Genomic DNA, 57395 nt, shown 5'->3' on the forward strand with positions numbered 1-57395 from the left:
TCCCACGCGCGGAAGTGCAGCATCAGCAGGTCCCACTTCTCGACGTCGGCGGGAATGAACAGGTTCAGCGAGGTCGCCTGATCGATATAGGGCGTCCGGTCCGCCGCCAGCTCGAGCAGCCAGCGCTGATCGATCTCGAAGCTGGTCTTGAACGTGTCCTTTTCCTCCTGATTGAGGAAATCGAGATGCTGGACCGAGCCGCCCTGCTCGAGGATCGAATTCCACACCGCGTCCGAATCCTTGGACTTGGCCTGCAGCAGCTTCTGCAGATGGACGTTCTTGATCGAGAAGCTGCCCGACAGCGTCTTATGCGTATAGATGTTCGCGGGGATCGGCTCGATGCAGGCGGAGGTGCCGCCGCAGATGATGCTGATCGACGCGGTCGGCGCGATCGCCATCTTGCAGGAGAAACGCTCCATCACGCCGCGATCCTCGGCATCCGGGCAGGCGCCGCGTTCGGAAGCGAGCAGCATCGACGCTTCCTGCGCCTTGGCGGCGATATGCTTGAACATGCGCAGGTTCCAGCTCTTGGCCATCGCCCCTTCGAAGGGTAGGCCGCGCGCCTGGAGGAAGCTGTGGAAACCCATCACGCCTAGGCCCACGGAACGTTCGCGCATCGCCGAATATTTGGCGCGCGCCATCTCCGGGGGGGCGCGATCGATATAGTCGGTCAGCACATTGTCGAGGAAGCGCATCACGTCCTCGATGAACTGCTTGTCGCCGTTCCACTCGTCCCACGTCTCGAGGTTGAGCGAGGACAGGCAGCAGACGGCGGTGCGATCGTTGCCGAGATGGTCGCGGCCGGTGGGCAGGGTGATTTCGGAGCAGAGGTTGGAGGTCGAAACCTTCAGGCCCAGTTCGCGATGATGCTTCGGCATCGCCCGGTTCACCGTATCGGCGAAGACGATATAGGGCTCGCCCGTCGCCAGCCGGGTTTCGACCAGCTTCTGGAAGAGGGAACGCGCATCGACCTTGCCGCGGACGCTGCCGTCCTTGGGGCTGGTCAGTTCCCATTCGCGGCCGTCGCGCACCGCTTCCATGAAGGCGTCGGTCAGAAGCACGCCGTGGTGGAGGTTCAGGGCCTTGCGGTTGAAATCCCCGCTGGGCTTGCGGATTTCGAGGAACTCCTCGATCTCCGGGTGCGAGATATCGAGATAGCAGGCGGCTGAGCCGCGACGCAGCGAGCCCTGCGAGATCGCCAGCGTCAGGCTGTCCATCACCCGGACGAAGGGGATGATGCCGCTGGTCTTGCCGTTCAAGCCGACCGGTTCGCCGATGCCGCGGACATTGCCCCAATAGGTGCCGATGCCGCCGCCGCGCGAGGCGAGCCAGACATTCTCGTTCCAGATCTCGGTGATCGCCTGAAGGCTGTCATCCACCGAGTTCAGATAGCAGGAGATGGGCAGCCCCCGCCCGGTGCCGCCGTTGGAGAGCACCGGCGTGGCCGGCATGAACCACAGCTTCGAGATATAGTCGTAGAGGCGCTGGGCGTGCGCGGCATCGTCGGCATAGGCCGAGGCCACGCGGACGAACAGGTCCTGATAGCTTTCGCCCGGCAGCAGGTAACGGTCCTTCAGCGTCTCCTTGCCGAAATCCGTGAGGAGCGCGTCACGCCCGTGATCGACCTCGACCGGATAGGGCCGCTTGAGCACGCCGTGCGGGCTGTCCGTCCCGGCTTCGGCCCTGGTCGCTTCGAGGGTGGTGGCCACGTCGCTCGCGCCCGCTTCGTTGTTGCTGCCTGAAAGGTCCATCGTCGCGTCGCCCTTGCCCGGTTATCCGTCGTAAAAATCATGGCCATCCGGGGTGCCGGACGGGCCTTTGCGGCCCGATCGTTCCCAGAATGTTCGGCCGGGAAGCCACGCTCCCTAAGCCTAGCATGCCGGGGAGCGGAAGGGGACCGGCTTTCCGCCGCGATCCCACGTCAAAGAGACGCAAACAGCCGTTCCGCAAATATAGGGTACGGCACGGGTTTAACAATCTCTTGGGGCCAGCCCCCTGGCACGACCACTATCCATAGTGCCCGATCCCCGTCCGGACGCAAGATGTAAATTCGCTTGGCGCCTCCACGGCTCATCGCCGCTCCGATTCGGTTCGTCGCACCCGCCGGCGGAAAAATGGCCTGCGACGCGCGGATTTTCCTGCACTCCGCGCCGCCGCAAGAGAATGAAAGAGGAACAAAAAAATATTCCCGAAAGGGCCGGTGCGGCCGCAATCGGCGGGCGCCCGGCCTCGGGCAATTTCGGCTTCCCGCGTGGCGCCGGCAGGCGTAGGATCGGGATCGACCTCCGGCCTGCCTCGGGTCGCCGGCCGCCGGTCCGTTTGCTGATCCAATTGCCGCTCGAGGGAAGGGCGCAGCCCGTCCCGCCATCAGGAGGGCCGCCATGGTCGCGATCACACCCGTTTCCGAAGAGACGAGAATCCCCGACGTCCGCAGGATCGGCATGGCCGATCTGCGCTGGGCGCTCGCCGAGGGCTGGCACGATTTCCGGGAGAAGCGGGGCGATATCCTGCTGGTCGGCTTCATCTATCCGCTGGTGGGGTTCGTCGCGGCCTGGTTCGCGCTGAACGGGGAGCTTATCCCCCTGCTCTTCCCGCTGGTCGCCGGCCTGTCGCTGCTGGGGCCGACGGTCGCCTCGGGCTTCTACGAGCTTGCCCGCCGGCGCGAGCAGGGGCTGGAATCAGGCTGGACCCATTTCTTCGATCCGTGGAGCGGCCCGCGCGGGCGCGAGCTGCTGCTCGCCACCCTCACGCTGGCGCTGCTGTTCGTCGCCTGGGTCGGCACCGCCTGGCGGCTCTACCAGGGCGCCTTCGGCCTCAGCCAGGGCCTCACCATATCGGCTTTCCTCGAACAGCTTTTCACCACCAACGAAGGCTGGCGGCTCATCATCTTCGGCAACCTCGTCGGCCTCGGTTTCGCGGTGATCGCACTGGCCAGCAGCGTCGTCACCTTCCCGATGCTGGTGGACCGGCCCGTCCATGTCGGCACCGCCATCGCCACCTCCTTCAAGGCCGCCACCCTGAATCCGGTCGCGATCGGCACATGGGGCCTGATCGTCGCGGCGCTGCTGGTGATCGGCTGCATCCCCCTGTTCGTGGGTCTGGCGGTGGTGCTGCCGGTGCTCGGCTATGCCACCTGGCACCTCTACACCCGGCTGGTGGAACGATAGGGCATGCCCGGAACGGGTCGGGGCGGCGGAGGAAAGATGCCGATCCGGCCCCTACCCCTTATGGGCCGCGCATTGACAGCATGACGCCATCGGGACCACGCTTCGCCCGATAACAGGGGCTCGAACGCCTTTCGGATCGCTCAACGATGCCCCGCCGGCACGCCCCGGCGGCGGCTATGGAGGAGGGGTTCGAAATGAGCAGCTTTCCCAAGCGGATATTCCTGTCCGGCGTGGCTGTCCTGACGCTCGGCATGAGCGCGGCCGGCGCCAGGGCGGAGATCATCGGCGGAGTCGAATTCCCGCAGGGCGCCCTTTCCTTCGCCGATGCCGTGGTCTCCTACCAGCCCGGCCTGGAGGGCAATGCGCCGACAGCGCCGCACCAGGGCGCCGCCAACGCGCTCGGCGTGCCCGATTATAACGGGGTGAATTCCTGCGCGTCGCAGGATGCCTGCTCCTTCGTCTCGCTGGGCGTGGGCGGGCGGATCGTGCTCCGCTTCGTCGATAATCTGCTGACCGGCAGCGATTCCGATGCGGACGATCTGTGGATCTTCGAGGTCGGCCCCGATGTCGAAGGCACGATCGTCGATATCAGCGTCAACGGCATCGACTGGCTCTCGGTCGGCGCCATCGGCGGATCGACGCGGGGCATCGATATCGATGCGTTCGGCTACGGCTCCTCCTCCGCCTTCGCCTATATCCGCCTGACGGACGCGGCCAATAATGGCGGCACGACAGGCGCCACCGTCGGCGCCGACATCGACGCGGTCGGCGCGATCTCCACCCGCGCCGCCGCTGGTGCCGGAACCGGCGACATGGGCGATGATGATCGCCGGATTCGGCCTCATCGGCGGGGCGCTCCGGCACGGCAAGCCGCTGCCCGCATAGCGGGTCGGCCCACATAGCGGGCCATCAACCGGGGACCGCCGGTTGGAATGGGTGCGCGAAACGCGTAAGGCCACCCCCGAACGACGCGATTCCCGCGTGGGATCGCGCCCGATGTTTCGCGCCACGTCCCACCCGTAGAGGGAGCCCATGACCGTCATCATCAAGGAAGCCGACCTGATCGAGAGCGTCGCCGACGCGCTCCAATATATCAGCTACTACCACCCGATGGATTATATCCGCGCGCTGGGGGATGCCTATGAGGCCGAGCAGGGGCCGGCCGCGAAGGACGCCATCGCCCAGATCCTGACCAACAGCCGCATGTGCGCGGAGGGCCACCGCCCGATCTGCCAGGATACCGGCATCGTCACCGTCTTCGTCAAATGGGGCCAGCAATGCATGCTGGACAGCGACAAGTCGCTCCAGGAGGTCGTCGATGAAGGCGTGCGCCGCGCCTATCTGAACCCGGAGAACCGGCTGCGCGCCTCGATCCTGAAGGACCCCGCCTTCGGCCGCGTCAACACCAAGGACAACACGCCCTGCGTGATGAACGTGGAGATGGTGCCGGGCGCCAAGGTGCATATCGACGTCGCGGCCAAGGGCGGCGGCAGCGAGAACAAGTCCAAGTTCAAGATGCTGAACCCCAGCGATTCCATCGTCGACTGGGTGCTGGAGATGGTGCCGCAGATGGGCGCCGGCTGGTGCCCGCCGGGCATGCTGGGCATCGGCATCGGCGGCACGGCCGAAAAGGCGATGAGCCTGGCCAAGGAATCGCTGATGGGCCACATCGACATGGCCCAGCTCAAGCAGCGCGGCCCCCAGAACGATATCGAGCGACTGCGCATCGAGATCTTCGACAAGGTGAACGCGCTCGGCATCGGCGCGCAGGGGCTGGGCGGGCTCGCCACCATCCTCGACGTGAAGATCATGGATTATCCGACCCACGCGGCTTCCAAGCCGGTGGCGATGATCCCCAACTGCGCGGCCACCCGCCACGCCCACTTCACCCTCGACGGTTCCGGCCCCGTCTATCTCGATCCGCCGAGCCTGGACGAATGGCCCAAGGTGGAATGGACGCCGAGCAAGGAGGCGATCAAGGTCGACCTCGATACGCTGACGCCGGAAATCGTGGCGAGCTGGAAGCCGGGCGACCGCCTGCTCCTGAACGGCAAGATGCTCACCGGCCGCGACGCCGCCCACAAGCGCATCCAGGACATGCTGGCCAAGGGCGAGGAGCTGCCCGTCAGCTTCAAGGGCCGGGTGATCTATTATGTCGGCCCGGTCGATCCGGTGCGCGACGAGGTGGTCGGCCCCGCCGGCCCCACCACCGCCACCCGCATGGACAAGTTCACCGACATGATGCTGGAGCAGACCGGGCTGATCGCCATGGTCGGCAAGGCGGAGCGCGGCCCCGCGGCCGTGGAATCGATCAGGAAGCACAAGGCCGCCTATCTGATGGCGGTGGGCGGCGCCGCCTATCTGGTCGCCCGCGCGATCAAGGGCGCCCGCGTGGTCGGTTTCGAGGACCTCGGCATGGAGGCGATCTACGAGTTCGACGTTCAGGACATGCCGGTGACGGTGGCGGTAGATTCCACCGGCCAGAACGTGCACCATATGGCTCCGCTCGTCTGGCGGGAGAAGATCGCCAGGGAAAGGCTGCTCGAAACCGCATGACGATCACCCTCCTCCCCGCACTGCTGCTGGCTGCCGCCCCCGGCGCGGCCGGTGCCCCGGATTTCAATCCATCGGCGGTGCGGGTGGAGGATGTCGTCGCCTGCAGGCTCGATGCCCGCCAGTTCAACGGCTTTGTCGCCTGGGCGACGGGGCCGGACAATGGCGGCGCATCGCGCGGCTGGGCGCGGGTGGACGGCGGCGAGCCCACCATCGTCGAATTCCGCCTGCCCGCCCCCATCGCCGCCTTCGGCCGCACCACCGACCGGATCGGCTTTGCCGGCACCGCCGTGCTGGCGATGCTGCCGGAAGTCGCCCCCGCCACGATCGCCGGCGAGGTCGGCATCGCCAACACGATCCCGGACGACACGCGCTTCTTCGGGGAGAAGCTCGTCGATCGCCGGGTGGAGCATGATGCCGATCTCGGCATGTCCTATACCTATAAACGGGTGATGATCGTCACCGCCTTCCCGTCCCATCCCGGCGCCACCTTCGCGGGATGCAGCTATCGCGCGGAGGAAGGCGACAGGTGAACCGCCCCGCATGATCCCGGAACTCACCGGCCGCGATGCGCGCTATCGCGTGCCGCTTTCGCCGGAAGAATGCGTGGACCGGCTGGCGCCGCTGCTCGTGGCCGGCGGCGACGTGGCCTTCACCGATGGCGGGCCGGACATGGTCTTCGCCGGCAGCGTCGGCCGCGATGTGCTCCATATCGCCTGCCGCCACCGCAACCGGCGCGCCGACAGCGAGTTCGCGCTCCACGCCCGCCTCTATCGCGACGGCGCCAACACCCAGATACGCGGCCGCTTCCGCGTGCCGACCGACACCAGCCGCTACATGATCGGCTGGTTCGCCTCGATGGTTCTGTTCTCCATCTATATCGGCTGGACGAGCATGGTGACGCCGCTGGTGCGGGCGCTGCTGATGGCCGCGCCGCTCGGCATGATGGCGATCGTGATCGGCCTGTCGCTGCTGCATCGCGGCCGGCTGAAACGCGACGAGGCGGCGATCACCGCCCTGCTCGCCGAAACGCTGGGCGCGCGCCGCTATCGGCTCAAGCCCGCCGGGCGGCGCGCGGGGAAGCGTTGACCGCTTGTTAGGCATCTCCCGCATATTCTCCGTATATTGAACGGGGATAGCCGGATGCAGATTGCACAGACGGTCGTGAAGGCGGCGAAGCTGTCGGGCGACCTTGGGATAAGGACGCTCGATCTCCAGGCGGATATCGCGGCGCTTGCCGAACGGGTTACGGAACAGGCCAATACGGTGGAACGGATCGGCGCGGATGCCGATCGGCTGGAGCGCGATCGCTCGGCCGTGTCGCTCACGGCGCGCGACGCCAAGGAAAAGGCCTCGGCCGCCCGCGACGTGATCGCCGATTCCAGCGCGCGGCTGGATGCCGCCACCGACAATGTCGTCGACCTGATCGAGCAGGTCAGCCAGATCCATGCGGGGCTGGGCAGCTTCAACGCGGCGCTGGCGACCGTCGCCAGCGTGACGGAGGCGATCAGCGAGATTGCCGGCCAGACCAACCTCCTGGCGCTCAACGCCACGATCGAGGCGGCGCGCGCCGGCGATGCCGGGCGCGGTTTCGCCGTGGTGGCGAGCGAGGTGAAGAAGCTCGCCCAGGAAACCGCCGCCGCCACCGCCAAGATCAACGAATCGATCGGCGCGCTCACCGCCGAGGCGCAGGCCATGCTGGCGCGGATCGGCACGGGCGTGGACAAGGCCCGCTCCGCGCACGAAGGCACGCGCGAGATCGAGACGCTGGTCAGCAGCCTCGCCACGCTGATGCGCGGCCTTTCCGACAATAGCGACGCGGTGGCCGGCAGCCTCGAATCGATCGTCGGTTCGGTATCCGGCATCCGCACCGGCCTCGATGCGCTCACCAGCACCTCCAGCGCCAATGCCGCCGATCTCGTGCGGCTCAGCGATCGCCTCAGCCATGTCAGCGACGATACCAACGTGCTGCTGCAGCACATGGCCGAAACCGGGGTCGAGATACCGGACAGCCCCTATGTCCGCTTCGCGCTGGATGCGGCCGGCACCATCGTCGCGGCGCTCGAAGCCGATATCCGCAACGGGCGCATCTCGGCCGAAGCGTTCTTCTCCGATCATTATGAGCCGATCCCCGGCACCGACCCGAAGCAATATCAGCATCCCGCGACCGACCTGATCGTCGCGGCCGCCCGCCCGCATCAGGAAAAGGCGCGCGCGCTTCCGGGCTTCTTCGGCATGTCGCTCACCGATCGCAACACCTTCGGCGCGGTCCAGATGCCCGAACGCTCGCTGCCCCGCCGCGACGACCCCATCTGGAACGCGGAGCACAGCCGCCATCAGGTGTTCTTCGATTATGAGGACCAGCGCATCCAGTGCCGGCTCACCGAGCCCTTCTGGCTCAAGGCCTATCGCCGGCCGGTGGCCGGCGGCGGCGTGATGCTGCTGAAGCAGGTGATCGCATCGATCCATGTCGCCGGCCGCCACTGGGGCATCCTGCAGCTCGCCTATGAGGATCAGGGCTGAGGGCAGGTGAGTTCCCGGCGGGGGCGACCGCTGGGCCTCGAAGTGCCCCACCCCGCCTAAGACTGGAAGGCCGGGGAAGCAGATATTTCGCCGCCCTTCCCCACCCGTCATTCCCGCGCAGGCGGGAATCCATGGATGCGGTTGGCTCGATAGAGTCGATGGCGCCCGACACAATGGATTCCCGCCTGCGCGGGAATGACGGTTTTTGGCGGTATGTCCGGGCGGCCGCCATCCGATGAAGATCGCGGGTAGCGGCCATCGATTTGTCCACACGCAGCCCGGACCAACCAGCCCGGATACGAAAAAGGGGAGGGGCACGCCGGGTGCCCCCCCCTTTTCCTTACCGTCCGAAGATCGCTTAGCGGTAGGTGACCTTCTTGACCGCCGCCACGACATCGTCGGCCTTGATCAGCGCGGCCTTTTCGAGGTTCGCCGCATAAGGCAGCGGCACGTCCTCGTTGGTCACGCGCAGCACCGGCGCGTCGAGATCGTCGAAGCCGTCCTCCATCGCGATCGCCGCGATTTCCGACGCGATCGAGCAGACCGGCCAGCCTTCCTCGACCACCACCATCCGGTTGGTCTTGGCGAGCGACTTCAGCACCGTCGCCTTGTCGAGCGGGCGCAGCGTGCGCAGGTCGATCACTTCGGCGTCGATGCCCTCGGCCGCCAGCTTCTCCGCCGCGTCGAGCGCGACGCCCACGCCGATCGAATAGCTGACGATCGTCACGTCCCGGCCCTCGCGCACGATGCGCGCCTTGCCGATCGGCAGCACATAATCGTCGAGCTTCGGCACCTCGAAGCTGTGGCCGTAGAGCAGCTCGTTCTCGAGGAACACCACCGGATCGGGGCAGCGGATCGCCGCCTTGAGCAGGCCCTTGGCATCGGCCGCGTCATAGGGCGCGATCACGATCAGGCCCGGCACGCTGGCATACCAGGGGCCGTAATTCTGGCTGTGCTGCGCGGCGACGCGGCTGGCGGCGCCGTTGGGGCCGCGGAACACCACCGGGCAGCGCATCTGGCCGCCGGACATATAGTTGGTCTTGGCGGCCGAGTTGATGATGTGGTCGATCGCCTGCATGGCGAAGTTGAACGTCATGAACTCGACGATCGGCTTCAGCCCGCCCATCGCCGCACCGGTGCCGACACCGGCAAAGCCATATTCGGTGATCGGCGTGTCGATGACGCGCCTGTCGCCGAACTCGTCGAGCAGGCCCTGCGTCACCTTGTAGGCGCCCTGATACTGCGCCACTTCCTCGCCCATCACGAAGACGCGATCGTCGGCGCGCATCTCCTCCGCCATGGCGTCGCGCAGCGCCTCGCGCACCGTGGTCTTCACCATCTCGGTGCCCGCGGGGATATCGGGATCGGAAACCGTGGCCGTCTTTTCGGAGGCGAGCTGCCTGGTGCCGGTATCCGCCTTGCGCGGCCCGCCATCCTCGCCGGCGGCGGGCGCCGCCTCGGCCTTGGGCGCTTCCACCTCGGGCTCGGGCGCCTTGGCCGGCGCGGCCTCGACGGCGGAGGCATCCTCGCCCTCGCCGGCGATCAGCGCGATCACCTCGCCCACCTTCACGCCATCGGTGCCCTCGGGGATGACGATCTTCGCGATCGTGCCCTCGTCGACCGCCTCGAACTCCATCGTCGCCTTGTCGGTCTCGATCTCGGCCAGGATGTCGCCGGACTTGACGACATCGCCTTCCTTGACGAGCCACTTGGCAAGCGTCCCTTCCTCCATGGTGGGGGAAAGCGCCGGCATCTTCAGTTCAATCGCCATCAATACTGTCCCACCAGCACGTCGGTATAAAGTTCGGAAAGCTCGGGCTCGGGCGCCTGCTCGGCGAAGTCGGCAGCATCCTGCACGGTCTTGCGGATGTCCTTCTCAAGCTGCTTCAGCTCGTCCTCGGAAACGCCGGCCGCTTCCAGCTCGCGCTTCAGATGCTCGATCGGGTCGGATTTGTCGCGCACCGCCTGCACTTCCTCGCGCGAGCGATATTTGGCCGGGTCCGACATGGAATGGCCGCGATAGCGATAGGTCTTGAGCTCGAGCAGGATCGGCCCCTTGCCGCCGCGCACCCATTCCAACGCTTCCTCGGCCGCGCCGCGCACCGCGAGCACGTCCATGCCGTCCACCTGGATGCCGGGGATGCGGAAGCTCTCGCCCCGGCGGTAGAGCTGGTCCTCCGCCGAAGCGCGGTTCACGCTGGTGCCCATGGCATATTGGTTGTTCTCGATCACGAAGATGATCGGCAGCTTCCACAGCTCCGCCATGTTGAAGCTCTCATAGACCTGGCCCTGGTTGGCCGCGCCGTCGCCGAAATAGGCCAGGCACACGCCGCCGTCGCCGGCATATTTGTGCTTGAAGGCGAGGCCGGTGCCCAGCGACACCTGCGCGCCGACGATGCCGTGGCCGCCGTAGAAGCCATGCTCCACCGAGAACATGTGCATCGAGCCGCCCTTGCCGCGCGAGATGCCGGCTTCGCGGCCGGTCAGCTCCGCCATGATCACCTTGGGATCGATGCCATAGGCCAGCATGTGGCCATGATCGCGATAGCCGGTGATGACGCTGTCCTTGCCCACCGTCAACGCCGATTGCAGGCCCACGGCCACCGCTTCCTGGCCGATATAGAGGTGGCAGAAGCCGCCTATCAGCCCCAGGCCGTAAAGCTGGCCGGCCCTTTCCTCGAACCGGCGGATCAGCAGCATCTGCCGGTAGAAATCCAGCATCTCCTGCTTGGAGGCCTTGTAGCGCACGGGTTCGGCCGGGCGCTCGCGGTTGGATGCGGGGGCGGCGGATGCCGCCGGCTTCCGCGCGGCGGCGGGCGCCTTGCGGGTTCGCGGCTGTGCTGCTTTGGCCAAGCTGGAACGCTCCTGTGGAGAGATACGGATGTCGGGCCGTCTATAGGCCGCGAACACCCGATTCCGCAACGGCACTCGGGGGTTTCGAACGCCATGACAGCGTTGGGAAAGATTCCGTCACGACGACCGGGAAAGGCGTAACGATCTAACGAAAACGAGTCCGAAACGGGCGCGGAGAAGGCGCCCGCCGCCAGCGGAGCATCACTTCGTCACGATGACATATTCGTCCTGGCCGACCATGTCGGTCGCGCCGCGGGTAAGCTCGTCGGCCAGATCGGGATCGCCATGGGAAAGCAGGCGCTTGCGATTCAGCAGCCGCTGCTTCTCGGCCTCCACCTGGGCGAGCTTCACCTTCGCGTCGGCCAGCTGCTTATGATATTCGCCACGCGCCAGCAGGCCGTTCGAACCGAGCACCGCATAGCCGGCGAACATCAGCATCACCAGCACCGCCAGCGTCGGCGCGGCGGCGGTGGCGAGAAGGCGGAAGGGAGAGCGCTTGCGTATCACCCGAATCAGGAATCACTAACACGCCGCCAAGGCAAGCCTGAATCGGCGGAGCGGCTATTTTTACCCTATGAAGTCGCCACCCCATGCACGCCCCCCGGCGAAGGTTGACTCTCTTACAGTCAACGCCGAGAGCCTTGTATTTTAATCAGCTCGGGGGGGGGTCACGCATGGATTCCTTAAGTTCCATACGACAGATTTTACTTACAGCGATGCCGGCATGTGCGCTTTTCCTATCATCCTGCGGGGGCGGAGATAGCGATAGCACTACAACGCCCACGCCCACGCCCACACCCATAGTGGATACATATCCGTCACCGACAGATTATGCTCAGGATTTTTCGTTCGCATCCGACCTTGGCTATGCGTTCACACGCTTTAGAGTCGATGAAGTAGATTATATAATTGCCTCAAACCTAACGAATGATTCGAAATCCGCAAATTTGTCTTATAAAAATTCCCCAGAACAAATCGAACTATCAATTGAAGGTCGCTCCCTTTTCTTTGTAGGGGCGGAGCGCTTCGTAAGCACACCATCTCGTCAATATAATCGCTCCGAAGAGTATCTGCTTATCGGTTTCCACGACCAGATTCGGACACGATACGTGACGGACGTCATTGGGCGGTGGCCAATCGGAAAGCAAATTTGGAATGGCCAAGAGGTTCCGGCATATCGATTTGCCATGGCTTTTTTTGGAAAGCCGTCGAAATCCGGCGGCAGTATTCCAAATTTCTTGGGATATGATGGCTATCCCGTGGTATTCAGCGCCAGCAATGGCGCAACGATCATGCTCCAACCTGGGCCAGCAAGTTGGTCCATAACACCGTCAAAGACCGATGCCCCCGTAAGCGGCTCGGTACCACTCGCAATATCTGAAGAAAATACGGTGAAACCCGTTGCCATGCTCCAGGTGAGCGGCAACTTCGATAGCACAACGAACGAAATTCGCGGTCGCCTGTTCGATGCCGAGAATGATTTCCAGGGCACTTTTCGAGGGAAACTATACGGCCCCGACCGCGCCGAAATGGCGGCCGTATTCGAGTTTTCACAGAAATCCAGTGGATTATATTATTTGGGTCATTTTACAGGCAAGCGCTGACGGCAATATTGTCTTTGCACCTTGATGCCCTCGCTTAACATCAGAGCATCAAGGTGCAAAATAGCGGCTCAGCCTTGGAAGATCGAGCGGCCCGCGTAGCGCGAGACGAAGCCCAGTTCCTCCTCGATGCGGAGCAGCTGGTTATATTTGGCCAGCCGGTCCGAACGGGCCATCGACCCGGTCTTGATCTGTCCGCAATTGGTGGCGACGGCGAGGTCGGCGATGGTCGCGTCCTCGGTCTCGCCCGAGCGGTGCGACATGACGGCGGTGTAGCCGACGCGCTGCGCGGTGGAGACGGCCTCCAGCGTTTCGGACAGCGTGCCGATCTGGTTCACCTTCACCAGCAGCGAATTGGCGAGGCCGTCCCTGATGCCCTGGCGCAGGCGTTCCGGGTTGGTGACGAACAGGTCGTCGCCGACGAGCTGCACCTTGTCGCCGATCTTGTCGGTCAGGATCTTCCAGCCTTCGAAATCATCCTCGCCCATGCCGTCCTCGATCGACTTGATCGGGTAGCGGGCGCAGAGATCGGCGAGGTAATCGGCCATTTCGGCGGGCGAGCGCTTCACGCCTTCGCCCTCGAAATCATAGACGCCGTTCTTGAAGAATTCGGTCGCCGCGCAGTCGAGCGCCAGGACCACATCATCACCCGGCTTGTATCCGGCCTTCTCGATGCTCGCCATGATGAAGTCGAGCGCGGCCGGCGCGGAGGCGAGGTTCGGCGCGAAGCCGCCTTCGTCGCCCACCGCCGTCGCCAGGCCCTTGTCGTGCAGCGCCTTCTTCAGCGTGTGGAAGATTTCCGATCCGCAGCGCAGCGCCTCGGCCAGGCTTTCCGCGCCGACCGGCATGATCATGAATTCCTGGAAATCGATCGGATTATCGGCATGGACGCCGCCGTTGATGATGTTCATCATCGGCACCGGCAGCACATGGGCGGCGGTGCCGCCGACATAGCGATAGAGCGGCAGGCCGCGCGCATCGGCAGCGGCCTTCGCCACGGCAAGGCTGACGCCCAGGATCGCGTTCGCGCCCAGCCGGCCCTTGTTGGGCGTGCCGTCGAGATCGATCATCACCGCGTCGATTTCCTGCTGGTCCTCGGCGTCGATGCCGGTCACGGCCTCGGCGATCTCGCCGTTCACCGCGTCGATCGCGGCGCTCACGCCCTTGCCCTGCCAGCGGCTCTTGTCGCCGTCCCGCTTCTCGACGGCCTCGTGCGCGCCGGTGGAGGCGCCCGACGGCACGGCGGCGCGGCCGAAGCTGCCGTCCTCCAGCGTCACGTCAACCTCGACGGTGGGATTGCCCCGGCTGTCGATGATCTGCCGGGCGTGGACGTCGATGATCGCAGTCATTTCGGAATCGCACCTTTTTCTGGACGCTGGATGGCCCGCGCTCTATCCGCAGGAGGAGCGATAGGCAACGCTTCGCCGGCCGTGTAGCGAATGGTTTCGCGGCGGAACATCCGGGCAGGGGCGGATGTTGGAGAAGCGGACAGCGAAACGCTTTCGACGGAGACGCACATGCCCACGACCCCGGATTCCACCGAAAAGCCGAACCAGCTGGCCACGCCCAACGCCGCCGAGATCGATATCAATCCCACCGGATCGAAGGCGCGTGAAGCCTTTGCCGCGGCGAAGGAAAAGGTCGGCGAGCAGGCGAGCGACTTCAAGGAGCAGGCCACCGGCAAGGCCCGCGATTATGCCGCGATCGGCAAGGAGAAGGCCGTCGAGGGGCTGGATAGCGTCACCCGCCTGATGGACGACGCGGCCAGCACCATCGACGACAAGGTCGGCGCGCAATATGGCGATTATGCCCGCAAGGCGGCCTCCGCCGTATCCAACGTCGCGACATCGCTGCGCTCCAAGGATGTGGACGAGTTGCTCGAGGATGCCCGCACCGTCGTCCGCAAATCCCCGGCGCTCGCGATCGGCGCCGCCGTTGCCGTCGGCTTCGTCCTCGCCCGGCTGGTGAGGGCCGGCAAGGATGGCGGGCAGGACAAATCGGCCTGAGCATCGCGATGGCGGGGGCGAAGGAACCAGGCACTTCGATCGGCGAGCTCTTCAATCGCGCCGTCGATCAGGGGGGGGAGCTGATCCGCGCCGAGCTGGCGGTCTATCGCCGGCTCGCCATCCGCCGCGCGCTGGCCGCAAGGCTGGCGGTGGCGCTGATGCTGGCCGGCGTGCTCATCGCCCTCGGCTCCGCCAGCGCGCTGATGATCGGCTTCGCGATCGGCCTCGCGCGCTTCATCGGCCCGGTGGGCGGCGGGATCGTCGCGGGGCTCGCCGGTTTCCTCGTCGCCGGCCTGCTGGTGCGCGAGGGGTTGAAGCGCCTGCCGACGGTCGCGCCGCCGGAAGAGGATGAGCCGACGCAAGCGGAGCGGGACCGGTGATCGGCGACGAAGCGGATATCGCCAATGCGCGCGCCCGCGCCGCCGCCGCCCGCGCGCGGCTCGGCAGCACGCTGGGCGAGATCCAGGCAAGGCTCAATCCAAAGGCGTTGGCGCGCGAGGCATGGGACGAATTGCGCGAGCATGGCGAGGAGCTGGCGGCCGAGGCGCTGGCGGCCGCGAAGGAGAAGCCGGCGCGCACTGCCGCCATCGCCGGCGGCGTCGCGCTGTTCCTTGCCCGCAAGCCCATCGTGCGGGGCATCATGCACCTGCTGGCGAAACGAGACGAAGCGGGGACGGACGAGGAAACCGCCGCCGCCCCGAACGGTTCTGGCGAAGACTGACCCAATCGCGCCGGCCCGCCCGGCGGAACGAGGAGACGAGCGATGAGCAACAGCGTGAAGGACAGCGCCGAACGGGCGGGCGCCTATGCCAGCGAGAAGCTGAGCGAGGCCAAGGATCAGCTGCGCGAACGGGCGCACAATACCCGCGTCGCCGCGTCCGAAGCGCTGGAAAGCGCGCGGGAGAAGGCATCCGAGGCGAAATCGGCGACGATCCAGGGGATCGAGGACAATCCCGTCGCGGCGCTTGTCGCCGGCATCGCGATCGGCGCGGTTGTGGGCGCGCTCCTGCCGCGCGGTGAGCGCGAGAAGGCGGCGCTGGCGCCGGTCGGCGGCAAGCTCAACGAAGCCGCGCGCGTGGCGATCGCCGCCGCCAAGGAAGCCGGGCGCGAAACTCTGGACGACCTCGGCATCAACAAGGATGCGGCGTCCCAGCAGGTGGGTAAGCTGTTCGAAGCCGCCACCCGATCGGCGGGCGCCGCCGGCAGCGCCGCGGTCAACGCCGTCAAGAATCACTGATATTCAAGCCCGGTTCACCGATCCGGGGCGAAAGCCGCGGCAGAACCAAATCCGGAGCGACAGAAGAATGATTTCGATGCGTATCCCGTTCACCGCCGCGACGATCGCGCTGGCCGGTCTTGCCGCCCCGATCGCGCTGGCGACGCCGGCGTCCGCCGCCGCGATCAACAATCAGGATCCGCAGGCCTTCATCTCCGGGCTTTCGCAGGAAGGCTTCGGCGCGCTGCGCGGCGGCAACCGGGCGGCCGCCAAGGTCAAGTTCCGCGATCTCCTCTCCCAGCATTTCGCGATCGACCAGATCGGCGATCGGCTGATCCGCCGCTGGAAGCCGACGCTGAAGCCCGATCAGCTTGCCGCCTACCAGGCCGCGCTGCCCAATTACGTGATCGGCATCTATGCCGACCGGCTGTTCGAATATGCCGATGCCGATCTCAAGGTCATCCGGTCCCAGCCGGCCGCGAACGGCGCCGCCGTCGTCACCCAGGTGGTGAAGAAGGGCCAGCAGCCCATCACCGCCATCTGGTCCGTCACCAAGACGCCGGCCGGCTACAAGGTTTCGAACCTCACCGTCGCCGGCATCAACCTGGCGCTTACCCAGGCGGCCGATTTCGACGCCTATATCCAGCGCAACGGCTTCGACAAGCTCGTCGCGTTCATGAAGTCCAAGGGCTGAGGCGCAGGCGCCGGCCCTCGTGATTGTTGCGGTGCGGCGTCCGTGCTAGGCGGGCGCCAAACCCACAATTAGGGACATGATGATGAGCAAGATGCACCTTGTTTTCGGGGGTCGCGTTAAGGATCCCCGCACGCTGGAATTCGAGGATCTGAACGCGATCGACGTCGTCGGCTTCTTCGACGATTACGAGTCGGCGGAAAAGGCCTGGCGCGGGGCGGCCCAGCGCACGGTGGACGATGCCGAGATGAAATATGTGGTGGTCCATCTCCATCGGCTGCTTCAGCCGGAGATGTAAGGAAATTCCTGCGGCGCGGCCGGCAGGGGTTATTCCGTCTTCCCCGCCAAGGCGGGGAAGACGGCCGGACTTTCGCCCTCTCCTATCCGATCAGGAAAATTCGCAGGCGCGACGCTAGCCGGAAATCGCGGCAAGGGGAATAGCCCTTGCGATCGGCCCGTCGGCGCGCGCCGGCCGTTCAGCGCGAGGCGAGCTGCCGGCCGCCCCCGGCGGACGTTGCGGACGCCCAGCGCAGCGGACGATCGCCAAGCGCCGCGCGCACGAAGCATTCGCCGCCCTTCAGGCGCACCTTCTCGCAAAGATCGATCGCGGCGGCGCGGGTCTGGAAGCCGCCGAGGCTGAGGCGATAGACGGTGCCGGCCCGTTCCAGATCGAACGCGCTGCTGGACGGCACATAATCCGCGATCATCTGGACGCGCGCGGCGATGCGGCTCCAGGCCGTCTCCACCCGCGCGGCGGTGCTGTAGGCGCCGAGCTGGACGACGAAGCCGCCCTCGCTCGCCACGCGCTGGATCGGGAGCGAAGCCTGCCGCAGGGCCGGTTCGGGCGCGACGAAGGCGGCCCGGACGGGCCTGGCCGGCGGCGGGGCCAGCATCGCCGGCACGGCGACGGGCGTTACCGATGGAGCCGTCGCCTTCAGCAGCGGCGGCAAGGCTTCCGGTTCGAGATTGGCGGCCAGCTCGGCCGGCGGAGAAGCCGGGGCTTCCGCGATCGCCGGCTCCTCGGGCGGTGACGGCTGCTCCACGGCCGCCGTGCGCACGGGTTCGGCCTGCGGGGCGAGCGCGAGGGCGACGGGCTGGCCGCTGTCGAGATGGGGGCTGATGCCGAGCACGCCGGCCACCTGATCCCAGCTGCGGCTGGGGCGGGAGAACATCGCCCATTCGAGCATGCGGCGGCCGACCTGTTCGGCCGGAAGATCCTGGGCGGCGACGGCGCGGGCTTCATCCCAGCGGCGGGCGAGCGCGTAGCCGAGGCCGAGATTCTGGCGGGTGCGGGCATCGGCACCGGGCGCGCGGGCGGCGGCCTCGAGGATCGGAACCGCGCGCTCGACATCGCCGGCCAGCGCAAAGGCCAGGCCGCGATCGCTTTCGCCGACCTTGCCCTCGAGCTGGTCGAGCAGGCGGAGCGCGCCGGAGGCATCGCCCAGCGCGATCCGGGCCAGCGCCAGGTTCAGGCCGGCCACGGGCTGATCGGGATCGAGGCTCAGCGCATCGGCGAAGGCGGTCTGCGCCGAGACGAAGCGGCCGGCGAGGAGGTAGGACTGGCCGAGAACTGCGCGATAGGCGGGATTGCGCGGATCGGCGGCGACCGATCGTTCCGCCTCGGCAACGGCCTTCGCCGCGTCTCGGGCCTGGAGCGCGGCGCGCGCCTTGGCGGCGGCGCGGGCACCGTCGCGCGCATCGGGCACGGCCGTGGACGAGAGCGTCGCCGGCCGCGATCCCGCCGGCTTGCAGCCGACGGTGACGAGCGCGAGGAGGGCGGCTGAGGCCGAAAGCTGAAGCAGGACCCTGGACTTCATCACAACGCTTCCCTGAACAATGACGGCCTGAACAATGACGGCCCGAACAATGACGGCCCGAACAATGACGGCCCGAACAATGACGGCCCGAACAATGACGGCCCGAACAATGACGGCCCGAACAATGACGGCCCGAACAATGACGGCCCGAACAATGACGGCCCGAACAATGACGGCCCGAACAATGACGGCCCGAACAATGACGGCCCGAACAATGACGGCCCGAACAATGACGGCCCGAACAATGACGGCCCGAACAATGACGGCCCGAACAATGACGGCCCGAACAATGACGGCCCGAACAATGACGGCCCGAACAATGACGGCCCGAACAATGACGGCCCGAACAATGACGGCCCGAACAATGACGGCCCGAACAATGACGGCCCGAACAATGACGGCCCGAACAATGACGGCCCGAACAATGACGGCCCGAACAATGACGGCCCGAACAATGACGGCCCGAACAATGACGGCCCGAACAATGACGGCCCGAACAATGACGGCCCGAACAATGACGGCCCGAACAATGACGGCCCGAACAATGACGGCCCGAACAATGACGGCCCGAACAATGACGGCCCGAACAATGACGGCCCGAACAATGACGGCCCGAACAATGACGGCCCGAACAATGACGGCCCGAACAATGACGGCCCGAACAATGACGGCCCGAACAATGACGGCCCGAACAATGACGGCCCGAACAATGACGGCCCGAACAATGACGGCCCGAACAATGACGGCCCGAACAATGACGGCCCGAACAATGACGGCCCGAACAATGACGGCCCGAACAATATGGACGATACCGGTCAGGCGGATGGCGCCCCGCCCGGCACATTCTGGGCGAGCGCATCGAGGCCGGGGATATCCGCCAGATAGGCATCGAGCGCGTTGATCAGCAGCCGCTGGGCCGAACGATGGCCGACCGCGCAGGCCAGCCGGAGCCGGAGATGACGTTCGGGATCGAGCCGCAGGGTGAAGGCCGCCTTGGCGCGCGAGCCGGGCGCCGCCTTGGTGCGGGTGCCGACGCGCGTGCCGTGCGCCTTCGAGCGGGCCGCCTTGCGCGCGCGCGCGGCTGCGACCGGCGCAACCTCCGCCACGACCGGCGATTCGATTGCGGCGGCCGGGGCCTCAACAGCAACCGCATCGTCAGGAGCGGGAATGGCGGCGCCGAATTCCTGCGCGATCACCTCCTGCTGGCGATGGACGACGGGAGGCGCGGGCTCAAACACGGGCGATCCGGCATCCTCGTCGCCGGAGAGCGGGGTGAGGAAGGACACTGCCGGCTGGGGGCGTTCCTCCTCTGCCGCGCGGAAGCTGCCCATGTCGTTCCAGCCGAGATCGTCATGCGAGGGGGTAAGCGCATGGCCCTGCGGGCGCATGGCCGGCCGCGCGAAGCCCTTGCGGGCGAGCAGGCCGGAGGTGAGGGAGGCGAAGGGACGCGATTCGCTCATCATCATCCCCCTCAGTGCTGGACCACGCGGCGGCCGAAGCCACCCATGGGCCGCGCGCTGCCGGTGACCGCGATCTGGCCGGGCGCGGCGAACACGGTGCGGCGAAAATTCTTCTCGAGCCGATCGGAGACGTAGCTCCAAAGGGCCTCGACCTCAGCGGCCGACTTGCTCTTGGGATCGACCTCCATCACGGTGCGGCCGTCGATCATCGAGGCGGCGAAATCGGTGCGGTGATGCAGGGTCACAGGCGCGACGGTGCCGTGCTGCGACAGCGCCACCGCCGCCTCATAGGTGATCTTGGCCTTGGGCGTCGCGGCATTGACCACGAAGATCAGCGGCTTGCCGGCGCGATCGCACAGATCGACGGTGGCGCCGACGGCGCGCAGATCGTGCGGGCTGGGCCGCGTGGGGATGACGACCAGCTCCGCCACCTGGATCACGCTCTGGATCGCGACGGTGATCGCCGGCGGCGTATCGATCACGGCGAGGCGGAAGCCCTGCTGGCGCAGCATCTCCAGATCGGCGGCGAGCCGCGCGACCGTGGTCTGCGCATAGGCCGGCATGTCATCCTGCCGTTCGTTCCACCAATCGGCCAGCGAGCCCTGGGGATCGATATCGATCAGCACCACCGGCCCCGCGCCCGCGCGCTGCGCCTGAACCGCCAGATGGCCGGAAAGCGTGGTCTTGCCGGACCCGCCCTTCTGCGATGCCAGCGCCAATACCCGCATATCCAATCCCCAATAACCGTCGCTATCGCAACGAATGCCACCGGGCGGCCTAAAAGTTCGTTAAATTGCGGGAATGCCATACCGATAGTATGGAACGGACCGGGGCAAGATCACTGACGAAAGATTAACCATCCCGGCCCCATGGCCGGGATGGGCCGATCAGGCGGGCAGGCCGGGTTTACAGGGAACAAGCATGGTTTCGTCGGGGCAATGGCTGGGTGCGGTGGCGGTGCTGGCGGCGGCGGGCGCGGCAACCTTCGCACCGGCGGCGGAACCTGCCGACGCCCCGGCGGCCCAGGCGCTTCTCGCGCCGCCCGCGCCCGGCCCGGCGGCGCCGTCCGGTCCGGCGGCGGGCGTCGCCGCATGGAAGCGCGGCGATTATGCGGCGGCGATCGCCTTCTGGCGTCCATTGGCCGAGGCCGGCAATGCCGATGCGCAGTTCAACCTGGGCCAGGCCTATCGGCTGGGCCGTGGCGTGGCCGCCGATCCGAAGGCGGCGCGCGACTGGTATCGCCGGGCGGCCGAGCAGGGCCATCCCCAGGCGCAGGCCAACTACGGGCTGCTGCTGTTCGACGACGGCGATCGCCAAACCGTCCTCCCCTGGCTGCAGAAGGCGGCCGAGCGGGGCGATGCCCGCGCGCTCTACGTGCTGGGCACACTGGCTTTCAACGGCGATCCCCCGCCGCGCGACTGGGTGCGGGCCTATGCCTATATGAAGCGCGCTGCGGCGAGCGGCCTGCCCCCGGCGGTGAACAGCCTGGCGGAGATGGAGCGCTACATCCCCAAGGACGAACGCCGTCGCGGCGAGGCGCTGGCGCTGGAAATGGGCCGCACCGCCGCCGTCGGACAGACGGTGATACCGGCGATGGCGACCGAGGCTGCAGCAGCCCCGGTGCCCGCCGCCAAGGCCGCGAAGGACAGGAAAGCGAAAGTCGCGGCGCCCGATCGATCGCCTGCCGCCACGGCGGCTTCACCTTCCACCAGCGGCGGCTGGCGCATCCAGCTCGGCGCGTTCAGCGATGCCGCGCGCGCCGACGGCCTGTGGCAGAAGCTCAGGAACACGCATGCCGTGCTGGCCGACAAGCAATCCTTCCTGATCGATGCGGGGGCGGTGACGCGATTGCAGGCCGGCCCCTTCCCCGATCACGCCGCCGCAGACCGCGCCTGCGCGGCGCTGGCGGCACATGGCCAGGCCTGCTTCACGACGCGCTAGACGGCACCGATTCGACTGTATTGCATGGGCAACACAGTCGAGCTAGAGCGGCATCTCGTTCATGCTCAAAAAAAGGGGTGTCGCATGGCCGGCCTTCGTCGATCCACGCTTGTTGCATTGGGCCTCGCCCTGTTCGCCGGGGCGGCCCTGGCAGATCCTCCACGGCAGGATTACCGGCCGTCCTTCCAGCCCGACCGCCTGAAAGGTCCGGCCGCCGGCAAGCCCAACGAAGTGCTGGTGCTGGGGACCATGCACCTGTCCGACCTGCCCGACAGCTTCCGGCCGGACATGACGGCCCCGCTTGTGGAACGACTGGCAAGCTGGCGGCCGACGGCCGTCGCCACCGAGGACATGTCCGGCCTGCAATGCGACAGCCTGCGCCGCTATCCCTCCCGCTATGCGGAGACCGTGAAGGATTATTGCCCCGACACGGCGGCCGCGGGCAAGGCGACCGGGCTGGACGTGCCCGCCGCCAATGCCGAGGCCGAACGCCTGCTGGCGGACTGGCCGGCCGCGCCCTCGGCCGCCCAGCGGCGGCATCTGGCGGCCCTTTTCCTGGCGGCGGGCGAGCGCGGCTCCGCGCTGGTGCAATGGCTGCGCCTGCCGGAGGGCGAACGCCGCGTCGGCGACGGCCTGAATGCCGAGCTGGCGGCCCTGCTGGACAAGCTGAAGGACCGGCGTAACGAAACCTACCTGATCGCAGCCCCCCTCGCCGCCCGGCTCGGCCTGGAGCGGCTGTGGAGCGTGGACGATCATTCGGCCGACAGCCCCGGCCCGGTGGACGAGAAGGCTTATGAAGCCGCGATCCGCCGCGCGTGGGACAACCCCGCCGCGCATGCGCGGCGGGCGGAGGATGATCGGCTGGAAGCCGGCCTCTCCCGCCCGGACGGGCTGATGGCGATGTATCGCGCCTATAATGCGCCGGGCGTGCCGATGCAGGTCTATCTCTCCGATTTCGGCGCCGCGCTCGAGGAACCGTCGCCGCAGGCCTTCGGCCGCAGCTATGTGGGCTATTGGGAAACGCGCAACCTCCGCATGGCGGCCAACATCCGCGACGTGCTGGGCCGCCGGCCCGGCACCCGCCTGCTCGCGATCGTCGGCTCATCGCACAAGGGCTATTACGAGGCCTATCTCAACCAGATGCACGATGTGACGCTGGTGGACGTCAATGCGGTGCTTCAGTAGCCGCGGCGCCGAAGGTCGTCACGATAGGGAAACAATCGCGGCCTAGGGCGCCTTGCCAGCGCTTCCGAAATAATTTGTTACAGAAGCAATATGTGCGTCACTGGCGGCCGGACAGACACCGCCAAAGGGGGAATGATGTTCAAAGCGGTTGGAAAATCATCCTTGTTGCTGGGCGCCGCCATGGGCGCATTCTGCTGCCCCATCGCGGTGCAGGCGCAGGAAACGAGCGCCGGCGACGATCTGGGTGAGATCGTGGTGACGGCGGAGCGGCGATCGGAGAATCTCCAGAAGGTGCCGGTTTCGGTGGGCGTCATCGGCGGCGGCAACCTCCGGGACTTCCAGAGCGGCGGCGACGATACGCTGCTGGCGCTCTCCGGCAGGGTGCCGAGCCTTTATGCCGAGACGACGACCGGCCGCATCTTCCCGCGTTTCTACATCCGCGGCCTGGGCAATATCGATTTCTACCTCGGCGCGTCCCAGCCGGTTTCGATCATCCAGGACGATGTGGTGCTGGAGCATGTGGTGCTGAAATCGAACCCCGTGTTCGACGTGCGGCAGGTGGAAGTGCTACGCGGGCCGCAGGGTTCGCTGTTCGGCCGCAACACCACCGCCGGCATCATCAAGTTCGATACGATCCGTCCGAGCCAGGATCTGGAGGGCCGCGCCTCCGCATCCTATGGCAGCTACAATACGGTGACCTTCGACGGCGGCATCGGCGGCGCGATCGTGCCCGACAAGGTGGCGGTGCGCGTATCCGGCCTCTACCAGCATCGCGACGATTATGTGGACAATGTGTTCACCGGCACCAGCGCCGACGGCACCGTGACGCCGAAGAAGAATGCGATGGGCGGTTATGACGAGCGCGACATCCGCCTGCAGGTGCTGCTGACGCCGACCGAGCGGCTGTCCATCCTCGCATCCGGCCATGCCCGCGATTATGACGGCACCTCCACCCTGTTCCTGCGCGGCGCGCTGAAGAAGGGTTCGAACAAGACCGACGTGCCGCGCGACGAAGTGGCCTACGACGAAGCCGACAATAATCCGCAGGCCTACAACACCTACGGCGGATCGCTGCACATCGATTATGATTTCGGGCCGGTGACGCTGACGTCGATCACGGCTTACGAGACCACCTCCGGCTACAGCCGCGGCGATACCGACGGCGGTGCCGCCGCCGACTTCCCCGTCAACGGCGTGCCCAACGGCTTCGGCCAGTCGATGGGCAAGGTGCGCGATCTCGACCAGTGGACCCAGGAAGTGCGCCTTGCGAGCGCCAATGACGGGCCGTTCAAATGGCAGGTCGGCGGTCTTTATTTCGACAGCCGCGATACGACCGATTTCTACCAGCGCGCCTATTTCCTCACCACCGCCGCGCACAATCCCAACAACTGGGTGCGGCTGCACAATGTGAACACCAGCTGGGCGCTGTTCGGCCAGGCGAGCTACGCCATCACGCCGGACTTCACCCTGACGGGCGGCGTCCGCGTGACCGAGGACAAGAAGGAGACCCGCCTGCTGAAGACCGCCGATACGGCGGCCGGCGTCGTGACCTATACGGGCCGCACCTTCGTCGAGCTGAAGGACACCAAGCCGAGCTGGGACATCAGCGCGCTCTATCAGGTGAACCCCGACGTCAGCCTGTATGCGCGCGTCGCCAAGGGCTTCCGCGGGCCGACCATCCAGGGCCGTTCCGCCGTGTTCAACAGCGATTTCACCACCGCCGATTCCGAGACGATCCTGTCCTGGGAGGCGGGCGTGAAGACCAGCCTGTTCAACAACACGCTGCGCCTGAACGCATCGGCCTTCACCTATACGGTCGACGACATCCAGCTGAACGGCAACGATGCCGACGGCAACGGCGTGCTGTTCAACGCCAACAAGGCCAGGGCCTACGGCTTCGAGGCGGAGGCCGACTGGCGGCCGGTGCGCAACCTGGCGCTGACGCTGGGCGGCAGCGTGCTGCACACCGAGATCAAGGACAAGCGCGTCTATGCGCAGGTCTGCGCGCTGAACGGCGCGGTCGTCTGCACCGTGGAGGACCCGACTATCACCGTGCCGACCGCGTTTGGCCCGGCGGTGTTCGCCCAGATCGACGGCAATCCGCTGCCCAACGCGCCCAAATACAACCTGAACTTCGCCGGCCGCTACGACCTGCCGGTAAGCGACGCGGGCAAGCTGTTCCTGGCGACCGACTGGAACATCCAGGGCTATACGAACTTCGTGCTCTACAAGACCAAGGAGTTCTATTCGAAGGGTAATTTCGAAGGCGGCCTGAAGCTCGGCTATAGCGGCAACGATGGCGTCTACGAGATCGCCTTCTTCGTCCGCAACATCACCAACGAGAAGAATCTGAAGGGCGTGATCGAGAATTACATGGCCGCCGTCTATAACGAGCCGCGCGTCTTCGGCATCTCGCTGAGCGGCAAGCTGAACTGAAGCGCATCATGGGGATGGAGGGCGACGGCGCTCCCCATCCCCGCTAGATGGCGACGGCCCGCGCTTTTTGCCCGCGAAGCAGCGAGGCCAGCAGCCCCAGTCCGCCGGCCAGCAGCAGCGCATCGACCAGCAGGGGCGCCATATCTTTCCCCAGCAGGGGGACGCCATGGAGCAAGGCGAGCGCCAACAGCAGGATCGCGAGCGCCCAGCGCCAGCCCCGGGAGAGCCGGTCCGCCGATATGGTGCCGGCCAGCGCAGCGGCGAGGATCGACAGGATCGTCAGGCCCAGCCACGCTGCCGGCAAAGGTGCCGTGGGCGTCAACAAGGCGAGCAGTGCCGTCAGTGCGAGAATGGCGGGCTGGCCCCAGCAGACGGTGGCCCAGATGCGTTCCCATCGCGGCGCCGGCCTGCCCCGATCGCGGCGGCGGGCAAGCCAGATCGTCACGCCGGTCGAGGTGACGACGCAAAGGGCGAGGCCGAGCAGGCCATAAGCCAGCCGCACGGGCAGGCCGCCGAACCAGCCGAAATGGATCTGGCCGATGCCGCCGAGCAGGCGGGTGCCGGTGACGATATCCTGGGGATGCTCGTCATGGACCATGGCCCCGCGCGCATCGAACCGGGTTTCATCCTGCGAGACGAGCAGGCGCGGCCGGCCGCCATCCACCGAGATGCGCATATCCGCCCGGCCGGGCCGTTCGACCATCAGGCTTTGCGGCTGGGCGCCGGGCGCGCGGGCGCGGGCATCGGCGATCAGCGCGGCGATATCGGGCATCGGCACGGCGCGCGCATCGACGGGCGGCGGCGGATCGAGGAACAGTTCGTAGACCTTGCCCATGTCGCCCCGGTAAAGCAGCAGCGAGAGCGCCGCGACGATGACGGTGCTGAGCCCGAGCAGCGCGCCGGTCAGCGCCAGCGCGAAGTGGAAGGGCAGCGCCCAGACGCCGAGCCGGTTGTGGAGATCGGCCTCCTGCAAGCGGCGCGATCCGCCGAGCCGCAGGTGGAAGGCATCGCGCACGATGCGCGGATGGGCCAATATGCCGGAGACGAGCGACGACAGCAGCGCCACCCCGGTCAGCCCGACGATGAATTCGCCCCAGCTGCGCGGCAGGTGCAGGTTGACGTGGAGGTGGATCAGGAATTCCGTCCAGATCGCTTCCATATCGGCGAGCGCGCCGTCGGCGGCCACGGCCCATTTCCGTTCGAAGGTGGGGCTATAGGCAACCAGCGTCGCCCCGTCGCGCGCGGGCGTGGGCAGGCTGAGATAGAGCGTGGCATCGGCCGGCGCGTGCCTCGCCCCCTCGGCGATCGCCCGCGCCGCCGCCGTATCGGAGAGCGAGGAGATGACGGGCGCGGCCGGGATTTCCCAGCGTTCCAGATCGGGCGCGAAGACCGCGATCGTGCCGGTCAGGCAGACCAGATAGATTATGCCCGCGAAGGCGAGGCCGAGGACCGAGTGGCTGCTGAGCACCGCGCGCACCGTTTCCGGCGAGATCGGCCAGCGCCATTGCCGGCTGCGGCTGTTCCGGGCTTTCATATCGTTCATGCCGCCCCTCCCAGAGCCGCGAGGCCGAAGCCGACGATGCTGGTGCCGGCCAGAACGGCGGTGGCGCGCAACAGGCGGCGATCGGCGAGCGTCCACGTCATCGCCAGCCCCCAGAGCACGGGCATCATCATGCCGCCGAGCACGATCCGCGTGCGCGGATCGCCCGGCAGATAGACGGTGATGCAGAAAGCGATGCCCATCGCCGCCGTCATGCCCAACGGCCCGGCCAGCAGGGCACGCAGCACGCCGCGCCAGAAGCGGCCCGGCTCCTCCAGCGGCTCGGGCGCGACTTCGCCTTCGCGCAGGCGTGCCGCCTTGCGGCGGACCCGGCTGGACCAGACGACCACCAGCGCGCCGATGCCTTGCAGCGCGAGTGCCAGCGCCAGCCCCTTGACCGGGCCGATCAGCACGGCCGATGCCAGCGCGAGACCGGCCAGCACGCCCCAGCCGCCGGCAATCAGGCCGATCGCCGATCTGTCACGCCGCTGCCAGGACCGGCGGAGCAGGGAGGCGCCGAGCGCGCCGCCTGCCAGCAGCGCGAGGCTGGCCGCCGCGATCACCAATGGACGCCCGCGCCCACGCCGAAGGTCTGCGGATCCCCCAGGATCGCCTGGTGGATCGCCGCATATTCATATTGCTTGTATTTTTCGTTGAAGAGGTTGCGCGCGAACAGGAACAGCGACCAGCGTTCCGTCTCATATCCGATCCGGCCGTTCACGACCGTGCGGCCCGAAACCTTGTATTGCGCCTGATCCTGGCCCACGCCGGTGAAGACCGAGGTGCGATAATTGGCGTTGAGGTTGGCGGCGAAGCCGCCGCCGAATTCCGCGTTCACCCCGCCTGATAGCGTCCAGCGCGGCGCATAGGGGAATTGGGTGCCCTTGAGATCGACGGTGCTGGTGGCGCCCTGCGGAAGATCGAAATCGTCGAACTTTGTGCGGACATGGCCGACCGAGGCATAGACATCCACGCCCCGCGCGACCTTGGCATTGGCTTCCACCTCGAACCCGTAGAGGTGCGATCCGGCCGCGTTCACCGTGTTATAGTCATAGGCGTTCTGCCCGAAATAGGCGGTCACCTGCTGGTCCTTCCACGTCATGTAGAAGATGTTGGCGTTGAGGACGAGCCGCCCGTCAAGCCATTTGGACCTGAGCGAGCCTTCATAGTTCCAGCTATATTCGGGATCGTAGGGCACCAACTCGGCCCGGGCCGGATTCTGGCTCGACCCGCCGGAGCGATAGGCGCGCTGGACGGTGAAGGCGGTGGTGAGATCCGGCGTCCAGTCCATGCTGATGCCGGCCTTGGGCAGGAAGGCGTTGAAGGTGCGGCTGTTGGACGCCAGCGGCGAGGAGGCATCGGACACGAGGCCCAGCACGCCCTGGTTGATCAGCGAGATGATGCCCGCATAAGGCGCGCCCATGAAGTTCGGGTCCGGTAGGGTGCCGTTGAACGTCGCCACCGTTTCCGCCGCATAACGGTTGCGTTCGTGATCGAAGCGGAAACCGCCGATCAGCGTGAGCCGATCCGTGACCTTCAGGCGCGCGTCGCCGAACAGCGCCATCGTCTCCACCTTTTCGGGCTGATCCCCATTATAGGCCACGGGGATCACCGGAAGCTGGGCGGCATAGGCGTTGCTGATGAACTGCGCCTGCGCCGGCGTGGCGCCGTTGGCCTGCAGCAGCCCGGCGATCGTCGCGGTCGGCGTTTCGATATTGATGCGGCTGTTCTGGTGGATGCTGCCGGTGCGGCGATAATACCAGGCGCCGAGCAGGCCGCTCAGCGTATCGCTATCATAGTTGAGGCGCAGTTCCTGCGTCAGCGTCTTGTAGAGATAGCGGTTGTCGATGGTCTGGAGGTCCGCCGGCGTGCCATCGGTATCGATCACCGAATGGACCTTGGACCTGTTCCACGAGGTGACGCTGGACAGCTTCAGCTTGTCGGCCAGCGGGTAGCTGAGGTTGAACACCGCGATATCGCTGTCGATCTTGCCGCGGCTGGGCTGATCGCCGGTCGAGATGCGGTGGTCGTAATAATCCGGCACGTCGGTGCGGGAATATTCGTAGAGATAGCCGCCGTCACGCCGCACGCGGTTGTAGCTGGCGACAGCCTCCAGCCCCGGGATCGCGGCGGGCGTCCACTTGATCTTGCCGCGCAGGTTCAGCGCCTTCAACTCATCGTCATAGCCGCCGCGCGTCACGTTGCGGATCAGGCCGCGATCGGCGCGCCGCTCGGCCGAAAGGCGCACGCCGAGTTCGTCCTCGATGATCGGGCCGCCCACCGCGCCTGAAAAGGTGCGGTCATCATGTTCCGTCCACAGCACGCGCGCATCGCCCGTCCAGTTGACGAGCGAGGGGTCCTTGCTGGTGATGACGATGCCGCCCGCCAGCGCATTGAGGCCCTGGATCGTCGATTGGGGGCCGCGCAGCACCTCGACCTGCTGGACGTCCCACATGTCGGTGGGGCCGCCATAGAGCGCCCAGTGCGGGATCGGCGCGCCATCGACATAGACGCTGGCGGCATCCGCCTGCCCGCCCGCGCCGACGCCGGTGTTGCTGACGCCGCGAATCGTGAAGCCGGCCGCGCCATAGGTTTCGGAAAGATTGGCCGTGCGGTTGTAGACGTCCTGGATCGTGATCAGGGCTTCCTTCTCGATCCGCTCGGGCGTGACGACGGCGATGCTGGTCGGCGTCTGCTGCAACGTGCGCGTGCTCTTTTCGCCGGTGACGATGATCTCGCCCGGCGTCGTCGCCTCCTCGTCCACCGCCGGAGCCGTATCGGCCCAGGCGGGTGCGGCAAACGCGACGATGGCAACGCTGGAAAGCAGTGCGAAAAACCGGCTCATGGATCCCCCTGTTCGCTCAGGGCGGTCCATATCCGGAAGCTAACGCAAGTCAATCGCAATTAGTGATCGGTATCGGGACGGCCCCGCATGCCGGCGATCCGGCGCCATCGCACGCCTCCCATGCCCCGCCCCCGGCGAGGTGTCATCGACATGTTCCGATGGAAATGGCGACCCCGGCGTGACTCGAACACGCAACATCCTGCTTAGAAGGCAGGTGCTCTATCCAGTTGAGCTACGGGGCCGCTGGAGCAATCCGGGCGTGGCCATAACCGGTTTCGCCGCCGCGCGAAACCGTCTGTGGCGCGACCGGGTGAACGATCGCGCCACGGCTGGCCCGGACGGTCCTTATTCCGCGGCGACTGCGGCGGCTTCCGCCTCGGCATCGCTGAGCGGATGTTCGAGGCGGGAGACCATCTCCTTCGGGCAGACCTGCCAGAAATGGCCGCGCCAGCGATCCCAATCATCGAGAATGATGTTGGACCATTTGCTGTCCGTCGCCACCGCATGCTCGGCGATCAGGGCCTTGAGGCGGGTTTCCCAATAAGTGGAGGCCAGCCGCTGCCAGACGATGCTTTCCGGGTTCGCCCGCGACGCGAAGTCGCCATGCTCATCCAGCACGAAGGCCATGCCGCCCGTCATCCCCGCGCCGAAATTCTGGCCGACGCGGCCGAGGATCACAGCGGTGCCGCCGGTCATATATTCGCAGCCGTTGGCGCCGCAGCCTTCGACCACCACCGTCGCGCCCGAATTGCGGACGGCGAAGCGCTCGCCCGCCTGGCCGGCCGCATAGAGGCGGCCCGAGGTGGCGCCGTAGAGCACGGTGTTGCCGAGGATCGTGTTCGACCGGCTTTCCAGCGGCGAGGAGACGGTGGGCCGCACGGTGATGATCGCCCCCGAAAGCCCCTTGCCGACATAGTCGTTGGCGTCGCCGAACACTTCGAGCGTCAGTCCCTTGGCCGCGAAGGCGCCCAGCGACTGGCCGGCCGATCCGCGCAGGCGGACATGGACGTGGCCGTCGGCGAGCTTCTCCATACCGAAGCGGCGGACGATTTCCGACGAGAAGCGCGTGCCGACCGCGCGGTGCGTGTTGCGCACCGTATAGGTGAGCTGCATCTTCTCGCCGCGTTCGAACACGGCCTTCGCGTCCGCGATCATCTGCGCGTCGAGGCTGTCCGGCACCTCATTGCGGAAGGTGGGGATGTTGAAGCGGCGCTTGTCGTCGTCCGCATCCACCTTGGCCAGCACCGGGTTCAGATCGAGATCGTCGAGATGCTCGGCACCGCGGCTGACCTGGCGGAGCAGCTCAGTGCGGCCAATCACCTCGTCGAGCGAGCGGACGCCCAGCTTGGCGAGGATCTCGCGCACTTCCTCGGCGATGAAGGTCATCAGGTTGATGACCTTTTCCGGCGATCCGACGAACTTCTTCCGCAGCGCCTCGTCCTGCGTGCAGACGCCGACCGGGCAGGTGTTCGAATGGCACTGGCGGACCATGATGCAACCCATCGCTACCAGGCTGAGCGTGCCGATGCCGAATTCCTCGGCCCCCAGGATCGCGGCGATCACGATATCCCGCCCGGTCTTGAGCCCGCCGTCGGTGCGCAGCTTCACCCTGTGGCGCAGACCGTTGAGGGTGAGCACCTGGTTCGCCTCGGTCAGGCCCATTTCCCAGGGCGTGCCCGCGAACTTCACCGAGGTCTGCGGAGACGCGCCGGTGCCGCCGACATGGCCCGAGACGAGGATCACGTCCGCATGCGCCTTGGCGACGCCAGCCGCGACCGTGCCGATGCCCGCCTGGCTGACCAGCTTCACGCAGACCCGCGCGCGCGGGTTGATCTGCTTCAGATCGTAGATGAGCTGGGCCAGATCCTCGATGGAATAGATGTCGTGGTGCGGCGGCGGCGAGATGAGCGTGACGCCCGGCGTCGAGTGGCGCAGCTTGGCGATCTGCGCCGTCACCTTGAAGCCTGGAAGCTGGCCGCCCTCGCCGGGCTTGGCGCCCTGGGCGACCTTGATCTCGATCTCCTCGGCCGCGTTCAGATATTCCGCCGTCACGCCGAAGCGGCCCGAGGCGATCTGCTTGATGACCGAGTTGGCGTTGTCGCCATTCTCATAGGGCGTGTAGCGGGACTTGTCCTCGCCGCCCTCGCCCGACACCGCCTTCGCGCCGATCCGGTTCATCGCGATCGCCAGCGTCTCATGCGCTTCGGGCGACAGCGCGCCGAGCGACATGCCGGGGGTGACGAAGCGCTTGCGAATCTCGGTTATCGCCTCGACCGAATCGATCGGAATCGCCTCGCGCGCCCAGTTGAACTCCAGCAGATCGCGCAGATAGACGGGCGGCATATCCTTCACGCCGCGCGCGAATTGCAGATAGGTGGAATAGCTGTCGGTCGCGACCGCCGTCTGCAGCAGGTGCATGAGCTGGGCGGAATAAGCGTGCGCCTCCCCGCCGTTGCGCTGGCGGTAGAAGCCGCCGATCGGCAGCGTGGTGACGGCTTCGTCGAAGGCCGCGTCGTGGCGCAGCTTCGCCGAGAGCTGGAGCGAGGCATAGCCTTCGCCCGAGATCTTGGCCGGCATGCCGGGGAAAAGATCGTTGACCAGCGCGCGGGAGAGGCCGACAGCCTCGAAATTGTAGCCGCCGCGATAGCTGGAGATCACGGCGATCCCCATCTTCGACATGATCTTGAGCAGGCCGTCGTCGATCGCCTTGCGCTGCCGCTTCAGGCAATCCTCCAGCGAAAGATCGCCGAACAGGCCGCGCGCGTGGCGATCGGCGATCGCCGCCTCGGCCAGATAGGCGTTCACCGTGGTCGCGCCGACGCCGATCAGCACCGCGAAATAATGGGTGTCGAGGCATTCGGCCGAGCGCACGTTGATCGACGCGTAGGAGCGCAGCCCCTTGCGGACGAGATGGGTGTGGACGGCGGCGGCGGCCAACACCATCGCGATCGCGATGTGATCCGGCCCGACATTCTCATCGGTGAGGAACAGCTCGGTCCGGCCCTCGCGCACGGCCTTCTCCGCCTCGGCGCGGACATGGGCGATCGCCTGGCGGAGCGAATCCGGCCCGCCATCGACCGGATAGGTGCAATCGATCTCCGCCGCGTGGCGGCCGAAATGGCCCTTCAGCCGCGCCCAGTCGGAACAGCTGAGCACGGGCGAATCCAGCACCAGCACATTGCCCTGCTGCGCCTCGACATCGAGGATGTTGGCAAGGTTGCCGAACCGCGTCTTGAGCGACATCACCTGCGTTTCGCGCAGGGAATCGATCGGCGGGTTGGTGACCTGGCTGAAATTCTGGCGGAAGAAGTGGCTGACGAGCCGCGGCTTGTCCGAGATGACGGCCAGCGGCGTATCGTCGCCCATCGATCCGATCGCTTCCTTGGCGTCCTCCACCTGGGGCGCCAGGATCAGCTCCATATCCTCCAGCGTCTGGCCGGCGGCGACCTGACGGCGGGTCAATTCCGCGCGATCATAGGCGGGCCGCGCATCGGCGGCTTCGGGCAGATCGTCGATCGACAGGAAATTGCGGACCCATTCGCCATAAGGCTGTTCGGCCGCGATGCGATCCTTGATCGCGCGGTCGTCGTAGAGCCTGCCTTCTTCCAGATCGATCGCGATCATCTGGCCGGGCCCCATCCGCCCCTTCCGCACGATCGAGCTTTCGGGCACGACGACCATGCCGGTTTCCGATCCCACGATCAGCAGATTGTCCGCCGTCTGCGTGGTGCGCAGCGGGCGGAGCGCGTTGCGGTCGACGCCCGCCACAGCCCAGCGGCCATCCGTCATCGCCAGCGCGGCCGGGCCGTCCCACGGCTCCATCACAGAGGCGAGATAGGAATACATGTCGGCATGGGGCTGCGGGATATCCGCTTCCTGCCAGGCTTCGGGCACCAGCATCAGCTTGGCGGTCGGCGCGTCGCGGCCCGAACGGCAGATCGCCTCGAACACGGCGTCGAGCGCGGCGGTATCGGAGGCGCCCGCCGGGATCAGCGGCTTGATCTCCTCCGAATATTCGCCGAAGGCCAGCGAGGCCATCTTGATCTCGTGGCTCTTCATCCAGTTCTTGTTGCCGCGGATCGTGTTGATCTCGCCATTATGGGCGAGGTTGCGGAACGGCTGGGCCAGCCACCATTGCGGGAAGGTGTTGGTGGAATAACGCTGGTGGAAGATCGCGACGCGGCTGACGAAGCGCTCGTCCTTCAGGTCCGGGTAGAAGACCGAAAGCTCCTCCGCCAGGAACAGCCCCTTATAGACGATCGAGCGGCACGACAGCGAGCAGGCGTAGAAGCCCTGGATCTGCGCCTCGATCACCTTGCGTTCGATGCGGCGGCGGATGAGGTAGAGCTTCTTTTCGAACTCCGCCTCGTCCATCTCCTCCGGCAGCGGGCCGGCGATCATGATCTGCTCGATCTCCGGCCGGGTGGCCTGCGCCTTTTCGCCGATCACCGACACGTCGACCGGCACCTGCCGCCAGCCATAGATGGTGTAGCCGAAATCGATGATCTCGGATTCGACGATGGTGCGGCAGGTTTCCTGCGCGGCGAGATCGGTGCGCGGCAGGAAGATCATGCCGACGGCGAGCCGGTTGGGCAGCGGGCGGTGGCCCGAAGCCTCGATCGCATCGTCGAAGAAGCGCACCGGCAGGTCGACATGGATGCCGGCGCCGTCGCCCGTCTTGCCGTCCGCATCGACGGCGCCGCGATGCCATACCGCCTTCAACGCATCGATCGCAGCCGTGACGACGCGGCGGGAGGCCTTGCCGTCCGTCGCCGCGACCAGGCCGACGCCGCAGGCATCGCCTTCCATGTCGGGGTGATACATGCCGTCGGCGGCGAGGCGCGCGCGCTCGGCATCGAGGACGGTGTTGGGCTGGTCGTAGGTCGTCATCATCTCATCCCCTCAGGGGTATCATCTGGCTCGGCCCGCCGGTTCAGGCGGCCACCTTCTCGCGCGCCGCGCCGGCCTTCGCCTTCAGGAAAGCGTGCATCCGGTCGGCCACGTCGCGGCCGTCGCGGATCGCCCAGACCACGAGGCTGGCACCGCGAACGATATCGCCGGCGGCGAACACGCCTTCCAGGCTGGTCTGCATCGTCTTGTGATCGAGGCGCAGCGTGCCCCAGCGGGTGACGGAAAGCTCGTCCACGCCGAACGCCCGGGGCAGATCCTCCGGATCGAAGCCCAGCGCCTTGACGACGAGGTCCGCCTCCAGCCGGAATTCGCTGCCGGGGTCCGGCTCCGGCGCGCGGCGGCCCGAGGCGTCCGGCTGGCCGAGGCGCATCTTCGTCGCGCGGACGGCCGAGACGCGGTCGCCCTCCCCGTCCGCCTCGAACGCTTCGGGCGCGGAGAGCCAGACGAACTCGACGCCTTCCTCCTCGGCATTGGCGACTTCGCGCTGCGAACCGGGCATGTTCGCCCGGTCGCGGCGGTAGAGGCACTTCACCGACTTCGCGCCCTGGCGGATCGCCGTGCGCACGCAATCCATCGCCGTATCGCCGCCGCCGATGACGACGACATTGCGGCCGGCGGCGTTCAGGCTGCCATCCTCGAACGCCGGGACTTCATCGCCGAAGCTCTTGCGATTGGAGGCGATGAGATAATCGAGCGCGTCGACCACGCCGTCCGATCCCACACCCGGCGCCTTGATGGCGCGCGGCTTGTAGACGCCGGTGGCGATCAGCAGGGCATCGTGGCGCTCGCGCAGCTCGGCCATGCCCGCATCGCGGCCGACCTCGAACCCCAGGTGGAAACGGATGCCGGCTTCGACCAGCCGGGCGACGCGGCGCATCACCACCGGCTTTTCCAGCTTGAAGCCGGGGATGCCGTAGGTAAGCAGGCCGCCGGCGCGATCGTGCCGATCGTAGACGTGGACCTCATAACCGCGCGCGCGCAGCAGTTCCGCCGCCGTAAGGCCCGCCGGGCCGGCACCGATGATGCCGACCGACTGGCCGCGATCGGGAAGCGGCCGGATCGGCTCCACCCAGCCTTCCGCCCAGGCGGTGTCGGTGATGAATTTTTCCACCGATCCGATGGTGACGGCGCCATGGCCCGAAAATTCGATGACGCAATTGCCCTCGCACAGCCGATCCTGCGGGCAGATGCGGCCGCAAATCTCCGGCATGGTGGAGGTGGCGTTCGACAGCTCATAGGCTTCGCGCAGCCGGCCTTCCGCCGTCAGCCGCAGCCAATCGGGGATGTGATTGTGGAGCGGGCAATGCGTGGAGCAATAAGGCACGCCGCATTGCGAGCAGCGCGACGCCTGCTCCTCCGCCTTCACCATCTCATATTTGCGCGCGATCTCGCCGAAATCCGCGCTGCGCTCTCCCGCCGGGCGCTTGGCCGGATAATCCTGCCCCACCCGGACGAACTTGAGCATGGGGTTATCCGCCATGAACCGTCTCCTCGAACGGCCCATGACTCATCGAAAGGGCGGAGTCACGTCGAATTTGCGATATAGGTTAGTATTAATGACCTATTATTTCGACATTCCGTTCATCCTGGGCGGCATCACGTCAAGAAAGCCTTGAAACAAGGTCCGTATCGGCCTTATCTCGCTAGCAGCCAGACCAGGGCGATGCCGCCGGCGACGATCCGGTACCAGGCGAAGGGCGCGAAACCATATTTGCTGACGATGCCGATGAACCAGCGGATCACCACGAGCGCGACGATGAAGGAGACGACGAAGCCCACCGCGATGGCCAGCCAGTCATCGCTGCCGAGCGCGCCGCCGCTCTTGTAGAGATCGTAGCCCGAGGCGGCGAGCATGGTGGGCACGGCGAGGAAGAAGCTGAACTCGGCGGCCGTCCGGCGCTCCACGCCCAGGCCCAGCGCGCCCATGATCGTGGCGCCCGAGCGGCTGACGCCGGGGATCATCGACAGGCACTGGACGAAGCCGATGCCCAGTGCCGTCTTCCACCCCATTTCCTCCACGCTGTGGGTGGAAGGCGCGCGCACCAGCCGCTCGATGACGAGGATGGCGATACCGCCGACGATCAGCGCGACCGCCACGATCACCGGCGTCTCCAGCATCGCCTTCACCACCTTGTAGACCATCAGCCCGATCACGGCGGACGGCAGGAAGCCGAGCGCGATGTTGCGGGCGAAGGCGATGGCGCGCGCGTCGCCGCGGACGAGGCCCGCCAGCACATCCCAGAAGCGCCGCCAGTAGAGCACGATCACCGCCAGGATCGCGCCGAGCTGGATGACGATCTCGAACGTGCCGGCGGCGGCCGAATTGAAGCCCAGCAGCTCGCCGGCAAGGATGAGGTGGCCGGTGGAGGAGACCGGGAGGAATTCCGTGACCCCCTCGACGATGCCGAGGAGGATGACGACGATCAGCGCGGGAAGCATCAGCGGGGGCGTCTTTCGGCCGGGCGGGCCGCCGTGGCGACAGCCGCGATGGGGGAATGCGGGTGAAGCAGGGCGGGGCGCGGCCGAAGCCCCGCCCCTGCCCGATCAGGCCGGCTGCTTGGCGAAGCGGCCGTGGCGACGATACTGGACCAGCCAGCCGGGGGCGACGGCTTCCAGCGGGGCCGGCTTGATGCCGAACGCCTCGAAGCCCTCCGCGCCGCCGGCGGCGACATTGTCCTTCTGCAGCATCAGCCACTGGTCCCAGGTGATCGGCGCGCCGGGCGCCCAGCCGCCAAGCCGCGCCATCAGCCGGGCCGCCCCATCGGGGATCGACAGGATCGCGGGATCGCGGCCCGCCGCCTTGGCGATCCAGGCGTTGAGATCGGCCATGGAGAGCGTTTCCGGGCCGCCCAGCTCGAAGGTCCGGCCGGCGAAGCGCGCGGGATGGAGCGCGGCCGCCGCGACCGCGCGGGCGACATCGGCGACGAACACCGGCTGCAGCTTCACGCCGCCGCGAATCACCGGCAGCACCGGCATGCGCGCCATCTGGGCGAATCGGTTCACGAAATGATCGTCCGGCCCGAAGATGATCGACGGGCGCAGGACAGTCGCCTGCGGGAAAACGGCGCGCACCGCCGCCTCGCCCTGGCCCTTGCTCCGCGCGTAACGGGATTCGGCATCCGCGTCGGCGCCGATCGCGGAGACATGCACCAGCGCGTCCACGCCCGCATCGCGCGCGGCTTCCGCCACGTTGCGCGCACCGCCGATGTGCACGGCCTCGAAATCGCCCTTCAGGATGCCGACGAGATTGATCACCGCATCCGATCCCTGGACCACGCGCGCGACGCTCTCGGCGCGGGTGATATCGGCGGCGGCGAACTGCGTCTGCCCCAACCCGCCCAGCGGCTTGATGAAGAAAGCCCGCTTGGGATCACGCTCCGCCAGGCGCACGCGGGCGCCGGCCTTCAGCAATTCCTGCGCGACATAACGGCCGAGAAAGCCGGCGCCGCCGAACAGGGTAACAAGTGCAGTCATGTCCCGATTCCCGAGTTTTGGAAAAAATTTCGTTCGCAACCGCAATGCCGCCCATGGCGGCTGTTGACAAGCACCGACAGCCTCCCCTAAAGGCCGCCGCCTACCCCGTGCCCAGATGGCGGAATTGGTAGACGCACCAGCTTCAGGTGCTGGCGATCGCAAGGTCGTGGAGGTTCGAGTCCTCTTCTGGGCACCATCACTCTTCGGGGCCGCAGAAATGGCGGATTTCTGAGAGTTACAGCAGCCGGTGGCACATAAACCTGTCACATACGGGGCTGCTGAACCGATGGCGAGAACCGCAAACCTCATCAAGCGCAGTGGACGCTGGTATTTCAACCGAGCGTATCCAAAAGACCTCTGGCCGGTTCTCGGAAAGGCTCCCTTCCGGTTGTCCCTACAGACCGACTCGCTAGAGCTTGCCCAGCGTCGCCGCTCGGAAGCCGATCAGCAATATTGGGCTGCGGTGGACGCGGGGCGCAAAAAGTTGGGCGAGGCGCATCCGCGCCCGCTGACGGACATTGAGGCTGTCGGCATCGTGTCGCGCTGGTTCGCTGAGCGGAACCGCGAGTTGGACGAAGGACACCTGCATGAACCTACGCCGGCCGAGGGCTGGGACGCGGCCGTGCAGGGCAGCGAGTTCGGGATCGCCGAAGCTACTCGCCGGCTGGGCGCGAGCGATATTCAGGCATTCGCACCGCTGGCGGAGCGAGTGCTAGAGGCCGAGGGCATCAAGGCCGATCCGTCCAGCCGAGGTTATACAGCACTGCTGCAACTCTTGGCCCGCGCCAACAAGGAACTATCCCTCCTCGATCTTGCGCGGCTCCGGGGCGATTTCGGTTACCGCCCAGCCGATCCGGTCATGCTCGCGGCGTTGGAGGCGAAGCCCGCCCCGAGGCGCACCATCGCCGACCTAATCACCACCTACCGGGCCGATAAAGAAGCCGGCTGGTCGCCATCGACACGGACCTCTTACGAGCCCATCTGGCGGCTACTGAAGGAAACCCTCGGGGAAACCCGCCCGGTCCCGAGCCTCACCCGTGATGATGGCCGCACGCTGTTCGAAACCGTGAAAGGGTTGCCGCGCGGTCTCGGCAAGATCGTTGCCTTGCGCGGCCTCACCGTGCCGCAGGCCGTCGAGAAGGGGCGTGAACTTGGGTTGCCCACGCTGGCCCCTAAGAGCATCAACGACATCTATATGGGCTTCCTGAAGTCCATCTTCGGCTGGGCCGTCGCGGAGCAATGGCTGTCGACCAATCCCGTCGAGGGGCTGCGGGTAAAGGACGACGTGGCGGACGCAGAGAAGCGAGACCCGTTCACCGTGGCACAGCTTGTCTCGCTATTTGCCGATACACCTTGGAGTCCACGCGACGAGACCCCGAGGGGCAAGCCGCTGCATTTCTGGGGTCCGTTGCTGGGATTGTTCCATGGGATGCGGCGCGGCGAGATCGCGCAGCTTGATGTTGCCGACGTGACGAAGATCGACGGCTACGATGTGATCCTAGTCCGAGGTGGCGACACCAAGCGCCTGAAGACCGTCAACGCCCGCCGGATGCTGCCGGTCCATCCTGAGCTTGTCCGCATGGGTTTCCTCGCGTTCGTCCAGCGCCAGAGGAAGACAGGTAAGACGCAGCTTTTCCCCGGCGAGGCGGCCAACGAGCGCGGCCAGTGGGGCGACGGCCTGTCCGATTGGTTCCAGCGCAGGGTGAAGGCGCTTGGCCTTACGGGCGTGAAGCTGGGGATGCACAGCCTCCGTCACAACTGGCAGGACCGGCTCCGAGAGGCGGGGCTTCACGGGACCGCAATCGGGCAGGAACTGGCGGGACGATCCAAGGGCGGCGACGTGTCGAGCAACTACGGATCGGGCTTCGCTACGGCGACACTGGCTGAAGCGGTGGAGAAGATTCGATACCCCGAACTGGATATGTCGCACCTATACGTCATCGCTGCGGAGCAGAGCGAGACATAGCCCGCCGCAGATAATCCGCGCACTCCATGCGCCATAACACCGATAGGGCCGCTCAGGGTGTCAGAGGGACGGGCAGCCGGGCCGCGAGCTGTAGTCGCGGGGGATGATCGTATTTCCTGCATCCGACTTCGCCACCGCCATCATCCCGCAGGATCGCGACGGGGTCACCATGGTCGACGCTCGCGCCTTGCATGGGTGGCTGAAGGTCAGGAGAGGTTTCGCGCATTGGTTGCAGGATCGCATCGGCGACTATGGGTTCGAGGAGGGCACCGACTTCTGGTCAAATTTGACCAAAACTCGCGGCCGCCCCCGACAGGACTACACCATCACCGTCGACATGGCGAAGGAGCTGTCCATGGTCGAGCGCACCGGGCGCGGCCGGCAGACCCGCTCGCATCTAATGGCGCAGATTCGACCATCTCACGGCAAATAAGCCACTGATCTAGCGACCTTAAATTTCGGCGTGCCAGTCGTGACGTGGCACGCTTTTTTAGCCATGATTCCGGTGAGTTACACAGTAGGGCGCTCATCCTTGAACATCACGTCGCAAGCGGACATCGAAGTGCTGGGAAAGTGGGCGCTCGCCGTCGTTATGTTGGCACGGGAAGCGCCTCCCCGCCTCTCCGCGTCGCAGATGGCCCTTTTCGCTCTGGCGGCCCTCCATCACCTGCGCGCCAGTCCCTCCTTTTGGCGATATTCTTCGCCGCGCCGACCTTAGAATAGACTTTAAGGTATTTTTTCCGTCCGCTAACATCCGAACTTTTCCAGACGATCCGATGGTGTTAATGATGGTTCCGGCGATTTCCTGCTGACGATTTACGGGGGAAATCAGCCGCTTGGGTGCCAAATGGGAGTGTTTTCCTGGCACCATTTTCCAGATAACGCTGGAAACGTCTAAGAGCTGTCCTGGGGCAACCCTCTCGGCGCGTGCACGCGCCCTCTTCCCGATCGACATTTTGATATTTGATACATGCTTCGCGCGTGCGGATGGGCCAAGATCGCGTATCCGGTGGATTCGGTCGCGCGCCCGTATCGCACGTCGCAGATGTCGGCGGGCGGGCACAATCCGCGTCCGGCCGCGTTTGGAACAGGTCGGATCCCCGGAATTGGCGATGAAGATGAGGGCGGATCATGCTGGAAGCGGACGATCTGGAGCTCACGCGCAGGACCGTGCTGGTGGGTAGCGCCGCATCCGTGGCGGCGACGGCCGTGCCCGTGACGGCGGAGGCGCAGCCGCCCGCACCGCCTTCGCCGGCAATGGCCAGGGTGGCCTTTACGGTGAACGGGCGCGAGCATGCGCTGGAGCTCGACACGCGCACGACGCTGCTCGATGCGCTGCGCGAGCAGCTCCGCCTCACCGGCACCAAGAAGGGTTGCGATCACGGCCAGTGCGGCGCCTGCACGGTGATCGTCGACGGGCGGCGGATCAATTCCTGCCTGACGCTGGCCGTGATGCACGAGGGCGACCGGATCACGACGATCGAGGGCCTCGGCACGCCGGAGGCCCTGCACCCCATGCAGGCGGCCTTCATCAAGCATGACGGCTATCAGTGCGGCTATTGCACGCCGGGGCAGATCTGCTCCGCCGTCGCGGTGCTCGACGAGATCAAGGCCGGCATTCCCAGCCATGTCTCGGCCGACCTCACTGCCCGCCCCAAGGCGACCAACATGGAGCTGCGCGAACGGATGAGCGGCAATATCTGCCGCTGCGGCGCCTATTCCAACATCGCCGAGGCGATGGCCGAAGTCGCGGGGGTGAAGGCATGAAACCCTTCACCTACGAACGCACCGCCACCCCCGTCGAAGCCGCCGGGGCGGCCGCGCGCACGCCGGGCGCGAGCTTCATCGCCGGCGGCACCAACCTGCTGGACCTGATGAAGCTGCAGATCGAGGCGCCGGCCCACCTGATCGACGTCAACGGTGTCGGGCTCGACCGGATCGAGCCGGCCGGAGACGGCGGGCTGCGCATCGGTGCGCTGGTGCGCAATACCGATCTCGCCGCCGACAAGAGGGTGCGCCGCGATTATGCGGTGCTGAGCCGGGCGCTGCTGGCCGGGGCATCGGGCCAGCTGCGCAACAAGGCGACGACGGCCGGCAACCTGCTGCAGCGGACGCGTTGCCCCTATTTCTACGACACCAACCAGCCCTGCAACAAGCGCCGGCCGGGCAGCGGCTGCGCGGCGATCGGCGGGTTCAGCCGCCAGCTTGGCGTGATCGGGGTGAGCGAGGCCTGTATCGCGACGCACCCCAGCGACATGGCCGTGGCGATGCGGCTGCTGGATGCGACGGTGGAGACCGTGAAGCCGGACGGCACGACCCGCGCCATCCCGATCGCGGACTTCCATCGCCTGCCCGGCAATACGCCGCATATCGAGACCGCGCTGGAAGCCGGCGAGCTGATAACCGCCGTGACCTTGCCGAAGCCGCCGGGCGGACGGCATATCTACCGGAAGGTCCGCGACCGCGCCTCCTACGCCTTCGCCTTGGTATCGGTTGCCGCCGTGATCCAGCGCGACGGCAGCGGCCGCGTCGCGCTGGGCGGCGTGGCGCACAAGCCGTGGCGGGTGGAAGCGGCCGAGGCAGAACTGCCGCGCGGGGCGAAGGCGGTCGCCGCCGGGCTGCTCGCCGGCGCCCGGCCCACCCGCGACAATGCCTTCAAGCTGCCGCTGGCCGAACGCACCATCGCCGCGGCGATCGACGAAGCGAGGGCCTGAGCCATGAAGTTCGAGACCCCGGCAGGCGCCAACCCGATCGATCGCGGCAAGGTGGTGGGCCGCCCGCTGGACCGCATCGACGGCAAGCTGAAGACCACCGGCACGGCCCCTTATGCCTATGAGCGACACGACGTGATCCCCAACCAGGCCTATGGCCATGTGGTGGGCGCGGCAATCGCCAAGGGGCGGATCGTGGCGATCGACCTGGCCGAGGCGAAGGCCGCGCCGGGCGTGCTCGCGATCGTCACCGCCGGCAATGCCGGCAAGCTCGGCAAGGGCCAGATGAACACCGCCCGGCTGATCGCCGGGCCGGAGGTGGAGCATTATCATCAGGCGGTGGCGCTGGTCGTCGCGGAGACGTTCGAGCAGGCGCGCGCCGCCGCGCATCTGGTGCGGGTGGATTATGCCCGGACCAAGGGCGCGTTCGACCTTGCGGCCGCGAAGGGTGCCGCCACCATGCCGAAGGGCGACGAGGATTCGCTGGTGGGCGATTTCGCCGGTGCCTTTGCCGCGGCGCCCGTCCAGTTCGACGCCGAATATCGGACGCCTGACGAAAGCCATGCGATGATGGAGCCGCACGCCTCCATCGCCGCCTGGGAGGGCGACAGGCTGACGCTCTGGACCTCGAACCAGATGATCAACTGGGGCAAGGGCGATGTCGCGCGGAACCTGGGCATCGCGCCGGAAAATGTGCGGCTGGATTCGCCCTATATCGGCGGCGGCTTCGGCGGGAAGCTGTTCGTCCGCGCCGATGCCGTGCTAGCCGCGCTCGGCGCCAAGGCGGCGGGACGGCCGGTGAAGGTGGCACTCGCCCGGCCGATGATGGCGAACAACACCACCCATCGCCCGGCAACCATCCAGCGCATCCGCATCGGCGCGACGAAGGACGGCAGGATCACGGCGATCGGCCATGAAAGCTGGTCCGGCGATCTACCCGGTGGCGGGCCGGAAACGGCGGTGCAGCAGACGCGGCTGCTTTATGCCGGCGCCAACCGGATGACCCGGCTGCGCCTTGCGGTGCTGGACCTGCCCGAGGCGAATGCCATGCGCGCGCCCGGCGAGGCGCCGGGGCTGATGGCGCTTGAAGTCGCCATCGACGAGATGGCGGAAAAACTGGGCATGGACCCGATCGAATTCCGCATCCTCAACGATACCCAGGTCGATCCCGAAAAGCCGGAACGCCCCTTTTCCCAGCGCCAGCTCGTCGCCTGCCTGCGCCAGGGGGCGGAGCGCTTCGGCTGGGGCAGGCGCAACGCCACGCCGGGCGCGGTTCGGGACGGGCGCTGGCTGGTGGGCATGGGGGTGGCGGCGGGCTTCCGCAACAACCTGCTGCAGAAATCCGCCGCGCGGGTGCGACTGGAAAACGACGGCCGCGTCACGGTGGAAACCGACATGACCGATATCGGCACCGGCACCTATACCATCATCGCCCAGACAGCGGCGGAGATGATGGGCGTGGATATCGGCAGGGTGGTGGTGAAGCTCGGCGATTCCGACTTCCCCGTTTCGGCCGGATCGGGCGGGCAATGGGGCGCCAACAACGCGACGGCGGGCGTCTATGCCGCCTGCGTGAAGCTGCGCGAGGCAGTGGCCCAGAAGCTGGGCTTCAACGCCGACGCGGATTTCGCGGACGGGCGCGTCACCAGCGGCAATCGATCGGTGCCGCTGGCGGATGCCGCCCGCGACGGGCCGATCGCGGCGGAAGACCTGATCGAATATGGCGATCTCCACCGCAAATATCAGCAGTCGACCTTCGCCAGCCACTTCGTCGAGGTGGGGGTCGACCGCTTCACCGGCGAGACGCGGGTGCGCCGGATGCTGGCGGTCTGCGCCGCCGGCCGCATCCTCAACCCCAAGTCCGCGCGCAGCCAGGTGATCGGCGCGATGACGATGGGGGTGGGCGCGGCGCTGATGGAGGAACTGGCGGTCGACAAACGCTTCGGCTTCTTCGTCAACCACGACCTTGCCGGCTATGAGGTGCCCGTCCATGCCGATATCCCGCACCAGGAAGTGATCTTCCTCGACGAGGTCGATCCCATATCCTCGCCGATGAAGGCCAAGGGCGTGGGCGAGCTGGGCCTGTGCGGCGTGGGCGCGGCCATCGCCAACGCGATCTACAACGCCACCGGCGTGCGCGTGCGCGATTATCCCGTCACGCTCGACAAGCTGATCGCCGGGATGCCCCTTTCGGTCTGACCGTCCGCGCCAACTTAGGATCGGTCGATCGCCCTTAGAACGCCTCCGCAATGCTGAAATAGAGCGCGTTGGAATGCTTGCCCACGGCGAAATCCAGCCGGAGGTTCACGTTGGTCTTCCGCGATGGCTGGAACCGCAGGCCGCCTCCCCCGGCGGGCAGGAACTTGGTGTCCGTAAGATGGCCGAGGCTGGGGGAGACGCCGCCGACGCCGCCGAAGACGACCGCGCCGATCCGCCAGAACAGGTGCTGGCGGATCTCGGCCTGCGCCGCCCAGGTGGCGCCGTCGCGATAGCGCCCCGCCTCGTAGCCGCGCAGATCGTTGTTCATGCCGTAGAGGCACAGATCGTAGAAGGGCGTCCCCTTGGACGCTCCGCACACCGAGGCGTGGAGCGCGAGCACGGTGGTTTTCGACAGCGGCCGATAGACGTTGCCGGCAATGGTTATCTTGTCGCTGGAAAAATCGCTGCCCAGCGCCTTCACGTTGAACATCCACTGGATGTTGAACAGCTCGCCATTGCGGGGGTTCAGGCTGTTGTCGCGGCGGTCATAGGTGAGGACGGGGCCGATCTGCGACAGCTTGCTGTCCGCCTCGAACGGCGGAATGTTGAGATCGGGGAAGATCGGGTTGGGATTCTTGATCGTCGTCTTGAGATCGAGGAACTGATAGCGCGGCCCGATATAGACGTTCTTCACGATCCGCATCTGCGCCTGGAGCATCGCGCCCGCGCCCTTCTCGTCCAGCTTCACGGAGACGCCGCGATCGCCGGCATGGGGCCCGATGCCGTAGAATTTGATATTGGCATTGCCATAGCCTGCAAAGCCGGTGATCCGGAACCGATCATGGTCGAGCGACATGCTGTGGAAGGCGCCGGCTCCCCAGCTGCCGTTGCTCGTCTTCATCACGCCGACGCCGGTTATCCACGGTTCGGGCGACTGGTTGGGGTTATAGAACATCACGCCCGCCAGCGTCAGCCCGCTGCCCAGCGTGGGGTTCGAAAGCGGGATCGGCACTACCAGCAGATCATGCCCTCCCGCCATCGCACCCGCGGCCTTGGCGTTCTCGCTCATCTCCTTCACCGGCTCATCCGGGGGATAGGCGCGGGCGGGAGCGGCCCAGAGGAGGGCGAGGCCGGCGATGGCGACCAGCCGCGAACATATAGTGCAGCGGGTTCCCATCGTCACCTCCGGCCGGATGCCTGGCATGTCGGGATCATAAGGCCGGGCACCGGCGCCCCATATCCGGCTTACTCGGGAGTTGGGCGCGGGGCTTACCCCTAGAAAGGGCCGATCCCGGCGTTCCATCCGCCGATCCAAGAGACTTGCCGATCCAAGAGACTTTATGCCCGCGAACCAGGGTTATCCCCGATGGCAACGGGCGGCCGCGCATTCGATCATGCGGCCGATATTCGCCCGGCCGGCGAAGATGTGGCCGATGGGAGGTCGTATGAAATCCTTGCCCCTGATCGCTCTGCTGCTCGCCCTTCCCGCCGTGGCGGCGGCCAAGGACACGCCCACGAAGCAGCGCCCCCCCGCAGGCATGGCCGAAGCGGCCATGATGGCCCACGACAAGCCCAAGAGCGAATCCTGGACATATAAGAAGCAGGGCCTGAGCCTCGCCCCCTACAGCAAGATCATCATCGACAAGACGGTGATCTACAACGGGCCGGACGCCCAGTTCGGCAAGATCAGCGCCGCGGATCAGGCGCAGTTCGGCGAATATATCACCGCCGAGATCGAGATAGAAGTCCAGAAGAAATTCCCCGTGGTGCAGACCGCCGGACCGGGCACGCTGCGCCTCAGGGTGACGCTGCTCGGCGTCGAGGCCACCGCCGGCGGCGTCGCCACCGTCACCCATGTGCTGCCGATGGGGCTCGCCCTCAACGCGCTGAAGAGCGTGGCCGGCAAATCGGGCACGATGACCGGATCGCTGCTGTTCGCCGTGGAGGTATGGGATTCCCAGACCAACGAGCTGCTCTATGCCGCCGTCCGGCGCAAATCCCCCGGCGCGATGGACATACCGGCCACCGTATCGACCGGCGATACCGTGAAGGAAGTGGCCAAGGATCTGGGACGGGACATAGCCGACCGGCTGGACAAGGCGCAGCACCCGGCATCATGATCGAAGGACGCTTCATGGCGTCGATCGCCGACAGGACAAGCTGATCGAAAGGCGCAAGCGATGTTGAAGGGAACTGCCGTCCGGGTGGCCGCCTTGTGGCTTCTGGCCGCCCTGCCCGCCACCCCCTCATCGGCGGCCAAGCCGCCCGACACCTGGGATAATCTCCACAAGATCCATTCGAAGAAGATGGATTATGTCTATCTGCTGCCCGGCGCCGATTTTCGCACCTATACCAAGGTGATGCTGGATCCGACCGAGGTGGCGTTCGAAAAGAACTGGCTGCGCGATTATAATAATTCGTCCGTCGCCATGACGATGCGGCTGAGCGATTCCGATGCCCAGCGCATCCTTTCGCAGGTCCAGACGGGCTTTCACGACATATTGAGCAAGGCCTATGCCAAGGGCGGCTACCAGGTGGTGAACGCCCCCGGCCCGGATGTGCTGCGGCTGCGGACGGCGGTGATCAACCTTTCGGTGACGGCGCCCGATACGATGCCGGCGGGCCGGGTGCGGACCTTCTCACGCGATGCCGGCGGCGCGACATTGGTGCTGGAAGCGCGGGATTCGCTGAGCGGAGCGGTGCTGGGCCGCGCGGTCGATTCTCGCGATATCGGCGACAGCATGCCCTATTTCCGCAACAGCGTGACCAACCGGGGCGCCTTTTCGGACGTGTTCGATCGCTGGGCGAAGATCAGCGTCGACGGGCTGGGCGAACTGAAGGCGCAATCGCCGATCGACGCCGACGGCCTCCAGAAACGCTAGGCCGGGTGGGCAACCCCCGGCCGGAACGACTACCGGATAACGAAGCGCCCCGCGCGCCTGCCTGATGGCCTGGATGTCCGGGGAAACAGCCCCCTCCTCCGTGATTCCCGCGCAGGCGGGAATCCATCGTGTCGGGCGTCATCGACTCAGTCGAGCGAGCCGCGTCCATCGATCAGCCAGGCTCGCCCACGGCTCCCGCCTGTGCGGGAATGCCGGGGCCGCCTTCTTCGGCATCATTGCGGCGGATTGACCACGATATATTGCGCCGTGGTCCCGGAATATTGCGGTTGATACCAGACCGAGCCGCAACGCTGATAGGCGAAGTTGTTGACGACCACGGTGGAGCAGCCGGAGGGCAGCGCCGTCACCACCGATCCCGTCGTCACCACGGTGGTGGTGGAGTGCGATGAGGCCGCGGCCGCGCCGACCACCGCGCCGGTGACGGCGCCGACAGCCAGGCCGGCGCCGAAGCTGCCATTGTCATCCCAGTCGCCACCATAATAACCGCCGCCATAATAGCCGCCATGCACGTCGACATTGACGTTGCGATTGACGTTCCGGTTCACGTTCCGATTGACGTTGTGGTTCAGGCTGACGCGCGATGAATCGCGCACGCGCAGCGTGCCGGCATTGCCGCCGCCGGGCCGGGCCACGGCCGGGCGGGCGGCGGGCCGCGCCATCGCCGGCCGCGCCGCGCCCCCGCCGCGCCTTGCGCGCTGCGGCGCCATTGCGAGCTGGGTGGGCCGTTCCATGCCGGGAGGCGTCGCCAGCGCGGGCGCNGAGCTGGGTGGGCCGTTCCATGCCGGGAGGCGTCGCCAGCGCGGGCGCGACGGGCGTCAGCGTCGTGGCTGCCAGCAGCAGGCCGGCGATCGCGCCGATACGAAACGTGCCGTTCATTGCCTTCCTCCCTTGGCGGCGCCGGGATCGACCTGCCCGAACGTGATCTGGTGGCTGCCCGCAGGCGGCGCGAAGGTAAATTGCGCATCGGTGAAGCGCTTGCCGGTCGTCCAGTCGAGCACGACCGTCGTCTGCGGTTGCGCCGGATCGTCGGTGTTGACGATGACGAGCTTGCACGGCAGCGCGGACTCCGCCTGGTCTATCCACAGCTGCCAGTCGGCGCCTTCCTGCCGGAAGGCATAATGATCGCAGGAGCGGGTGCCGATACGATCCCATCCGGCGTAGAGCGCCTCCTCGATCCGATCGACGGGAAAATCGGGCGTGCCCCATTCGAACAGGTCGGCCAGCGGCGTTTCGAGACCGTAGCGATCGGTCGCGATCCGCAGCATCTCGCGGATCGTGGGGGGTGCGTCGAAGCTGGCATAATAGCCGGTCTTGGGGCCGAAGACGGTGAGCTTGCGCCCGTCATAATAGATGCTGCGCTGCTTGCGCGCGGAATCCACGGCGATCAGCAGCCTGTCAGGCTGGCGCACGTCCATGGTGAGCAGCAACGATCCCTGCAGCTTCTGCCCGGTTTCCAGCACGTCCTCGGTGGTGAGGTCGGCACGAAGCTCGAACGCGGTGAGGGCTCGCAGCGCCGTGCCCATCCGATCCAGCGCCTGCTTCACGCGCGGCGGGATCGGCTGGGCCTGCGCGGCTTGCGGGGCGGCGGCGGAAGCCGCGGGTGCCGTTTGCGCGGCCGCCGCGCCCGGCGCGGCCCCCGGCGCGGCCATCGCCATGCAGATGGCGACGGCAACCTTGCCTGAACCAGCACGCATCTTCGTCCTCCTATGTCCTATGTCCAGGCTGCCGGCCCGCCGGTAACGCCATTCCGGAACGCAGGCCGGCAGGCGGCATGCACCGCCTTCCGCGGCCGGGGATCGGGCCGCCTTCAAGGCGCACCCGGCGGCGGCGCGACGACGAGATATTGCACCGCCGTCCCCACGAACTGGGGCTGATACCAGACGGTGCCGCATCGTTCGTAGGTGACGGCCCCGATCGGCGTCGCCACGCAACCCGCCGGCAGCACCGTAACCACCGTGCCCACGGTGCCCGTGGCGGCAGCGGGAACCACCACCGTGGTATCGGACGAGGCGGCTGCCGAGCCGATCACGGCCCCCGTCACCGCGCCAAAGGCCATGCCCGCCGCGAAATCGTCATCCTCCCAATCGTCCCAATAAGGGCCCCAGCCCCATGCCGGCGGTGGGGGTGGAGGCGGCGGCGGGGGCGGCCCCGGCGGGCGGGGGCCGGGGCCAGGGCCGGGATGGGGGCCTGGCGATGGATCGGGATGCGGGCCGGGGCCGGGTTTCGGCGGCGGCACGCCACCGCCGTTCCAGCCCGGATCGACGCCGTGATCGAAATGGCGGACGCTGCCGGAATCGCCGCCGGGCCGCATTCCGCCCGCCGGCCCGTGCTGCGGCAAGGCCCGGCCATGCATGGCGCCGCCGCCCATCCGGCCGGCGAAATTATGGCCGATCCCCATGCGGGCGAGGCGCGCCTCCGCCGCGGAACCGGCGATCGACGCCGCGACCGCCACCAGCGCGGCGCCGGCAAGGACGATCCCGCGCGCGATCATGGCCGGTCTCCCTGTTCGGCGACCGTGGACAGCTTGACCGGCGTCACCGCCGCCGTGGGCTTGAAGGTGAAATGGTCGGCCGGCAGCGCCACGCCGGGATTCCATTGCAGCAGCGCCGAGAATGCCGGCTTCATGGGATCGTTGCGCGAGGTGATGACGATCTTGCGCGGCAGGGGCTGGCTGCCGCGCTGGATCCATATCTGCCAATCGAGATCGGACTGGCGATAGAGATACTGGTCGGTATCGACGCCCGCTATGCGCGCATAGCCGACATAGACCGCTTCCTGCAGATCATCGGCGGTATCGTGGCCCGCCGCCCAATAGAAGAAATCGGGCAAAGGGAAGATGAGATCGTATTTTTCCGCCGCGTCGACCAGCAGATCGCCGACCGCGCCGGTGCGGGAAATGGTGGCGAAATAGCCGTAGCGCGGCGCATAGATGGTCAGCGCCTTGCCGTCATAATAAAGCCGCCGGATCATCCTGTCCGATCGCCAATCGACGAAAAGCTTGTCCGGCTTGGAGAATTCGTAGCGGACCCGGCCCGAATACTGGACCTTCAGATCATCCCCGACGACATCGTCGATCGTGGTTTCCGCCCGCAGCTCGAAGGAATTGATCTGGCGCAGATAGGCGCGGAAGGCTTCGAACGCCTTTACCGCCACCGGATCGATGCTGCCCGATCGCGCCGCCGCCGGGGCCGGGGCCGCCATCGCCGCGGGCGAGGCTGGCGCCGCCAGGGCGAGAAGCGCCGCCAGGGAGGCGGCCGCGAAGGCATCTCTGGGGATCGTGATCGACATGGACGGGATCTCCGCAGCCAATGCCTGCGAACCTATCCCCCTGCCCGTCGCCAACAATCGGGAAGAACCCCGATACCGAACGGCAAAACCATGCAGGCCGGCCGGCGGCGATCCGATCCGGCCGCCGCCCGCCTCGCATGCCGCCGGCGCGCGGGCGGGGTGCGAGACCATAATATCCCCAGGCGGGCTAAGGGATTGTCCCGATGTTCAAGCGCCCCGCCCGATAGGACCATGCCCTGCCCCGCAGGAGGTGGTTCCGTCATGCCGCGCATCACGCCCCGATTTTCCATTCCCCGATTTTCCGTGCCATGCGTCGCGGCGATCGCCGCCATCGCGGCCTGCCCCCATGGTGCCCGGGCTTCGGAGGGGGGCGCCAGCCTCTATCTGCTGGGTTCGGGCGGACCGGAGACGGCGATATTGCCACCGCTGAAGGGCGTGTATCTGGACAATGAGATCTATGTTTACGACGGCAGCTCCAGCGCCAACCGCCGCTTCATCACCGGCGGCAATATCGTGGCCGGCCTGGACGCGACGATCGTGGCAGATTTCGCCAGCACCCTCTGGGTGCCGACCACCAATTTCCTGGGCGGCACGCTGGCCGTGGGCGCGATCGTGCCCGTCGGCGCGCCGATGGTGAATGTCGACGCGGTGATCGAAGGCCCGCTGGGCAACCAGTTCAACATATCCCGCCGGGATTCGTCCCTGCTGCTGGGCGATCCGGTGGCGACGGCGATGGTGGGGTGGGCGACCGGGAAGCTGCACCTGCAGTTCGCCACGCTGCTGAACGTCCCCGTGGGCCATTATCGCGAGGGCCGGCTCGCCAACCTCGCCTTCCACCGCTGGGCGGGCGACGCATCCTTCGCGGCGAGCTGGAACGATCCCAAGGCGGGCTGGGACATTTCCGGCAAGGCCGGCTTCACCTTCAACGGCACCAACAAGGTGACCGATTACAAGACCGGCACGGAATTCCACCTGGAGGCATCCGCCGAGAAGACATTCTCCCCCCAATTTTCCGCCGGCATCCAGGGATATTGGTTCAAGCAGGTGACGGGCGACGGCGGCGAAGGCGCGCGGCTGGGCAGCTACAAGGGCGAGGTTTTCGGGGTGGGCGGCACGGTGGCCACCCATCTCGTCATGGGCCGGTCGCCGGCGACCGTCCGCCTGCGGGTGCTGCGCGAATTCGACGCGACCAACCGGCTGGAGGGCACCTCCGTGATGCTGGGGCTGAGCCTGCCGCTGCACATGGAAATGCCGGCGGCGCCACCGGCGGAGTAGCTTCCCGGGGCCGATCCGCCTTCCCCGCTTCCCGCTACGCGCCCGAGGGCGCCGGGCCTTCCGCCGCCAGCCGCCGCTTTATCCATGCCTGGTAGGGCATCATGACGATCATGCCGACGAGGATGAACAGCAGCACGGCGGCCGATATGCTCTTGTCGCCATGGTTGGCGCCTGCAAGGGCCAGGGCGATGCCGGGATGCCGCATGGCCGCCGCGAAGGCGAGCGTCGCCCTGTCCCCCAGCAGCGGGCCGCCCAGCAAATGTCCGCCCAGCAGCGCGAGGACGGCGATCAGGGCCATGGCGACGATCGTCCCGTCGCCCACCAGCCCGATGAGTTCCGGCCAGACCCCGAGGATGATCGGGACGAAGGCCAGTATCACCAGCGCCATGGCGATCTTGACGATCACCGGTGCCGCGCGCCGCGCGCGTTCCGGCGCCAGCCAGCGGCCGAACAGCAGGCCGATCACCAGAGGGATGACGACGCCGATGAACACGTTGCTGGCGACGACCGCCGGCGGGAATATCGCATGGGCCGCATAAAGATGGGTCAGGATGATGCCCCATAGCGGCACGGTGATCACCGACAGCGCCGCCATCGCATTGTAGAGGCCGTAGGCATAATCGTTGCGTCCGCCGAATTTCATCATCTTGCCCGGCACCAGCGGCGGGACCGGCGATATCGCCATCAGCATGATGCCCGCGCGCGTCGCATGGGAAACGGGAAAGACGGCGATCACCGCGATGGCCACCAGCACGGGGATGACGCTGACGGCCAGCAGCGCCTTCGCCAGCAGCGCCGGGCGGCGAAACACGTAAAGCAGGTCGCCTCGCGTCGATGCAGCCCCAACCGCCACCACCAGCAGGGCGAGGCTGAAGGTGAGGAGCAAGGGAACGAGTTGCTTGAGCAGTTCCATGATCGGGCCGCCTGTCTGGTTTTCCCAGCAATGGACCGGATGCGCGCGCGAGTTGATCCGGCAAATCCCGCAGAGGATTGGAGGAAACTACCGATCGGGCCGCCATCGGTAGTTCCACCGATTTACAGGCCCGGACCCCGCCCGCAACCTTGGGGCGACCAACGGGAGAAGCACGCCATGACCAGGGCGACAGCCGATCGGGGACGCCGCCGCTTTCTTGCCGGGCTGGGCGCGCTGGCCTTCATCGCGGCCGTGCCCATGGCCGCCGGGGCCCGGCCCGCCGATCCGCTGCCGAGCTGGACGGCCGGTGCCACGCGAACGGCGATCGTGGATTTCGTGCAGAAGGTGACGGTGAAAGGCGACGCTTTCGTGCCGGTGGCCGAACGCATCGCCACCTTCGACAATGACGGCACGTTGTGGGCCGAACAGCCGCTATATTTCCAGTTCCTTTTCGCGCTGGACCGCATCCGCGCACTGGCCCCCCAGCATCCCGAATGGAAGGATCAGGAACCCTATAAATCGGCGCTGGCCGGCGACATGAAGGCGCTCGCGCTGGGCGGCGAAAAGGCGCTGGGTGAAATCGTGATGGCCACCCATGCCGGCATGACCAACGATGAATTCCGGGCGACGGTGAAGCAGTGGCTGGCGCAGGCCCGCCATCCCACAACGGGGCGGCGCTATGACGAGATGGTCTATCAGCCGATGCTGGAACTGCTGACCTATCTGCGCGCCAACGACTTCAAGACCTTCATCGTATCGGGCGGCGACACGGAATTCATGCGCGCCTTTGCCGAGCATGTTTACGGCATACCGCCGGAACAGGTGATCGGATCACGGATGAAGCTGGAATATCGGCTGACCGGCGATACGCCGGCCCTGGACCGCAAGCCGGTGATGGAATTCATGGATGACGGCCCCGGCAAGCCCGCCGCGATCGGCGCGATCATCGGCCGCCGGCCGCTGTTCGCCGCCGGCAATTCCGATGGGGACCTGCAGATGCTGCAATGGACGACGCTGCGGCCCGGCCCGTCGATGGCGATCATCGTCCACCATAGCGACCGGGCGAGGGAATGGGCCTATGATCGCCAGTCCGCGGTAGGCCGCCTCGACAAGGCGCTGGACGAAGCGCCGCGGCGCGGCTGGATCGTGGTGGACATGGCGAAGGACTGGAGGCGCATCTATCCCGATGCGGCGGCAGGCGCGGCTAACGGCGCTCAGCCCGCCCCGCCGCCCGTGGCCGGCGGCTCGCCCACGCTTTCGATGTCGCGTTCGAGGAAATAGCTGAGCCCGGTCCGGATCGCCGCAATGGCGGCCAGCTTGCCGATATCGTCCCAGGTAGGGGCGACGGCGGTGCGGATGATATCGGCCCCCAGCGCGAATTCGAGCGCAAGGAGTATCCAGGTCGCGAACCTGAGCCAGATCGCCCGGCGGGACCAATCCTGCGGCGCCTTGGTGGCGATGTTGGTGACGACCCGGACGGCAGCCTCGAACGCCCCGTAGGCGACCACGATCACCACCACGATCTCCAGCAGAAGGGCGGAATATGATGCAGCTAACTTTAGAGTTTCCTCCATATTGCACCCGTCTTTTTATTTCATGAACACTCCACCGCAGAACATTTGTTCCTGGCAATAATTTCATACAAATTTTAATATTGTTGATATTACATATCGTTCATAATATTATTCCGATCATGACCCAATGCATGCCGCCACGCAGGATATTGATCGCCGACGATCATGGCGCCATGCGCCGCGGCATCCGCGACGTGCTGGCGGAATGCCCGCACGGACAGATCGTCGCGGAGGCGGCGGACGGGCATCAGGCGCTGGAGATGGCGCGGGAGGCGCAGCCGCACATTGCGATCATCGATTATCTGCTGCCGCTGCTGAACGGGCGCGATCTGGCACGGGCGCTGGTCCGCGAAATCCCGAACATCCAGGTGCTGATCTACACCATGCAGGATCGCGACGACCTGCTGGCCGACATATTGAGTTCCGGCGCGCGCGGCTATGTGCTGAAATCCGATCCGTCCTGGCATCTCGTGGCCGCGGTGGAAGCGCTGGCGAACCGGCAGCCCTATTTTTCGGGCATCGCATCCGAGGCGCTGCTGCAGCATTTCCTGCGCGACACGCCGCCGGGCGCATCCGACACGCTCAACGGCCTGACCACGCGCGAGCGCGAGATCGTCCAACTCATTGCCGAGGGGAAGATCAACAAGCAGATCGCCCACCTGCTCGGCATCAGCATCAAGACGGTTGAAACGCATCGTGCCACTGCCATGCACAAGCTGAAGATACGGTCGACGGCGGAGCTGGTGCGCTACGCGGTGCGCAATAACATCACCCAGGCGTAAGCCGGATCGGCCCGTCCGCATCGCGCGGCCTGCGGATCGGCAGGGAGGCATGGACGAGCGTGCCCCTGGCGAGGCGGCGGATCTCGAACCGGCCGGCGAGGGCCTCGATCCGCTCGCGCATGCCGCGCAAGCCCACGCCCGTGCAGCAGGCGTGCGGCGCACATGCCGCCTCGTCTATGCCGATGCCGTTATCCTGCACCTCCAGCACGATCTGGCCAGCGCCCCCGCCGAGATGCACCGAGGCGCTGGCCGCGCCGGCATGGCGGACGACGTTGGACAACGCCTCCTGCGTCATCCGATACAGAGCAAGGTCGATGACATCGGAATTGGTGCGGCAGTCCGGATCGGCGGTGAAATCGATGCGCAGGCCCGTGCGGCGCGCAAAGCCCGTGGTGAACAGCTTGAGCGCGGCCGCGATGCCGTCGCAGCCCAGTTCCGGCGGGTGAAGCACGAAACTCAGCGTCCGCACCTTCTGCTGAAGCGCGATCAGCCCGGCCTCGATTTCCGAATAGGTCCGCCTTGCCCGCACCGAACGCGGCCCTTCCAGCGTGAGCAGGCTGAGCTGCATCACTGCAAGCTGTTGCGCGGTATCGTCGTGCAGCTCGCGCGCGATCCGCCGGCGCTCGTCGCCTTCCGCCTTGAACAGGAGCTGGCAGAAACGGTCGCGCTCGGTTTCCCGGCGCCGTCTGTCGGTGACATCGGCATGGCTGACGACGCAATATTCCGGGCTGATCGCCAGCCGTTGCGCATTCATGAGGTGATGCCGGAGGTCTCCGCCGACATCGAGCATATATTCATGCTCCAGGCGGGAGATGCGGCCTTCATAGAGCGCGACGAGGCCATCGCCCATCACGCGCGCGTCAGAGTTCGCATAGCCGGCCTCCCGGCACATCTCCAGATAGCTGCGGCCCATATAGGCATTGTCCGCCTCGCAGCCGGTAGCGGCCATGCGGGCCAGATTCCGCCATGCCGTGTTGACCGCGACGATCCGCATACCGGGATCGAGGATGGCGACATATTCGGGCAAGGTATCGATGATCGTGCGCACCAGCGCCAGAAAACCGCGAGGAAGCGGCGGCGGGGAATGGACTGCGAGCTGGCTGGGAAACGTGGCGGCGAGGCCGCTCCGCTCCGGTGCGCAGGTCCGCGTTCGTATCGCTTCGCGCATGTGTTCGACTCCCCAAGCACGTCCGGTCCGGACGCAGGAACACAAGCAGAGAAACCCCCGATTATCCCTTCCCTCTTGGCCTACCCTGTTTCGCGCCCCGATCGGGCAAACCCCAGCCCGAACGAAACGCATCGTCAATATACCTAGGAGTGGGGTGTGCCGTCATTCAGTGAAAACCCCTAGGACAAAAAAGAAGTGCGTCCTTTGGGCGCGACCTCCGGCGGCGACATGCAGTGCCGCCAAGTTACACCCCATCCAGCCAAGCCGTGCGTCGGCATGGGATATTTCATCCATTTCCGCGCTTCACTTGGCATGACCGCATTCCATCGATCATGACAGCCATATTTCGACGACCGGTCCGTATTTCACCTGATTGCGCCGGGCACGCTATCGCATT

Annotated in this window: 49 protein-coding genes and 2 tRNA genes (1 of these 51 only partly in view); 27 read left to right on the top strand and 24 right to left on the bottom strand. The window is 66.5% G+C overall.

The features are described from left to right. Positions 1–1751, bottom strand: partial view of a ribonucleoside-diphosphate reductase subunit alpha gene (locus CV103_RS06220; RefSeq protein ID WP_015459329.1) — the 5' portion only. It extends 151 nt beyond the left edge of the window; 1751 of the gene's 1902 nt are visible here — the first part of the coding sequence; the start codon lies at positions 1749–1751; its stop codon lies off the left edge, out of view. Between the two features lie 630 nt (positions 1752–2381). Between CV103_RS06220 and CV103_RS06225 the strand changes: the two genes are divergently transcribed. The 6 genes from CV103_RS06225 (at position 2382) to CV103_RS06250 (ending at position 8243) form a co-directional block, all read left to right on the top strand. Beyond that, complete coding sequence (locus CV103_RS06225; RefSeq protein WP_107394335.1) at positions 2382–3167, top strand: DUF2189 domain-containing protein; 786 nt, start codon at positions 2382–2384, stop codon at positions 3165–3167. 194 nt (positions 3168–3361) lie between these two features. After that, entirely contained in the window at positions 3362–4069 is a 708-nt protein-coding gene (locus CV103_RS23190; protein ID WP_425443829.1) for a PEP-CTERM sorting domain-containing protein, read from the top strand. Positions 4070–4199: 130 nt separating this feature from the next. Next, positions 4200–5723, top strand: coding sequence for a fumarate hydratase (locus tag CV103_RS06235; RefSeq protein ID WP_015459326.1), 1524 nt, complete (start codon positions 4200–4202; stop codon positions 5721–5723). Continuing rightward, positions 5720–6253: a hypothetical protein gene (locus CV103_RS06240; RefSeq protein ID WP_107394336.1), complete on the top strand. Its 534-nt coding sequence runs from the start codon at positions 5720–5722 to the stop codon at positions 6251–6253. Before CV103_RS06235 ends, CV103_RS06240 begins: the two co-directional genes overlap by 4 nt. Positions 6254–6263: 10 nt before the next feature. Beyond that, positions 6264–6809, top strand: a complete 546-nt coding sequence (locus CV103_RS06245; RefSeq protein ID WP_107394337.1) for a hypothetical protein — start codon at positions 6264–6266, stop codon at positions 6807–6809. A gap of 54 nt (positions 6810–6863) precedes the next feature. Next, the gene (locus CV103_RS06250; RefSeq protein ID WP_015459323.1) at positions 6864–8243 is read left to right on the top strand and encodes a methyl-accepting chemotaxis protein; all 1380 of its coding nucleotides are present in this window, start codon (positions 6864–6866) and stop codon (positions 8241–8243) included. A gap of 358 nt (positions 8244–8601) precedes the next feature. On the opposite strand, the gene CV103_RS06255 is transcribed toward CV103_RS06250, so the two are convergent. The 3 genes from CV103_RS06255 to CV103_RS06265 form a co-directional block, all read right to left on the bottom strand. Beyond that, positions 8602–10014 (bottom strand): pyruvate dehydrogenase complex E1 component subunit beta, encoded by a 1413-nt coding sequence (locus CV103_RS06255; RefSeq protein ID WP_107394338.1) that lies wholly within the window; start codon positions 10012–10014, stop codon positions 8602–8604. Then, the gene (gene pdhA / locus CV103_RS06260) at positions 10014–11096 is read right to left on the bottom strand and encodes a pyruvate dehydrogenase (acetyl-transferring) E1 component subunit alpha (RefSeq protein ID WP_107394339.1); all 1083 of its coding nucleotides are present in this window, start codon (positions 11094–11096) and stop codon (positions 10014–10016) included. The genes CV103_RS06255 and pdhA overlap by 1 nt, the downstream gene beginning before the upstream one ends. Before the next feature lie 201 nt (positions 11097–11297). Beyond that, positions 11298–11603 carry an FtsB family cell division protein gene (locus CV103_RS06265; RefSeq protein WP_015459320.1) on the bottom strand — a complete coding sequence of 102 codons (306 nt, stop codon included), beginning with the start codon at positions 11601–11603 and terminating at the stop codon, positions 11298–11300. Positions 11604–11770: 167 nt separating this feature from the next. On the opposite strand from CV103_RS06265, the gene CV103_RS22080 reads away from it, so the two are divergent. After that, a complete protein-coding gene (locus tag CV103_RS22080; protein ID WP_146163389.1) occupies positions 11771–12700 on the top strand; it encodes a hypothetical protein in 930 nt (309 codons plus the stop codon). A 68-nt stretch (positions 12701–12768) separates the two neighbouring features. Here CV103_RS22080 and eno read toward each other — a convergent pair whose 3' ends face one another. After that, positions 12769–14046 carry a phosphopyruvate hydratase gene (gene eno / locus CV103_RS06270; protein ID WP_107394340.1) on the bottom strand — a complete coding sequence of 426 codons (1278 nt, stop codon included), beginning with the start codon at positions 14044–14046 and terminating at the stop codon, positions 12769–12771. A gap of 168 nt (positions 14047–14214) precedes the next feature. On the opposite strand from eno, the gene CV103_RS06275 reads away from it, so the two are divergent. The 6 genes from CV103_RS06275 (at position 14215) to CV103_RS06300 (ending at position 16908) form a co-directional block, all read left to right on the top strand. Continuing rightward, positions 14215–14703 carry a hypothetical protein gene (locus tag CV103_RS06275; protein ID WP_107394372.1) on the top strand — a complete coding sequence of 163 codons (489 nt, stop codon included), beginning with the start codon at positions 14215–14217 and terminating at the stop codon, positions 14701–14703. Between the two features lie 8 nt (positions 14704–14711). Beyond that, positions 14712–15083 (top strand): phage holin family protein, encoded by a 372-nt coding sequence (locus CV103_RS06280; RefSeq protein ID WP_015459317.1) that lies wholly within the window; start codon positions 14712–14714, stop codon positions 15081–15083. After that, positions 15080–15424, top strand: coding sequence for a DUF3618 domain-containing protein (locus CV103_RS06285; protein ID WP_070932461.1), 345 nt, complete (start codon positions 15080–15082; stop codon positions 15422–15424). Before CV103_RS06280 ends, CV103_RS06285 begins: the two co-directional genes overlap by 4 nt. 42 nt (positions 15425–15466) lie before the next feature. Then, positions 15467–15940: an ElaB/YgaM/YqjD family protein gene (locus tag CV103_RS06290; protein WP_015459315.1), complete on the top strand. Its 474-nt coding sequence runs from the start codon at positions 15467–15469 to the stop codon at positions 15938–15940. Positions 15941–16016: 76 nt separating this feature from the next. After that, entirely contained in the window at positions 16017–16613 is a 597-nt protein-coding gene (locus CV103_RS06295; RefSeq protein WP_015459314.1) for an MlaC/ttg2D family ABC transporter substrate-binding protein, read from the top strand. An 82-nt stretch (positions 16614–16695) separates the two neighbouring features. Then, positions 16696–16908, top strand: a complete 213-nt coding sequence (locus tag CV103_RS06300) for a DUF4170 domain-containing protein (RefSeq protein ID WP_015459313.1) — start codon at positions 16696–16698, stop codon at positions 16906–16908. 178 nt (positions 16909–17086) lie between these two features. Here the strand turns inward: CV103_RS06300 and CV103_RS06305 are convergent, their stop codons facing one another. The 3 genes from CV103_RS06305 to CV103_RS06315 form a co-directional block, all read right to left on the bottom strand. Further along, complete coding sequence (locus tag CV103_RS06305; RefSeq protein WP_107394341.1) at positions 17087–18427, bottom strand: SPOR domain-containing protein; 1341 nt, start codon at positions 18425–18427, stop codon at positions 17087–17089. Positions 18428–19242: 815 nt separating this feature from the next. Then, positions 19243–19887, bottom strand: coding sequence for a hypothetical protein (locus CV103_RS06310; protein ID WP_107394373.1), 645 nt, complete (start codon positions 19885–19887; stop codon positions 19243–19245). Between the two features lie 11 nt (positions 19888–19898). Then, positions 19899–20615 (bottom strand): ParA family protein, encoded by a 717-nt coding sequence (locus tag CV103_RS06315; protein ID WP_015459310.1) that lies wholly within the window; start codon positions 20613–20615, stop codon positions 19899–19901. A 193-nt stretch (positions 20616–20808) separates the two neighbouring features. Between CV103_RS06315 and CV103_RS06320 the strand changes: the two genes are divergently transcribed. From CV103_RS06320 to CV103_RS06330, 3 genes are all read left to right on the top strand, one after another. Next, positions 20809–21828, top strand: coding sequence for an SPOR domain-containing protein (locus CV103_RS06320; protein WP_107394342.1), 1020 nt, complete (start codon positions 20809–20811; stop codon positions 21826–21828). Between the two features lie 84 nt (positions 21829–21912). Next, on the top strand, positions 21913–23013 hold the full coding sequence (locus tag CV103_RS06325) for a DUF5694 domain-containing protein (protein ID WP_107394343.1): 1101 nt from the start codon (positions 21913–21915) through the stop codon (positions 23011–23013). A 132-nt stretch (positions 23014–23145) separates the two neighbouring features. After that, positions 23146–25449, top strand: a complete 2304-nt coding sequence (locus CV103_RS06330) for a TonB-dependent receptor (protein ID WP_170112569.1) — start codon at positions 23146–23148, stop codon at positions 25447–25449. A 43-nt stretch (positions 25450–25492) separates the two neighbouring features. Here the strand turns inward: CV103_RS06330 and CV103_RS06335 are convergent, their stop codons facing one another. From CV103_RS06335 to CV103_RS06370, 8 genes are all read right to left on the bottom strand, one after another. After that, positions 25493–26992: a PepSY-associated TM helix domain-containing protein gene (locus CV103_RS06335; RefSeq protein WP_107394345.1), complete on the bottom strand. Its 1500-nt coding sequence runs from the start codon at positions 26990–26992 to the stop codon at positions 25493–25495. Beyond that, positions 26989–27555, bottom strand: a complete 567-nt coding sequence (locus tag CV103_RS06340; RefSeq protein ID WP_107394346.1) for a hypothetical protein — start codon at positions 27553–27555, stop codon at positions 26989–26991. The genes CV103_RS06335 and CV103_RS06340 overlap by 4 nt, the downstream gene beginning before the upstream one ends. After that, positions 27549–29834: a TonB-dependent receptor gene (locus tag CV103_RS06345; protein WP_107394347.1), complete on the bottom strand. Its 2286-nt coding sequence runs from the start codon at positions 29832–29834 to the stop codon at positions 27549–27551. The genes CV103_RS06340 and CV103_RS06345 overlap by 7 nt, the downstream gene beginning before the upstream one ends. Before the next feature lie 165 nt (positions 29835–29999). Continuing rightward, positions 30000–30076 (bottom strand) — tRNA-Arg (locus tag CV103_RS06350). A gap of 103 nt (positions 30077–30179) precedes the next feature. Next, positions 30180–34724, bottom strand: coding sequence for a glutamate synthase large subunit (gltB, locus tag CV103_RS06355; RefSeq protein ID WP_107394374.1), 4545 nt, complete (start codon positions 34722–34724; stop codon positions 30180–30182). A 43-nt stretch (positions 34725–34767) separates the two neighbouring features. Beyond that, complete coding sequence (locus CV103_RS06360; RefSeq protein ID WP_107394348.1) at positions 34768–36225, bottom strand: NAD(P)-dependent oxidoreductase; 1458 nt, start codon at positions 36223–36225, stop codon at positions 34768–34770. Between the two features lie 155 nt (positions 36226–36380). Next, positions 36381–37184 (bottom strand): undecaprenyl-diphosphate phosphatase, encoded by an 804-nt coding sequence (locus CV103_RS06365; RefSeq protein WP_107394349.1) that lies wholly within the window; start codon positions 37182–37184, stop codon positions 36381–36383. A 105-nt stretch (positions 37185–37289) separates the two neighbouring features. Beyond that, complete coding sequence (locus CV103_RS06370; RefSeq protein ID WP_107394350.1) at positions 37290–38219, bottom strand: complex I NDUFA9 subunit family protein; 930 nt, start codon at positions 38217–38219, stop codon at positions 37290–37292. A gap of 109 nt (positions 38220–38328) precedes the next feature. Between CV103_RS06370 and CV103_RS06375 the strand changes: the two genes are divergently transcribed. The 6 genes from CV103_RS06375 to paoC all read left to right on the top strand — a co-directional run bounded on the left by CV103_RS06375 (position 38329) and on the right by paoC (position 45095). Next, a tRNA-Leu gene (locus CV103_RS06375) sits at positions 38329–38415 on the top strand. Positions 38416–38505: 90 nt separating this feature from the next. Then, positions 38506–40185, top strand: a complete 1680-nt coding sequence (locus tag CV103_RS06380; protein ID WP_107394351.1) for a site-specific integrase — start codon at positions 38506–38508, stop codon at positions 40183–40185. A gap of 103 nt (positions 40186–40288) precedes the next feature. Further along, positions 40289–40618, top strand: a complete 330-nt coding sequence (locus CV103_RS06385) for an antA/AntB antirepressor family protein (protein WP_107394352.1) — start codon at positions 40289–40291, stop codon at positions 40616–40618. Between the two features lie 698 nt (positions 40619–41316). Beyond that, positions 41317–41952 carry an aldehyde dehydrogenase iron-sulfur subunit PaoA gene (gene paoA, locus CV103_RS06390; protein WP_107394353.1) on the top strand — a complete coding sequence of 212 codons (636 nt, stop codon included), beginning with the start codon at positions 41317–41319 and terminating at the stop codon, positions 41950–41952. Further along, positions 41949–42899, top strand: coding sequence for an FAD binding domain-containing protein (locus CV103_RS06395; RefSeq protein WP_107394354.1), 951 nt, complete (start codon positions 41949–41951; stop codon positions 42897–42899). Before paoA ends, CV103_RS06395 begins: the two co-directional genes overlap by 4 nt. A 3-nt stretch (positions 42900–42902) precedes the next feature. Next, entirely contained in the window at positions 42903–45095 is a 2193-nt protein-coding gene (gene paoC / locus CV103_RS06400; RefSeq protein ID WP_107394355.1) for an aldehyde oxidoreductase molybdenum-binding subunit PaoC, read from the top strand. Positions 45096–45129: 34 nt separating this feature from the next. Here paoC and CV103_RS06405 read toward each other — a convergent pair whose 3' ends face one another. Next, positions 45130–46299, bottom strand: a complete 1170-nt coding sequence (locus CV103_RS06405; RefSeq protein WP_170112570.1) for a BamA/TamA family outer membrane protein — start codon at positions 46297–46299, stop codon at positions 45130–45132. A 241-nt stretch (positions 46300–46540) separates the two neighbouring features. On the opposite strand from CV103_RS06405, the gene CV103_RS06410 reads away from it, so the two are divergent. Beyond that, on the top strand, positions 46541–47215 hold the full coding sequence (locus CV103_RS06410; protein WP_170112571.1) for a DUF3313 domain-containing protein: 675 nt from the start codon (positions 46541–46543) through the stop codon (positions 47213–47215). A 60-nt stretch (positions 47216–47275) separates the two neighbouring features. Continuing rightward, positions 47276–47977, top strand: a complete 702-nt coding sequence (locus CV103_RS06415) for a DUF3313 family protein (protein WP_107394358.1) — start codon at positions 47276–47278, stop codon at positions 47975–47977. Between the two features lie 233 nt (positions 47978–48210). On the opposite strand, the gene CV103_RS06420 is transcribed toward CV103_RS06415, so the two are convergent. The 4 genes from CV103_RS06420 to CV103_RS06435 all read right to left on the bottom strand — a co-directional run bounded on the left by CV103_RS06420 (position 48211) and on the right by CV103_RS06435 (position 51286). After that, complete coding sequence (locus CV103_RS06420; RefSeq protein WP_146163390.1) at positions 48211–48729, bottom strand: hypothetical protein; 519 nt, start codon at positions 48727–48729, stop codon at positions 48211–48213. A 141-nt stretch (positions 48730–48870) separates the two neighbouring features. Continuing rightward, positions 48871–49692, bottom strand: coding sequence for a DUF2092 domain-containing protein (locus tag CV103_RS06425; RefSeq protein WP_170112572.1), 822 nt, complete (start codon positions 49690–49692; stop codon positions 48871–48873). Positions 49693–49805: 113 nt separating this feature from the next. After that, positions 49806–50489: a hypothetical protein gene (locus CV103_RS22355; protein ID WP_107394361.1), complete on the bottom strand. Its 684-nt coding sequence runs from the start codon at positions 50487–50489 to the stop codon at positions 49806–49808. Next, positions 50486–51286: a DUF2092 domain-containing protein gene (locus tag CV103_RS06435; protein WP_170112573.1), complete on the bottom strand. Its 801-nt coding sequence runs from the start codon at positions 51284–51286 to the stop codon at positions 50486–50488. The genes CV103_RS22355 and CV103_RS06435 overlap by 4 nt, the downstream gene beginning before the upstream one ends. A 261-nt stretch (positions 51287–51547) precedes the next feature. On the opposite strand from CV103_RS06435, the gene CV103_RS06440 reads away from it, so the two are divergent. Continuing rightward, entirely contained in the window at positions 51548–52561 is a 1014-nt protein-coding gene (locus CV103_RS06440) for a SphA family protein (protein WP_107394363.1), read from the top strand. Positions 52562–52595: 34 nt separating this feature from the next. Here the strand turns inward: CV103_RS06440 and CV103_RS06445 are convergent, their stop codons facing one another. Further along, positions 52596–53474 (bottom strand): bile acid:sodium symporter family protein, encoded by an 879-nt coding sequence (locus CV103_RS06445; RefSeq protein ID WP_107394364.1) that lies wholly within the window; start codon positions 53472–53474, stop codon positions 52596–52598. A 177-nt stretch (positions 53475–53651) separates the two neighbouring features. Here CV103_RS06445 and CV103_RS06450 point away from each other — a divergent pair, with 177 nt between their 5' ends. Further along, positions 53652–54755 carry an HAD family hydrolase gene (locus CV103_RS06450; protein WP_107394365.1) on the top strand — a complete coding sequence of 368 codons (1104 nt, stop codon included), beginning with the start codon at positions 53652–53654 and terminating at the stop codon, positions 54753–54755. Here CV103_RS06450 and CV103_RS06455 read toward each other — a convergent pair. Next, positions 54689–55048 (bottom strand): DUF1622 domain-containing protein, encoded by a 360-nt coding sequence (locus CV103_RS06455; protein ID WP_070932324.1) that lies wholly within the window; start codon positions 55046–55048, stop codon positions 54689–54691. The two genes, CV103_RS06450 and CV103_RS06455, sit on opposite strands and share 67 nt — an antisense overlap. A gap of 131 nt (positions 55049–55179) precedes the next feature. On the opposite strand from CV103_RS06455, the gene CV103_RS06460 reads away from it, so the two are divergent. Then, on the top strand, positions 55180–55830 hold the full coding sequence (locus CV103_RS06460; RefSeq protein ID WP_070932322.1) for a response regulator: 651 nt from the start codon (positions 55180–55182) through the stop codon (positions 55828–55830). On the opposite strand, the gene CV103_RS06465 is transcribed toward CV103_RS06460, so the two are convergent. Further along, positions 55817–56998, bottom strand: a complete 1182-nt coding sequence (locus CV103_RS06465; RefSeq protein ID WP_170112574.1) for a sensor histidine kinase — start codon at positions 56996–56998, stop codon at positions 55817–55819. The two genes, CV103_RS06460 and CV103_RS06465, sit on opposite strands and share 14 nt — an antisense overlap. Positions 56999–57395: the final 397 nt, after the last annotated feature.

The organism is Edaphosphingomonas fennica, from assembly GCF_003034225.1.
GTDB classification, from domain to species: Bacteria; Pseudomonadota; Alphaproteobacteria; order Sphingomonadales; family Sphingomonadaceae; genus Sphingomonas_E; species Sphingomonas_E fennica.

Bases quoted from the DNA above. Each gene is read 5' to 3' on its own strand.
- CV103_RS06225 (WP_107394335.1), top strand. From the start codon at position 2,382: ATGGTCGCGATCACACCCGTTTCCGAAGAGACGAGAATCCCCGACGTC.
- CV103_RS23190 (WP_425443829.1), top strand. From the start codon at position 3,362: ATGAGCAGCTTTCCCAAGCGGATATTCCTGTCCGGCGTGGCTGTCCTG.
- CV103_RS06235 (WP_015459326.1), top strand. From the start codon at position 4,200: ATGACCGTCATCATCAAGGAAGCCGACCTGATCGAGAGCGTCGCCGAC.
- CV103_RS06240 (WP_107394336.1), top strand. From the start codon at position 5,720: ATGACGATCACCCTCCTCCCCGCACTGCTGCTGGCTGCCGCCCCCGGC.
- CV103_RS06245 (WP_107394337.1), top strand. From the start codon at position 6,264: ATGATCCCGGAACTCACCGGCCGCGATGCGCGCTATCGCGTGCCGCTT.
- CV103_RS06250 (WP_015459323.1), top strand. From the start codon at position 6,864: ATGCAGATTGCACAGACGGTCGTGAAGGCGGCGAAGCTGTCGGGCGAC.
- CV103_RS06255 (WP_107394338.1), bottom strand. From the start codon at position 10,014: ATGGCGATTGAACTGAAGATGCCGGCGCTTTCCCCCACCATGGAGGAA.
- CV103_RS22080 (WP_146163389.1), top strand. From the start codon at position 11,771: ATGGATTCCTTAAGTTCCATACGACAGATTTTACTTACAGCGATGCCG.
- eno (WP_107394340.1), bottom strand. From the start codon at position 14,046: ATGACTGCGATCATCGACGTCCACGCCCGGCAGATCATCGACAGCCGG.
- CV103_RS06275 (WP_107394372.1), top strand. From the start codon at position 14,215: ATGCCCACGACCCCGGATTCCACCGAAAAGCCGAACCAGCTGGCCACG.
- CV103_RS06280 (WP_015459317.1), top strand. From the start codon at position 14,712: ATGGCGGGGGCGAAGGAACCAGGCACTTCGATCGGCGAGCTCTTCAAT.
- CV103_RS06290 (WP_015459315.1), top strand. From the start codon at position 15,467: ATGAGCAACAGCGTGAAGGACAGCGCCGAACGGGCGGGCGCCTATGCC.
- CV103_RS06295 (WP_015459314.1), top strand. From the start codon at position 16,017: ATGCGTATCCCGTTCACCGCCGCGACGATCGCGCTGGCCGGTCTTGCC.
- CV103_RS06300 (WP_015459313.1), top strand. From the start codon at position 16,696: ATGAGCAAGATGCACCTTGTTTTCGGGGGTCGCGTTAAGGATCCCCGC.
- CV103_RS06305 (WP_107394341.1), bottom strand. From the start codon at position 18,427: ATGAAGTCCAGGGTCCTGCTTCAGCTTTCGGCCTCAGCCGCCCTCCTC.
- CV103_RS06310 (WP_107394373.1), bottom strand. From the start codon at position 19,887: ATGAGCGAATCGCGTCCCTTCGCCTCCCTCACCTCCGGCCTGCTCGCC.
- CV103_RS06315 (WP_015459310.1), bottom strand. From the start codon at position 20,615: ATGCGGGTATTGGCGCTGGCATCGCAGAAGGGCGGGTCCGGCAAGACC.
- CV103_RS06320 (WP_107394342.1), top strand. From the start codon at position 20,809: ATGGTTTCGTCGGGGCAATGGCTGGGTGCGGTGGCGGTGCTGGCGGCG.
- CV103_RS06325 (WP_107394343.1), top strand. From the start codon at position 21,913: ATGGCCGGCCTTCGTCGATCCACGCTTGTTGCATTGGGCCTCGCCCTG.
- CV103_RS06330 (WP_170112569.1), top strand. From the start codon at position 23,146: ATGATGTTCAAAGCGGTTGGAAAATCATCCTTGTTGCTGGGCGCCGCC.
- CV103_RS06335 (WP_107394345.1), bottom strand. From the start codon at position 26,992: ATGAACGATATGAAAGCCCGGAACAGCCGCAGCCGGCAATGGCGCTGG.
- CV103_RS06345 (WP_107394347.1), bottom strand. From the start codon at position 29,834: ATGAGCCGGTTTTTCGCACTGCTTTCCAGCGTTGCCATCGTCGCGTTT.
- gltB (WP_107394374.1), bottom strand. From the start codon at position 34,724: ATGACGACCTACGACCAGCCCAACACCGTCCTCGATGCCGAGCGCGCG.
- CV103_RS06360 (WP_107394348.1), bottom strand. From the start codon at position 36,225: ATGGCGGATAACCCCATGCTCAAGTTCGTCCGGGTGGGGCAGGATTAT.
- CV103_RS06365 (WP_107394349.1), bottom strand. From the start codon at position 37,184: ATGCTTCCCGCGCTGATCGTCGTCATCCTCCTCGGCATCGTCGAGGGG.
- CV103_RS06370 (WP_107394350.1), bottom strand. From the start codon at position 38,219: ATGACTGCACTTGTTACCCTGTTCGGCGGCGCCGGCTTTCTCGGCCGT.
- CV103_RS06380 (WP_107394351.1), top strand. From the start codon at position 38,506: ATGGCGAGAACCGCAAACCTCATCAAGCGCAGTGGACGCTGGTATTTC.
- CV103_RS06385 (WP_107394352.1), top strand. From the start codon at position 40,289: ATGATCGTATTTCCTGCATCCGACTTCGCCACCGCCATCATCCCGCAG.
- paoA (WP_107394353.1), top strand. From the start codon at position 41,317: ATGCTGGAAGCGGACGATCTGGAGCTCACGCGCAGGACCGTGCTGGTG.
- CV103_RS06395 (WP_107394354.1), top strand. From the start codon at position 41,949: ATGAAACCCTTCACCTACGAACGCACCGCCACCCCCGTCGAAGCCGCC.
- paoC (WP_107394355.1), top strand. From the start codon at position 42,903: ATGAAGTTCGAGACCCCGGCAGGCGCCAACCCGATCGATCGCGGCAAG.
- CV103_RS06405 (WP_170112570.1), bottom strand. From the start codon at position 46,299: ATGCCAGGCATCCGGCCGGAGGTGACGATGGGAACCCGCTGCACTATA.
- CV103_RS06410 (WP_170112571.1), top strand. From the start codon at position 46,541: ATGAAATCCTTGCCCCTGATCGCTCTGCTGCTCGCCCTTCCCGCCGTG.
- CV103_RS06415 (WP_107394358.1), top strand. From the start codon at position 47,276: ATGTTGAAGGGAACTGCCGTCCGGGTGGCCGCCTTGTGGCTTCTGGCC.
- CV103_RS06420 (WP_146163390.1), bottom strand. From the start codon at position 48,729: ATGGAACGGCCCACCCAGCTCGCAATGGCGCCGCAGCGCGCAAGGCGC.
- CV103_RS06425 (WP_170112572.1), bottom strand. From the start codon at position 49,692: ATGCGTGCTGGTTCAGGCAAGGTTGCCGTCGCCATCTGCATGGCGATG.
- CV103_RS22355 (WP_107394361.1), bottom strand. From the start codon at position 50,489: ATGATCGCGCGCGGGATCGTCCTTGCCGGCGCCGCGCTGGTGGCGGTC.
- CV103_RS06435 (WP_170112573.1), bottom strand. From the start codon at position 51,286: ATGTCGATCACGATCCCCAGAGATGCCTTCGCGGCCGCCTCCCTGGCG.
- CV103_RS06440 (WP_107394363.1), top strand. From the start codon at position 51,548: ATGCCGCGCATCACGCCCCGATTTTCCATTCCCCGATTTTCCGTGCCA.
- CV103_RS06445 (WP_107394364.1), bottom strand. From the start codon at position 53,474: ATGGAACTGCTCAAGCAACTCGTTCCCTTGCTCCTCACCTTCAGCCTC.
- CV103_RS06450 (WP_107394365.1), top strand. From the start codon at position 53,652: ATGACCAGGGCGACAGCCGATCGGGGACGCCGCCGCTTTCTTGCCGGG.
- CV103_RS06455 (WP_070932324.1), bottom strand. From the start codon at position 55,048: ATGGAGGAAACTCTAAAGTTAGCTGCATCATATTCCGCCCTTCTGCTG.
- CV103_RS06460 (WP_070932322.1), top strand. From the start codon at position 55,180: ATGCCGCCACGCAGGATATTGATCGCCGACGATCATGGCGCCATGCGC.
- CV103_RS06465 (WP_170112574.1), bottom strand. From the start codon at position 56,998: ATGCGCGAAGCGATACGAACGCGGACCTGCGCACCGGAGCGGAGCGGC.